At 69.6% G+C, this 54480-nt stretch carries 59 protein-coding genes and 4 pseudogenes (1 of these 63 only partly in view); 34 read left to right on the forward strand and 29 right to left on the reverse strand.

All coding sequences use genetic code 11. The features are described 5' to 3' along the window. The 3 genes from VKN16_06715 to VKN16_06725 form a co-directional block, all read right to left on the reverse strand. The coding region (locus tag VKN16_06715) for a hypothetical protein (protein ID HME93891.1) at nucleotides 1-604 on the reverse strand (604 nt) is incomplete at its 3' end. Beyond that, entirely contained in the window at nucleotides 585-1400 is an 816-nt protein-coding gene (locus tag VKN16_06720; protein ID HME93892.1) for an acyl-ACP desaturase, read from the reverse strand. The genes VKN16_06720 and VKN16_06715, both read right to left, overlap by 20 nt. Before the next feature lie 75 nt (nucleotides 1401-1475). Beyond that, nucleotides 1476-2129 carry a redoxin domain-containing protein gene (locus VKN16_06725; GenBank protein HME93893.1) on the reverse strand — a complete coding sequence of 218 codons (654 nt, stop codon included), beginning with the start codon at nucleotides 2127-2129 and terminating at the stop codon, nucleotides 1476-1478. Nucleotides 2130-2237: 108 nt separating this feature from the next. Between VKN16_06725 and VKN16_06730 the strand changes: the two genes are divergently transcribed. Then, on the forward strand, nucleotides 2238-2930 hold the full coding sequence (locus VKN16_06730; protein HME93894.1) for a hypothetical protein: 693 nt from the start codon (nucleotides 2238-2240) through the stop codon (nucleotides 2928-2930). 22 nt (nucleotides 2931-2952) lie between these two features. Here the strand turns inward: VKN16_06730 and VKN16_06735 are convergent, their stop codons facing one another. Continuing rightward, nucleotides 2953-3999 (reverse strand): NAD(P)-dependent oxidoreductase, encoded by a 1047-nt coding sequence (locus VKN16_06735; GenBank protein HME93895.1) that lies wholly within the window; start codon nucleotides 3997-3999, stop codon nucleotides 2953-2955. Between the two features lie 104 nt (nucleotides 4000-4103). On the opposite strand from VKN16_06735, the gene VKN16_06740 reads away from it, so the two are divergent. Next, on the forward strand, nucleotides 4104-4868 hold the full coding sequence (locus VKN16_06740) for an N-acyl homoserine lactonase family protein (protein HME93896.1): 765 nt from the start codon (nucleotides 4104-4106) through the stop codon (nucleotides 4866-4868). Here VKN16_06740 and VKN16_06745 read toward each other — a convergent pair. Next, on the reverse strand, nucleotides 4834-5730 hold the full coding sequence (locus tag VKN16_06745; GenBank protein ID HME93897.1) for a YihY/virulence factor BrkB family protein: 897 nt from the start codon (nucleotides 5728-5730) through the stop codon (nucleotides 4834-4836). The two genes, VKN16_06740 and VKN16_06745, sit on opposite strands and share 35 nt — an antisense overlap. A gap of 232 nt (nucleotides 5731-5962) precedes the next feature. On the opposite strand from VKN16_06745, the gene VKN16_06750 reads away from it, so the two are divergent. Beyond that, nucleotides 5963-7327 carry an NAD-dependent succinate-semialdehyde dehydrogenase gene (locus VKN16_06750; GenBank protein ID HME93898.1) on the forward strand — a complete coding sequence of 455 codons (1365 nt, stop codon included), beginning with the start codon at nucleotides 5963-5965 and terminating at the stop codon, nucleotides 7325-7327. Nucleotides 7328-7416: 89 nt separating this feature from the next. On the opposite strand, the gene VKN16_06755 is transcribed toward VKN16_06750, so the two are convergent. Next, nucleotides 7417-7965 (reverse strand): hypothetical protein, encoded by a 549-nt coding sequence (locus VKN16_06755; protein HME93899.1) that lies wholly within the window; start codon nucleotides 7963-7965, stop codon nucleotides 7417-7419. 574 nt (nucleotides 7966-8539) lie between these two features. Between VKN16_06755 and VKN16_06760 the strand changes: the two genes are divergently transcribed. The 10 genes from VKN16_06760 to VKN16_06805 all read left to right on the forward strand — a co-directional run bounded on the left by VKN16_06760 (nucleotide 8540) and on the right by VKN16_06805 (nucleotide 13595). Then, entirely contained in the window at nucleotides 8540-9130 is a 591-nt protein-coding gene (locus VKN16_06760) for a BON domain-containing protein (protein HME93900.1), read from the forward strand. A gap of 18 nt (nucleotides 9131-9148) precedes the next feature. After that, the gene (locus VKN16_06765; GenBank protein HME93901.1) at nucleotides 9149-9343 is read left to right on the forward strand and encodes a DUF6496 domain-containing protein; all 195 of its coding nucleotides are present in this window, start codon (nucleotides 9149-9151) and stop codon (nucleotides 9341-9343) included. Nucleotides 9344-9371: 28 nt separating this feature from the next. Continuing rightward, nucleotides 9372-9551, forward strand: coding sequence for a hypothetical protein (locus VKN16_06770; protein ID HME93902.1), 180 nt, complete (start codon nucleotides 9372-9374; stop codon nucleotides 9549-9551). Between the two features lie 121 nt (nucleotides 9552-9672). Further along, nucleotides 9673-9825, forward strand: a complete 153-nt coding sequence (locus VKN16_06775) for a DUF3309 family protein (protein ID HME93903.1) — start codon at nucleotides 9673-9675, stop codon at nucleotides 9823-9825. Nucleotides 9826-9830: 5 nt separating this feature from the next. Further along, nucleotides 9831-10079: a hypothetical protein gene (locus VKN16_06780; GenBank protein HME93904.1), complete on the forward strand. Its 249-nt coding sequence runs from the start codon at nucleotides 9831-9833 to the stop codon at nucleotides 10077-10079. Further along, nucleotides 10076-10237, forward strand: coding sequence for a hypothetical protein (locus VKN16_06785; protein ID HME93905.1), 162 nt, complete (start codon nucleotides 10076-10078; stop codon nucleotides 10235-10237). The genes VKN16_06780 and VKN16_06785 overlap by 4 nt, the downstream gene beginning before the upstream one ends. A 27-nt stretch (nucleotides 10238-10264) precedes the next feature. Next, nucleotides 10265-10501, forward strand: coding sequence for a YtxH domain-containing protein (locus VKN16_06790; protein ID HME93906.1), 237 nt, complete (start codon nucleotides 10265-10267; stop codon nucleotides 10499-10501). Further along, entirely contained in the window at nucleotides 10498-11211 is a 714-nt protein-coding gene (locus VKN16_06795; GenBank protein ID HME93907.1) for a M48 family metallopeptidase, read from the forward strand. The genes VKN16_06790 and VKN16_06795 overlap by 4 nt, the downstream gene beginning before the upstream one ends. A gap of 29 nt (nucleotides 11212-11240) precedes the next feature. Next, complete coding sequence (gene cls, locus VKN16_06800) at nucleotides 11241-12473, forward strand: cardiolipin synthase (GenBank protein ID HME93908.1); 1233 nt, start codon at nucleotides 11241-11243, stop codon at nucleotides 12471-12473. 39 nt (nucleotides 12474-12512) lie between these two features. Continuing rightward, nucleotides 12513-13595, forward strand: a complete 1083-nt coding sequence (locus VKN16_06805) for an MBL fold metallo-hydrolase (protein ID HME93909.1) — start codon at nucleotides 12513-12515, stop codon at nucleotides 13593-13595. Between the two features lie 53 nt (nucleotides 13596-13648). Here VKN16_06805 and VKN16_06810 read toward each other — a convergent pair whose 3' ends face one another. The 3 genes from VKN16_06810 to VKN16_06820 form a co-directional block, all read right to left on the reverse strand. Further along, nucleotides 13649-13975, reverse strand: coding sequence for a PRC-barrel domain-containing protein (locus tag VKN16_06810; protein HME93910.1), 327 nt, complete (start codon nucleotides 13973-13975; stop codon nucleotides 13649-13651). Between the two features lie 133 nt (nucleotides 13976-14108). Then, complete coding sequence (locus VKN16_06815; protein HME93911.1) at nucleotides 14109-14609, reverse strand: GNAT family N-acetyltransferase; 501 nt, start codon at nucleotides 14607-14609, stop codon at nucleotides 14109-14111. A 34-nt stretch (nucleotides 14610-14643) separates the two neighbouring features. After that, the gene (locus tag VKN16_06820; GenBank protein HME93912.1) at nucleotides 14644-15840 is read right to left on the reverse strand and encodes an LLM class flavin-dependent oxidoreductase; all 1197 of its coding nucleotides are present in this window, start codon (nucleotides 15838-15840) and stop codon (nucleotides 14644-14646) included. A gap of 109 nt (nucleotides 15841-15949) precedes the next feature. Here VKN16_06820 and VKN16_06825 point away from each other — a divergent pair, with 109 nt between their 5' ends. Beyond that, nucleotides 15950-17137: an acyl-CoA dehydrogenase gene (locus VKN16_06825; protein ID HME93913.1), complete on the forward strand. Its 1188-nt coding sequence runs from the start codon at nucleotides 15950-15952 to the stop codon at nucleotides 17135-17137. 52 nt (nucleotides 17138-17189) lie between these two features. Then, the gene (locus tag VKN16_06830; protein ID HME93914.1) at nucleotides 17190-17588 is read left to right on the forward strand and encodes a carboxymuconolactone decarboxylase family protein; all 399 of its coding nucleotides are present in this window, start codon (nucleotides 17190-17192) and stop codon (nucleotides 17586-17588) included. Nucleotides 17589-17648: 60 nt separating this feature from the next. On the opposite strand, the pseudogene VKN16_06835 reads toward VKN16_06830, so the two are convergent. Further along, nucleotides 17649-17879: pseudogene (locus VKN16_06835) on the reverse strand (DUF6632 domain-containing protein). A 321-nt stretch (nucleotides 17880-18200) separates the two neighbouring features. Between VKN16_06835 and VKN16_06840 the strand changes: the two are divergent. From VKN16_06840 to VKN16_06855, 4 genes and pseudogenes are all read left to right on the forward strand, one after another. After that, nucleotides 18201-19475 carry an ABC transporter substrate-binding protein gene (locus VKN16_06840; GenBank protein HME93915.1) on the forward strand — a complete coding sequence of 425 codons (1275 nt, stop codon included), beginning with the start codon at nucleotides 18201-18203 and terminating at the stop codon, nucleotides 19473-19475. Between the two features lie 3 nt (nucleotides 19476-19478). Further along, nucleotides 19479-20411: a sugar ABC transporter permease gene (locus VKN16_06845; protein ID HME93916.1), complete on the forward strand. Its 933-nt coding sequence runs from the start codon at nucleotides 19479-19481 to the stop codon at nucleotides 20409-20411. Next, complete coding sequence (locus VKN16_06850; protein ID HME93917.1) at nucleotides 20411-21256, forward strand: carbohydrate ABC transporter permease; 846 nt, start codon at nucleotides 20411-20413, stop codon at nucleotides 21254-21256. Before VKN16_06845 ends, VKN16_06850 begins: the two co-directional genes overlap by 1 nt. Nucleotides 21257-21470: 214 nt before the next feature. Beyond that, a pseudogene (locus tag VKN16_06855) lies at nucleotides 21471-21649 on the forward strand (carbohydrate ABC transporter permease). Here VKN16_06855 and VKN16_06860 read toward each other — a convergent pair. The 4 genes from VKN16_06860 to VKN16_06875 all read right to left on the reverse strand — a co-directional run bounded on the left by VKN16_06860 (nucleotide 21650) and on the right by VKN16_06875 (nucleotide 28559). After that, nucleotides 21650-25030 (reverse strand): adenylate/guanylate cyclase domain-containing protein, encoded by a 3381-nt coding sequence (locus tag VKN16_06860; protein HME93918.1) that lies wholly within the window; start codon nucleotides 25028-25030, stop codon nucleotides 21650-21652. A gap of 600 nt (nucleotides 25031-25630) precedes the next feature. After that, nucleotides 25631-26395 carry a carbohydrate ABC transporter permease gene (locus VKN16_06865; GenBank protein HME93919.1) on the reverse strand — a complete coding sequence of 255 codons (765 nt, stop codon included), beginning with the start codon at nucleotides 26393-26395 and terminating at the stop codon, nucleotides 25631-25633. Nucleotides 26396-26442: 47 nt separating this feature from the next. Then, nucleotides 26443-27258 carry a sugar ABC transporter permease gene (locus VKN16_06870; protein ID HME93920.1) on the reverse strand — a complete coding sequence of 272 codons (816 nt, stop codon included), beginning with the start codon at nucleotides 27256-27258 and terminating at the stop codon, nucleotides 26443-26445. Between the two features lie 74 nt (nucleotides 27259-27332). Then, a complete protein-coding gene (locus VKN16_06875; GenBank protein HME93921.1) occupies nucleotides 27333-28559 on the reverse strand; it encodes an extracellular solute-binding protein in 1227 nt (408 codons plus the stop codon). Nucleotides 28560-28708: 149 nt separating this feature from the next. Here VKN16_06875 and VKN16_06880 point away from each other — a divergent pair, with 149 nt between their 5' ends. From VKN16_06880 to VKN16_06890, 3 genes are all read left to right on the forward strand, one after another. After that, nucleotides 28709-29128, forward strand: a complete 420-nt coding sequence (locus tag VKN16_06880; protein HME93922.1) for a hypothetical protein — start codon at nucleotides 28709-28711, stop codon at nucleotides 29126-29128. Between the two features lie 16 nt (nucleotides 29129-29144). Further along, nucleotides 29145-29771 (forward strand): OmpA family protein, encoded by a 627-nt coding sequence (locus VKN16_06885; protein HME93923.1) that lies wholly within the window; start codon nucleotides 29145-29147, stop codon nucleotides 29769-29771. 68 nt (nucleotides 29772-29839) lie between these two features. Beyond that, entirely contained in the window at nucleotides 29840-30172 is a 333-nt protein-coding gene (locus VKN16_06890) for a hypothetical protein (protein ID HME93924.1), read from the forward strand. 84 nt (nucleotides 30173-30256) lie between these two features. Here the strand turns inward: VKN16_06890 and VKN16_06895 are convergent, their stop codons facing one another. Both VKN16_06895 and VKN16_06900 read right to left on the reverse strand, forming a co-directional pair. Beyond that, a complete protein-coding gene (locus VKN16_06895) occupies nucleotides 30257-30868 on the reverse strand; it encodes a hypothetical protein (protein ID HME93925.1) in 612 nt (203 codons plus the stop codon). Beyond that, the gene (locus VKN16_06900; GenBank protein HME93926.1) at nucleotides 30865-32214 is read right to left on the reverse strand and encodes an ectonucleotide pyrophosphatase/phosphodiesterase; all 1350 of its coding nucleotides are present in this window, start codon (nucleotides 32212-32214) and stop codon (nucleotides 30865-30867) included. The genes VKN16_06895 and VKN16_06900 overlap by 4 nt, the downstream gene beginning before the upstream one ends. Before the next feature lie 38 nt (nucleotides 32215-32252). Between VKN16_06900 and VKN16_06905 the strand changes: the two genes are divergently transcribed. Next, nucleotides 32253-32636, forward strand: a complete 384-nt coding sequence (locus tag VKN16_06905; GenBank protein HME93927.1) for a hypothetical protein — start codon at nucleotides 32253-32255, stop codon at nucleotides 32634-32636. Between the two features lie 13 nt (nucleotides 32637-32649). Here the strand turns inward: VKN16_06905 and VKN16_06910 are convergent. The 5 genes and pseudogenes from VKN16_06910 to VKN16_06930 all read right to left on the reverse strand — a co-directional run bounded on the left by VKN16_06910 (nucleotide 32650) and on the right by VKN16_06930 (nucleotide 37831). Beyond that, nucleotides 32650-33186, reverse strand: a pseudogene (locus VKN16_06910) (acetamidase/formamidase family protein). A gap of 16 nt (nucleotides 33187-33202) precedes the next feature. Continuing rightward, a complete protein-coding gene (locus tag VKN16_06915) occupies nucleotides 33203-34816 on the reverse strand; it encodes an amino acid ABC transporter permease/ATP-binding protein (protein HME93928.1) in 1614 nt (537 codons plus the stop codon). A 34-nt stretch (nucleotides 34817-34850) separates the two neighbouring features. Continuing rightward, nucleotides 34851-35705, reverse strand: coding sequence for an ABC transporter substrate-binding protein (locus VKN16_06920; GenBank protein HME93929.1), 855 nt, complete (start codon nucleotides 35703-35705; stop codon nucleotides 34851-34853). 48 nt (nucleotides 35706-35753) lie between these two features. Beyond that, on the reverse strand, nucleotides 35754-37133 hold the full coding sequence (gene hydA, locus VKN16_06925) for a dihydropyrimidinase (GenBank protein ID HME93930.1): 1380 nt from the start codon (nucleotides 37131-37133) through the stop codon (nucleotides 35754-35756). Next, complete coding sequence (locus VKN16_06930; GenBank protein HME93931.1) at nucleotides 37130-37831, reverse strand: GntR family transcriptional regulator; 702 nt, start codon at nucleotides 37829-37831, stop codon at nucleotides 37130-37132. The genes hydA and VKN16_06930 overlap by 4 nt, the downstream gene beginning before the upstream one ends. 76 nt (nucleotides 37832-37907) lie before the next feature. On the opposite strand from VKN16_06930, the gene VKN16_06935 reads away from it, so the two are divergent. The 3 genes from VKN16_06935 (at nucleotide 37908) to VKN16_06945 (ending at nucleotide 40198) form a co-directional block, all read left to right on the forward strand. Further along, nucleotides 37908-38675 (forward strand): methyltransferase domain-containing protein, encoded by a 768-nt coding sequence (locus tag VKN16_06935; GenBank protein HME93932.1) that lies wholly within the window; start codon nucleotides 37908-37910, stop codon nucleotides 38673-38675. 3 nt (nucleotides 38676-38678) lie between these two features. Next, nucleotides 38679-39797: an o-succinylbenzoate synthase gene (gene menC / locus VKN16_06940; GenBank protein HME93933.1), complete on the forward strand. Its 1119-nt coding sequence runs from the start codon at nucleotides 38679-38681 to the stop codon at nucleotides 39795-39797. A gap of 206 nt (nucleotides 39798-40003) precedes the next feature. Then, nucleotides 40004-40198, forward strand: coding sequence for a hypothetical protein (locus VKN16_06945; protein HME93934.1), 195 nt, complete (start codon nucleotides 40004-40006; stop codon nucleotides 40196-40198). A gap of 13 nt (nucleotides 40199-40211) precedes the next feature. Here VKN16_06945 and VKN16_06950 read toward each other — a convergent pair whose 3' ends face one another. Next, on the reverse strand, nucleotides 40212-40940 hold the full coding sequence (locus VKN16_06950; protein HME93935.1) for a dienelactone hydrolase family protein: 729 nt from the start codon (nucleotides 40938-40940) through the stop codon (nucleotides 40212-40214). 340 nt (nucleotides 40941-41280) lie between these two features. Here VKN16_06950 and VKN16_06955 point away from each other — a divergent pair, with 340 nt between their 5' ends. Next, a complete protein-coding gene (locus VKN16_06955) occupies nucleotides 41281-41703 on the forward strand; it encodes a hypothetical protein (protein ID HME93936.1) in 423 nt (140 codons plus the stop codon). A gap of 87 nt (nucleotides 41704-41790) precedes the next feature. Here VKN16_06955 and iaaH read toward each other — a convergent pair whose 3' ends face one another. Continuing rightward, nucleotides 41791-43278, reverse strand: coding sequence for an indoleacetamide hydrolase (gene iaaH, locus VKN16_06960; protein HME93937.1), 1488 nt, complete (start codon nucleotides 43276-43278; stop codon nucleotides 41791-41793). A 26-nt stretch (nucleotides 43279-43304) separates the two neighbouring features. On the opposite strand from iaaH, the gene VKN16_06965 reads away from it, so the two are divergent. Next, nucleotides 43305-44072 carry an alpha/beta fold hydrolase gene (locus tag VKN16_06965; protein ID HME93938.1) on the forward strand — a complete coding sequence of 256 codons (768 nt, stop codon included), beginning with the start codon at nucleotides 43305-43307 and terminating at the stop codon, nucleotides 44070-44072. Between the two features lie 23 nt (nucleotides 44073-44095). Here VKN16_06965 and VKN16_06970 read toward each other — a convergent pair whose 3' ends face one another. The 4 genes from VKN16_06970 to VKN16_06985 are packed head-to-tail and all read right to left on the reverse strand — an operon-like array spanning nucleotide 44096 to nucleotide 47067. Beyond that, nucleotides 44096-44713, reverse strand: a complete 618-nt coding sequence (locus tag VKN16_06970; GenBank protein HME93939.1) for an NIPSNAP family protein — start codon at nucleotides 44711-44713, stop codon at nucleotides 44096-44098. Nucleotides 44714-44747: 34 nt separating this feature from the next. Next, the gene (locus tag VKN16_06975) at nucleotides 44748-45500 is read right to left on the reverse strand and encodes a glucose 1-dehydrogenase (GenBank protein HME93940.1); all 753 of its coding nucleotides are present in this window, start codon (nucleotides 45498-45500) and stop codon (nucleotides 44748-44750) included. After that, nucleotides 45497-46126, reverse strand: coding sequence for a uracil phosphoribosyltransferase (upp, locus tag VKN16_06980; GenBank protein HME93941.1), 630 nt, complete (start codon nucleotides 46124-46126; stop codon nucleotides 45497-45499). The genes VKN16_06975 and upp overlap by 4 nt, the downstream gene beginning before the upstream one ends. A 2-nt stretch (nucleotides 46127-46128) precedes the next feature. After that, on the reverse strand, nucleotides 46129-47067 hold the full coding sequence (locus VKN16_06985; protein HME93942.1) for a TauD/TfdA family dioxygenase: 939 nt from the start codon (nucleotides 47065-47067) through the stop codon (nucleotides 46129-46131). Nucleotides 47068-47183: 116 nt separating this feature from the next. Between VKN16_06985 and VKN16_06990 the strand changes: the two genes are divergently transcribed. Next, nucleotides 47184-47651, forward strand: coding sequence for a cupin domain-containing protein (locus VKN16_06990; protein ID HME93943.1), 468 nt, complete (start codon nucleotides 47184-47186; stop codon nucleotides 47649-47651). Nucleotides 47652-47744: 93 nt separating this feature from the next. Continuing rightward, the gene (locus VKN16_06995; GenBank protein ID HME93944.1) at nucleotides 47745-48803 is read left to right on the forward strand and encodes a hypothetical protein; all 1059 of its coding nucleotides are present in this window, start codon (nucleotides 47745-47747) and stop codon (nucleotides 48801-48803) included. Here the strand turns inward: VKN16_06995 and VKN16_07000 are convergent. Both VKN16_07000 and VKN16_07005 read right to left on the reverse strand, forming a co-directional pair. Continuing rightward, entirely contained in the window at nucleotides 48782-49462 is a 681-nt protein-coding gene (locus VKN16_07000; GenBank protein HME93945.1) for a DUF2652 domain-containing protein, read from the reverse strand. The genes VKN16_06995 and VKN16_07000 overlap by 22 nt on opposite strands. A 51-nt stretch (nucleotides 49463-49513) precedes the next feature. Beyond that, complete coding sequence (locus VKN16_07005) at nucleotides 49514-50644, reverse strand: hypothetical protein (protein HME93946.1); 1131 nt, start codon at nucleotides 50642-50644, stop codon at nucleotides 49514-49516. A 105-nt stretch (nucleotides 50645-50749) separates the two neighbouring features. Here VKN16_07005 and VKN16_07010 point away from each other — a divergent pair, with 105 nt between their 5' ends. The 4 genes and pseudogenes from VKN16_07010 to VKN16_07025 all read left to right on the forward strand — a co-directional run. Continuing rightward, nucleotides 50750-52324 carry a hypothetical protein gene (locus tag VKN16_07010; GenBank protein HME93947.1) on the forward strand — a complete coding sequence of 525 codons (1575 nt, stop codon included), beginning with the start codon at nucleotides 50750-50752 and terminating at the stop codon, nucleotides 52322-52324. Nucleotides 52325-52589: 265 nt separating this feature from the next. Next, nucleotides 52590-52955: a hypothetical protein gene (locus tag VKN16_07015; GenBank protein ID HME93948.1), complete on the forward strand. Its 366-nt coding sequence runs from the start codon at nucleotides 52590-52592 to the stop codon at nucleotides 52953-52955. 242 nt (nucleotides 52956-53197) lie between these two features. After that, nucleotides 53198-53953, forward strand: a complete 756-nt coding sequence (locus VKN16_07020; protein HME93949.1) for a PEP-CTERM sorting domain-containing protein — start codon at nucleotides 53198-53200, stop codon at nucleotides 53951-53953. A 70-nt stretch (nucleotides 53954-54023) separates the two neighbouring features. Next, nucleotides 54024-54480: pseudogene (locus VKN16_07025) on the forward strand (hypothetical protein); it runs 236 nt beyond the window's last position.

Below are 54480 nucleotides of genomic sequence, written 5' to 3' on the forward strand. Positions count from 1 at the left end.
TCGCGCCCGGCACCACCTCGTAGGGCCGCACCTGATACTCGAGATCCTGGACCAGGTCGGTGGTGAAGATCGCCCAGAGACAGCCCAGAGTCACCGGCAGGTTCATGTCGAAGCCGTCGCCCATGGCCGCCTTCTGGTCGAGCTGGTCCTGGGCGAGGAGGAACATGCGGAAGGCCTCGAGACCGGAGTTGCGCAGGGCCAGCTCGTAGCTCTGGTGGTACTGCCCGAAGCGGCAGGCGCCGCAGGAGCCGGCGGTGAGGTAGACGAACTTCTTGCTCACTTCCTCCGCGCCGATCTCCCCCGACTTCTTCTTGAGGAAGTTGACCAGGTTGCCGGTGGTGAAGCTGGTCGGGCAGCACTGCCCGATATCGGCGACCTCGCGGCCGGTCAGCAGATCGTCCCGCGTCGCGACCGGCAGGACCTGGGCCCGGTGGCCGCCGCTCTCCAGCACCGCCTGCAGCACGCGCTCGACGCGCCAGTGCAGGCCGCCGAAGAGGATCGTCACCGAATCGCGCTCGGCGCGGGTGAAGGGCCGCGGAGCATAGGCCCGATAGTGGCCGGGCGCTCGCGGGTCGGTGGATGGCTCAGTGGTTGCGGTGGCCATGGCGTCTCCCTTCGAGGCTCCTCACGTGGCGGTCCATCCACGCTTCGAGGAGCGCGACGGTCTCGAATCCGGGCAGGCGTCGGATCGTGTCGTCCACCTTGCGCGCGGCCTCCAGCCCCTCCGGCCCGCCGAAGAGGTAGCCGGCGAGGAACTCGACCTCCGCGTCGGCCTCCACCCCGCTGCCCACGGGGGCCCAGAAGCGGTCCACCAGGAACCGCGCGACCCGGGCCACGACGCGGCGCTGCAGCCGCATCTCGGCCTGACGGTAGTAGAAGAAGAAGTGGCGCGACTCGTCGAGCACGATGCGGTCGAGCAGGTCGCTGAGCACGGGATGGCCCGCGACCGCCGCGAAGCGACGGTAGCCGGTGAGCGTGGTCAGCTCGTTGATGGCGCCCCACACCATGTGCACCGCGCAGAAGTCGGCCCATGCCTTCGAGACCATGGCGGTGGCCGCCGCCTCGACGCGCTTGGCCACGGTCTCCTGCCCGCGGGGCCGGGCGCGGGTGCCGATCGGCGACCCCGCCGCCTCGAGGAAGCGCGCCAGGACCAGCCCGTGGAACGTCTCCTCGTACACCCAGCAGGCCAGGAAGGTCGCGACGTCGGGATCGTCCACCGCCCGGGTGGCCAGCAGGCTGCGCAGGTAGATGATCGTGTGGCTCTCGACGTCCGCCATGTAGCGGAGCGTCCGGATCATCTCGGGCGAGACGGGGTACCGGGGCACGTCGGCCCAGGCGATGGCCGCCATGTCCACGGCTCGCGAGCGGCCCACGTACGACTCGATGTCGAAGACAGGCATCGGTCGAGTCAACTCATACGACATTGTGGGGCACATTTCAATGACGACCCCATATGTGGGCTGTCCCTACCTGGATTACGGCCGGCCGGCGCCCCTCGGATCTGGGCCGGGTGGGAGGACCGGGCAGTGGGCGCGGACCATCTCGGCCAGCCGCTCGCCCCGGGGCACCGGATCCAGCGGGCCGACCACCGTGCGGTGGCGGATGACCCCGTCGCGATCGACCAGGAAGATGCCCTGCTCCAGCGCGGTCATGGCGTGGTGATGCAGGCGGCGGACGAAATTGCGGTTCATCACGTCGAGCCAGGCGCCGCGCACCTGCGGGCCGCTGTCACCGTGGGTGAACGCGTAGGAGAAGCTCACCACCGCCGACCGGGTGGCCTCGAGCGCGCCGCGATCGCCCAGCCCATAGACGGCATAGAGCCGCTTGTCGGGATCGCAGACGAACGGATAGGGGGTCGGGCTGTGACCGAAGAAGACCCGGGCCGCCGGCAGCAGGTTGGGGCCGACCTGGATGATCTCGGTGCCCGCGGCCTGCAATTCCTCGTAGCCCTCGGTCATGCCGTCCATGTAGACCCGGCAGAACGGGCACGTGAACCCGCGGGAGAACCACACCACCACGTTGGCCCGGCCACGGTACGCGGCGAGGTCGACGGTGTCGCCCTGCACGGAGCTCAGGCTGAAGAGCGGGGCCGGGTGGCCGACCGCCGGAGGCTCGGGAACGGACGCCACGATGCGAGGATAGCACGCGGCGGCGCGCGGCCCGACGAGCCGGGCGAGACGCAGCGCGACACAGAAATTGACGGCGCGGCCCTCGCCTCGCTACCCTCGCGGTGAGCGGTGGAGACCATCAAGATCGTCTACGACTTCGTGTTTCCCGACGGGGACGCGAAGTCCTATACCGTCGATCTCGACCGGGGTTCTCTCATCCTCCTCCCGGCCGACCGCACCCGGCCGCCCGCCTGGGCCCGCCTCGAGAACCATCAGTGCGGCCACTGCCCGCTGAAGCCGGCCGAGCATCCCTACTGCCCGGTGGCCACCAACCTGGCCGCGCTGGTGGAGTCGTTCAAGGACAAGGCGTCGGTGGCCGAGGCCACCGTCACCGTCACCACCGACGAGCGGACCTACGTCAAGAAGCTGCCGCTGCAGCGAGGGATCTTCGGCGTGTTCGGCCTGGTCATGGCGACCAGCGCGTGTCCGTACATGGACTTCCTCAAGCCGATGGCGCGCTTTCATCTGCCGTTCTCCACCGCGGAGGAGACCATCGTGCGCTCGGTCTCCATGTACCTCCTCCACCAGTACTTCGTGGCCAAGCGGGGCGGCTCGCCCGACCTGGGGCTCGAGCTGCTGGAAACGCACTACGAGAACATCCAGAAGGTCAACGACGGCATCCTGGAGCGCATCAAGGGCGTCGTGCAGAACGACGCCGACCTCAACGCCCTCATCATCCTTCAGGGATTCGCCGATCTCCTCACGATGGCGATCTCGAAGGACCTCTCGAAGATCGAGCCCCTGTTCTTCCGCAAGCCGTGAGCGCCACCCTGATTCGGCCGCTCTAGCGGCCGTCGTTGTCGAGGGCGTCCTTGATCTGGTCGGCCGGGATCGCGATCTTCACGCCGGCGCGCTCCTCCTGCAGCAGCATGGCCACGCGCGAGTCGCGCTCGCCCCAGCCGCGGTTGAGCGCCTCGGTCAGCTCTTCGAGCGCGAGGTTGGCCATCCGCATCGGCACGCCGAGCTCGCGGCCGAGGCCGACGGCGAGCGAGACGTCCTTGTGGCTGAGTCGCAGGCTGAAGGCGGGCGGGTCGAACGTGCCGGGCAGGAACTGATCGGCGAGGCCGTCGAAGGTGCGCCGACGTCCGCCCGCACCCTGCCGCACCGCCTTCCAGAGGGTGAGCGCGTCCACTCCGCCCTTGACCCCCATGGTGAAGACCTCGGCCAGCGCGGTCTGCACCGCGTAGCCGGCGCAGTTGTGCACGAGCTTGGCCACCGAGCCGGCGCCGATCGGGCCCACGTAGTACGGCTGATCGCCGATGGCGTCCAGCACCGGCTTGAACCGATCATAGACCTCGCGGTCGCCGCCGATCCAGAGCGCGAGCTTGCGGCTCTTGGCGCCCTTGGGCCCGCCGCTCACCGGCGCGTCGAGCACGTGCAGGCCCTTGTCCTTGAACGCCGGATACAGCCGTCGCATCAGCGCCGGCGAGTTCGTGCTGAGATCGAAGTAGGCCGCGCCCTTCTTCATGCCGTGGATGAGGCCGTCCGGGCCGAGGGCGACCTGCTCGACCTCCTTGGGCCCGGGCAGCGAGGTGAAGACGACCTCGACGCCGTCCGCCACCGCGCGCGGGGTGTCCTTCCACACCGCGCCCGCCTTGAGATGCGGGGCCGCGACGTCTTTCCGCGCGTCGTTCACCTGAAGCTCGTGGCCGCCCGCTTGCAGATTGGACGCCATGCTGGCGCCCATGGTGCCGAGACCGATGAACCCGACCTTCATGCCTTCTTCTCCCTCGAAGACCTGTGTGACGACCTTCGCGGCGGACATCGCGCTGGGCCGGCCCGCGTCGAACGCCAGGTGCGTGATCAGCCTGCCGGTCTCCTCCGTGGTCACCCCGTTGGCGAGCGCGCGCGCGGTGCGACCCTGTCCTCCTCTCGGCGGACTTTCGGAGACCCGGGAAACGCGTAGAATCCTGCCACGGGAAAGGAGACTTGACCATGGCCAATGCGCCCTACCGCATCTACGCGGTCCGCTACGCCCATCGCGCCTGCACCACGTCGGAGGCGTTCTACGGCGACTACCACCGCGCCCCCATGACGATGGACTACTTCGTGTGGGCGCTCACCAACGGCCGCGAGACGGTCGTGGTGGACCTGGGCTTCACGGAGGCGGTGGGCACGCGGCGCGGCCGGCAGTTCCTCCGCTGCCCGGGCAAGGGCCTCTCCGAGATCGGAGTGGAGGCGGCCTCGGTCCAGCACGTGATCCTCAGCCACTTCCACTACGATCACGTGGGCAACTACGCGCTCTTCCCCAATGCGACGTTCTACGTGCAGGACTCCGAGATGGCGTTCTACACCGGCCGGAACGCGGCCCTGCCCGCCTTCCGCCATTCGGTCGAGGTGGAGGACGTGTGCGCGCTGGTGCGGCTGAACTACGAGCGGCGCATGCAGTTCGTGGACGGCTCGCGCGAGATCGTGCCCGGCATCGCGGTGCACCACGTGGGCGGCCACACCGCGGGCATGCAGCTCGTCACGGTGGCGCACGCGAAGGGGCAGGCGGTGGTGACGTCGGACGCCGCGCACTACTATCGCAACTTCGAGGAGAACATCCCGTTCAACACGCTGCAGGACCTGCCGCGGATGTACTCGGCCTTCGGCAAGATCCGCGAGCTGGCCTCGTCCTCCGACCTGGTGCTGCCCGGCCACGACCCGCTGGTGCTCGAGCGGCTCACCCGCGTGGGGGACGGGATCGTGGAGATGTAGGCGGACTCGGCATCCCTTCCCCCGCCGGGGAGAGGGTAGGGTGGGGGGGCCTGGTGCCCCGCGTCGCATACGCCCGCGTGAACTCCGCCCCGAACAGCACGATCTGGGCGGAGTAGTACACCCACGCCAGGATGAGGATGATCCAGGCCGCGGCGCCGTAGGCCGCCCCGATCTCGCTGCGGCCCAGGTACACCCCGATCGCGAGCTTGCCCACGTAGAAGAGCGCGGCGGTCACCGCGGCGCCCACCCATACGTCGCGCCACCGGATGTCGGCGTCCGGCAGCACCTTGAAGATCATCGCAAACAGCAGGGTGTGGACGATCAGCGAGCCGGCGATCTCGGTGAGCAGGAGCACGCCGCTGATGCCCGGGATCCAGTCCGAGCCGTACCGGCTGAGGGCAACGGCCGCCGCGCTCAGCACCAGGGAGACGCTCAGCAGGAAGCCCACGCCCAGTACCGCCGCAAACGACCAGAGGCGCGCTCGGACCATGGCCATGACCCCGCCATGCGACGCGGTTGGCACATCCCAGACGCGGTTGAGCGCGCCCTGGAGCTGGCTGAACGCGCTGGTCGAGCCGAAGAGCAGCACGACGAGCCCGATCAGGGTCGCCCGCGAGCCGGTGCCCTGCCGGCTCGCGCTCTGGATCAGCCCCTGGATCGCACTGGCGCCTTCGTCGCCCACCAGGTCCCGGATCTGGCCGACGAGCTCGCCCTGGGCCGCCTCGGGGCCGAACAGCGCGCCGGCGACCGCGATCACGATCACCAGGATCGGCGCCAGCGAGAAGACGGAGTAGTAGGCGAGCGCGGCCCCGAGGGTCAGGCAGTCGTCGGCGTTCCACTTCACCGCCGCGCGAGTGAACACTCTCCCGACCGCTCGCACGATCAAGGCCCCCCCACCGCGGCCGCGCTCAGCTGGGACAGACGAGCTGACCGAGGTGCTCGGTCGGCCTGGGATTCCCGCCCTTCATGCCTGACCTCCGCGGGTGTAGTCTACGCCCGCGGTGGTGACGCGGCCAGTCGACCGACCCTGGGCGCGCATCCGTTCGGCGCCGATCCTGATCCCGACAGTGACCAGCCGAGCAAAGGAGAGCGTCATGAGCATCCAGTCCGTCAATCCGGCCACCGGGGCGATCATCGAGACCCTCGAGCCGACGTCCGCGCCGGAGATCGAGCGCATCCTGGCCGGCGCGCATTCCGCGTTCCTCGAATGGCGCACGCGCCCGTTCGCCCAGCGCGCGTCGTTGATGCGCGGGGCCGCCAAGGAGCTGCGCGCCCGCAAGGCCGAATACGCCCTGACCATGACCCGGGAGATGGGCAAGCCGATCGTGCAGGCCGAGGGCGAGGTGGAGAAGTGCGCGGTCACCTGCGACTACTACGCGGAGCACGCGGAGGTCCACCTGGCCGAGCAGCCGCGCGAGACCGACGCCTCCCGCAGCTACGTGCGCTTCGACCCGCTCGGGGTGGTCCTGGCCGTGATGCCGTGGAACTTCCCCTTCTGGCAGGTCTTCCGCTTCGCGGCGCCGGCCCTGATGGCCGGCAACGCGGGCATCCTCAAGCACGCCAGCAACGTTCCGCGCTGCGCCCTGCAGATCGAGGAGGTCTTCCGGCGCGCCGGCTTCCCGGAGGGGCTCTTCCGGACCGCCCTGGCCGACGCGGCCACGGTGAAGCGGATCATCGCCGATCCCCGCGTGGCCGCGGTCACCCTGACCGGCAGCGAGCACGCGGGCATGGCGGTGGCGTCGCAGGCGGGCCACGAGCTCAAGAAGACGGTGCTGGAGCTGGGCGGCAGCGATCCCTTCATCGTCCTGGCCGACGCCGACGTCGAGGCCGCCGCGATCGCGGCCACCGAGGGCCGCCTCATCAACAGCGGCCAGAGCTGCATCGCGGCCAAGCGCTTCATCGTGGTGGAGCCGGTGGCCGACCGCTTCCTCGAGCGCTTCAAGACCGAGCTGGCCTCGCGCAAGATGGGCGATCCCACCGCGCGCGAGACGCAGGTGGGGCCGCAGGCGCGGACGGACCTGCGCGACCAGCTGCACCACCAGGTCGAGGAATCGGTCAAGCGGGGCGCCCGCGCGCTGCTGGGCGGCCAGGTGCCGGCCGGCAAGGGCGCCTTCTATCCGCCGACCCTGCTGTCCGCAGTGGATCGGGGCATGCCGGCGTTCGACGAGGAGACGTTCGGGCCGGTGGCCGCGGTCATCCGCGCGAAGGACGAGGCCGACGCCATCCGCCTCGCCAACGACACCGCGTTCGGGCTGGGCGCCGCGCTCTGGACCCGGGACCGGGCGCGTGCGGAGCGGCTGGCCGTGCAGATCGAGGCCGGCGCGGTGTTCGTCAACGGGGTGGTGAAGTCGGATCCCCGCCTGCCCTTCGGCGGGATCAAGCGCTCCGGCTACGGCCGCGAGCTATCCGAGTACGGCATCCGCGAGTTCGTCAACATCAAGTCCGTCTGGATCGCCTAGATCGGGGTCAGGTCTTGCATTACGACATTTTTAGCCGCGTGGCATGCGCCCGCGGCCCGAAAATGTCGTAATGCAAGACCTGACCCCGGCTACTCGCCGGAGGTCGGGAACTGGCGAAGGAGGCGGCGGTGGAAGTAGACGAGAGCCGCGACCACCGCGGCGCCCGCCAGGACGTGGCCGGACAGGAAGACCCACGGCGTCATGGCCTCGCGCATCCACTGTGACAGCCCGTAGGCCAGCGCGATGAAGACGACGGCCAGGCAGCAACCCAGCATGAAGATCAGCCCCAGCACCCGCTTGTCGCGCTCGGCGAGCGCGAAAAGACCCGAGACGGCGAGCCCGAACAGCACGAAGCCGCCGAGGTGCACGACCGTGTAACCCAGCACGAGCGGCGCGGTGATCGCCACCTCACCCGCGCTGCGCGCGCCGTGGAAGAGCGCGGCCCCCAGCATCGCGGGCGTGCGCAGCGGGACGCCGGCGGCCAGATCCACGATCAGGAACAGCACCATCGCCACCGCGGCTCCGACCACGCCGACGACAATGCCCTCCCCGACGACGTGCCTGAACCGCCGCCTCGGTCTGCCCCGCGCCATCCGATCCTTCTGGGACGTCCGATCCGGATACGTCGTCGTCGGCATCACCGGGCCTCCTGTTCGCGAGATTGTGCTGCGAGTGGCTGCTGCACGTTTCGCACCACACTGATTCCTTCGTTCGGACCGCATCCGGAAAGACGTCACCGCATCGCGCTCAGCGAGTGCAGCCCGGCGCGGAAAAAAGTACGCGGGACTCTTTACCGTTCGGCCGCGCACCCCAGATTGACCAAACTCCGAATCGCCATTGTTCTCCGGGTACTTGATGGGTGGCATATCCATTGCTCCATGAGTGGTCGAGTCGGCGCATCACGAGACACGCGCGGCCGACCGGGAGGGAGATCAATGAAAGAGCCGAGAGGGAAGGCAGCTCCGCGAATCGGGAGAAAGGATCAACAGGATCCCGACCGCGGGAACCGCACTCCTCGAGAGGGCGTCGTCGACCATGAGCCTGAGCGCAGCGATCGCGACGCCGGCGCAGGGCGACCGGTACAACTCGACGTCGAGGACCGCCCCGAGTCGGATTCCCCGCGCCGGACCGACGACACGCCACCGGCCAAGTAGTCGCGCAAATCAACACGACAAGCCGAGCTCGCCCGCGAGCTCTAGGGAGGAAGAGCCCATGCGGTACGGAACCATGATGGCAGCCACGGTGTTCGGCGCCCTGTTGACCACCGCGCCCTTCGCGGCGCAGGCCGAGCAGAGCACCACCGACAAGGTGATGGACAAGACCAAGAGCACGACCGAGGAAGCCAAGACCGCGGTCAGCGACAGCTGGATCACGTCGAAGACGAAGATCGCGCTCTACAGCGACGAGCGCGTGAAGGGCACCCAGATCAACGTCGACACCAAGGACGGCGTGGTGCACCTGCGCGGCAAGGTCGACTCCAGCGAGGCCAAGGCCGCGGCGGCCGACGTGGCCAAAGGCATCGACGGCGCCAAGTCGGTGAAGAACGACCTGCAGGTGGTCGCCCCGAGCGCGCGGAAGGCAGTGGACGCGACCGACAAGGACATCGCCAAGACGGTGGAGACGCGGCTGAAGAAGGATACCAATCTCAAGAAGGTCGACGTTCGCGCCGACGGCGGCGTGGTCACCCTGACCGGCGAGGTGCCCAATCTCACCTCGTCGGCCCGGGCCTCCGAGATGGCGCGGGGCGTGGGCGGAGTGAAGTCCGTCAAGAACGAGTTGACGGTGCGCCAGGCCAACAAGTAGGCCCGCGAGGCCTGCACAATGGCCAAGAAGAAGAGTCGTGGCCGTCGGAAGGTCAAGAAGGTGATGGGGGAGTACAAGCGGGGCTCGCTCCGCTCGTCGTCGGGCCGCAAGGTCCGGAAGCGGAAGCAGGCCGTCGCCATCGCGCTGAGCGAAGCCCGCAAGTCGGGTGCCCGCATCCCGCGCAAGGGGCGGCGGAAAACCCGATCGCGGTGACGCGGACGGGAAAGAAAGGAGAAGGGAAATGGGCACGATGGAAAAGGAGCGCCAGGGTCAGGGCGGCCAGGAGCAGCGGCCGGGGCAGGGTCAGCCCGGTCAGCGTCAGCCGGGGCAGAGTCAGCCCGGTCAGGGCCAGCCCGGACACGACCGAGACAAGGACCGCCAGGGCCAGTCGCAACCCGGCCAGGGCGGGCAGAACCGGTAAGCGCAACGGCACGGACGAGCGGCGGGGCGCCCCGCCGCTCGTCTCAACCAAAAACACCCATACCCACGAGCGCACGCCATGACGACAACCCGCACGCGAGATGTGAAAGGGGGGACACGCAGTGGCGCTAATCCTGATCGTCGTCCTGATACTCATCCTGGTCGGCAGCTTGCCGACCTGGCCCTACAGCTCGGGCTGGGGTCCCTATCCCAGTGGAGTGGTGGGCATCGTGCTGCTGGTTCTCATCATCCTCGCATTGACCGGGCGGCTGTAACGTCCGTGTACTCCCTGATCGGACGGGCGGTGACGGCGGCGGTGCTCGCCACCACGGCCGCCGGCCTGGCGGTCGCGTGGGCGCGCCGCCGTCGTCCCGCCCCCGTTCCGGTCGTGCGGTGTCCGATCCACGGCATCGCCTACGACGCCGAGCTGGAGCTGTGTCCCGAGTGCGCGAAGACGCCGGCAACCCGCGAGACCGACCCGAAGCTTCCGGGCAGTCAACCGTTCGAGACGATGGGAGGCATGCGATGAAGAGCACACCGACACTCTATTGCCTGACGTGCGGGGCATTCCGCGCCGTCGAGGACTGGCACGAACGCGGTGACGCGCTGGTGATCGAGCTGGAGCCTTGTGGCCACGTGCTCCACCGCAACGCGGGAGTCGAGTGGCCGATCCGGACCGCGGCCTGACGCCGCACGAGAGAGAGGGAGAGAGCCATGATGAGTCGATTCCTGCTGGGCGCGATCGTGGGAGGCGTTGCCGTCTACGTATGGGGCGACGAGATCCGCCGCCTCGTCAACACCAAGGGCCAGACCGCCCGGCTCGCCGCGGCGGACACGCTCCAGAGCGTGCAGAGCGCGGCCGAGCAGCTGCTGGATTCGGCCAAGGACCACCTGACATCCACGATGGAGGCGGGGCAGGAGGCGATCCGGCCGCCGCGAATCACGCGATGAGTCGCGCGGGGCTCGCCGGCGTCGCGCTCCTGGCCGCAGCCCTCGTCGGGGGCTGCGCCATCGAGACGGCGCCGACGACGCCCGGACGGACCACCGAGACCACTCGGCCCGCTCCCAGCAATCCCTCCGCCGGATCGACGCGGCCCGCCGCCTCGTCGAAGACGGTCGACGCGGCACAGATCGCGCGCCTCAAGAAGGCGATGATTCCGCTGCTGCAGGCCATGGACAAGCCGATCCCGCCGAGCCAGGTCAAGGTGGGCATCGTGGACGAGCCGTCCATCAACGCGGCGAACGCCGGCCACGGCGAGTTCTATGTGACCACCGGCCTGCTGAGCAAGGCGAGCGATGATCAGCTCCTGGCGGTGATGGCCCACGAGGTCGCGCACGAGGATCTCGGCCACGTCGCGAAGGCCCAGGCCCTCGGCACCGGGCTGAACATCGGCGCGGTCCTGCTCGACCAGCTCTTCCCGGGCGCCGGCGCGGTGGCCCCGCTCGCGGGCGCGCTGATCCAGAGCAAGTACAGCCGCTCCGAGGAGTACGCGGCCGACCGACACGGCGTCGAGCTGCTGCAGCGCCTCGGGCGGAACAAGGACGTGATGATCAACACGCTCACCTGGCTGATGAGCACGGAGGGCGGCGGCAGCGGCGGCGGATTCTTCAGCACCCACCCCGAGACGGGAGACCGTATCGAAGTCCTGCGCAAGCTGTGAGCGGGCCCGGGAAGCAGGGAGCGCGACGGATGCTCTCGACCGCCTGTCTGCTCCTGCTCCTGGCGGGCTGCGCCCACGTGCAGCCCCACCTGGACCTCCCGGACGTCCCGATCTCGGACGCCTCGTTCCGGGCCACGCTCGTCGGCTTCACTGGCGGCGCGGTGGTCGGCGGGAACCGGGCTCAGATCCTGCTGAACGGCGAGGAGGTGTTCCCGGCCAAGCTCGCGGCCATCCGCTCCGCCCGCAAGACCATCACCTATGCTCAGTACGTCTTCGAGGAAGGCGCGCCCGCCGCCGACACCGCGCGGGCGCTGGCCGAGCGCTGTCGCGCCGGGGTCAAGGTCCACGTGCTCGTCGACGCGGTCGGCTCGCTCATGATGCCCTCCGAGTACCGCGACTGGATGACCGAGGCGGGATGCCAGGTGGCATCGTACCGGCCGATTTCGCCCTGGGCGATCGACCGCGTCAACTACCGCAATCACCGCCGCATTCTCGTGGTCGACGGCCGGGTCGGGATCACCGGCGGCTCGGGCACCAGCGGCAAGTGGAGCGGCAACGGCAAGCAGGAAGGTCAGTGGCGGGACACCGACATGCGGGTGGAGGGGCCGGTGGTCAGCCAGCTGCAAGGCGCGTTCGCGGAGAACTGGCTGGAGGCGACCGGGGTGGCCCTCGGCGGGCCCGAGTACTTCCCGTGGCCCCTCGAGCGAAAGGGCGGGGTGGACGCGCAGATCGTCCGCAGCTCGCCGTCGGGCGGCAGCGTGGCGATGTACACGATGTTCCTCCTCGCCATGGCCTCGGCGCGCCACTCGATCTACATCACCAACCCGTACTTCGTGCCCGACGACAAGATGATCGAGACGCTCGTACAGGCGCGCCAGCGCGGGGTGCGCGTGGTGCTCATCCTGCCCGGGGCCATCGACCACAACCTGGTCCGTCAGGCCAGCCGAGCCGAGCTGGGGCGCCTGCTCAAGGCCGGCATCAAGATCTACGAGTACAAGGCGGCGCTGCTCCACTCCAAGACCATGGTGATCGATTCCATGTGGGCCACCGTGGGCAGCACCAATCTCGACCGCCGCTCCTTCGAGCTGAACGAGGAGCTGAACCTGGTGGTCTACGACGCCGAGATCGCCCGGCGACTCGAGCAGGTCTTCGTGGCCGACCTCGAGCAGTCCCGCGAGGTCACCTACCAGCAATGGGCCGATCGCGGCTTCTTCAGCCGCTTCATGGAGATCCTCTCCATCCCGGTGCGCGATCAGCTCTGATCGCCGCGCCGGTTGACGCCCGCGCTATGCTCGAAATATATGCTCCGCCGCGGCGCCGTGCTCCTGGCTCTTCTGCTCCTGGCGGTGGCCGGCGACGGCTTTCCGGTCTCGACCCCGGCGCCGTCGCAGGCCCAGATCCCCTCCTCGCGGACCGAGGCGGGATTCGGCCCCGCCGGGCACGCCGGCAGCGCGTACAAGAACGTCGATCCCGAGTACCGCCGCGCCTCCTACTGGGCCCGCCTGCACTCGTTCGTGATCGGGAGCACCTGGCTCGTGACCGAGCGGCGCGTGGCCGCCTTGCCGTCGGGCACACCGGACTGGAACCTGCTCCGCCAGGCGACGAAGACGCCGACCGTCACCTGGATCGGTCACTCCACCGTGCTGGTGCAGCTGGACGGGGTGACGTTCCTCACCGACCCCAACTGGGGCCAGCGCAGCGGCCCCTTCAGCGGGTTCATCGGCGTGCGTCGCTACACCCCGCCCGGCATCGCGCTGGACGATCTGCCGCCGATCGACTTCGTGCTGATCTCCCACGACCACTACGATCACCTCGACGAGCCGACGGTGAGGCGGCTCGCCCAGAAGTTCGATCCTCTCTTCATCGTGCCCAAGGGCATCAAGGCGTGGCTCGCCGACCGCGACGTCACCCGGGCGGTGGAGCTGGACTGGGGGGAATCGATCGTGGTCAAGGGTCTGACCGTGGTGTGCACGCCCGCCCAGCACGGCGGCGGGCGGACCGCGATCGATCAGGGCCGCCGGCTCTGGTCTTCGTGGGCGGTGCTGGGATCGAAGCGCTTCTACTTCGGGGGCGACACCGGCTATTACCGCCACTTCCAGCAGATCGGCGACGCCCTCGGCCCGTTCGATCTCGCGGCGCTGCCCATCGGCTCCTATACCCCGCGCGAGATCGCCAAGCCCGTGCACATCTCGCCCGAGGAGGCGATCCAGGCCGCCATCGACCTGCGCGCCGCCCATTTCGTCGGGGTCCACTGGGGAACGTTCGCGCTGGCCCGCGAGCCCTACACCGAGCCGCCGCAGCGCCTCGCCGCCGAGATCGAGCGGCGCCATCTCGACCCGGCGGTCGCCTGGGTGCTCAAGCCCGGCGAAACGAGGCGCTGGTAGCAGCCGGCGCAGTCAGCCGCGGAACACTCGGCGGCTGCTCTTCAGCAGCCGCCCTAGAGCCAGTAGTAGGGGAAGCGGTAGTAGTCGTGCAGCTGCGTCTCGTACTCGCGATCGAAGGCGGCGTCCGGCCGGTACTCCGGCGCTTCCTGGATCCGCTTCTTCTCGATGTTCATCACCACCGTCTCTTTCTGCGGCACGACGCTGCTGATCCAGGCGGTCGAGAGCACGACCTTCTTGCCGGGCAGCCAGCTACCGGTGTCGATCACGAGATAGCGCAGCTTCATCTCCTGGTCGTCCACGATCAGGTCGCTCACACCCCCGATCTCGCCGTCGGTCGCGAGGATCTTGTAGTTGAGGATCTCTTTCAGCGGTCTCAGCATGGCTCGCTCCTCCTCGAGGTGAAATGCTCATTCCGGGAGCAACCTCCATGCCCGGCGCGACGCCGCTCCGGACGCCCCCGCCACGGGGACATTGGGCGAATTGGCGCGCGCCGATCCGAGAACCTAGAACGAACTACCGGGTAGTATCGAGGACTTGGCGAACCGCGGCGGCGTCGCGCGTCTCGTGGAACCGGCCGTTGCTGTAGGCGCCGATCACGCGGCGCCAGAAGCGGATCGCCGGGGCGTTCCGCGGCAGCTCCGAGATCTCCCAGACGCCCGGGAAGCGGTCGAAGAGGGCGAAGACCGCCCGACGCCCGATCCCCCGCCCGCGGTGCGCGCGCAGCACGAAGAACTCGGCCATCCGGAAACCCACGCCGGGGCTCATATGGGGCGACGGTGCCTGATTGATCAGCGCGGCCCCCACCCGCTCACCGGACTCGATCAGGATCAGCGTGTGATCGGTCGCGTCGTCGAGCCAGTCGGGCAGGTGGTCCGGCGTCCACCGGCCTCCCTCGTCGAGCCGGTAGTAGCCGTCGTCGAACTCGGAGAGGTCGTGCAGGTAGAACGGGTAGACCCGGGTCAGCCACTCCCGGTCGGCGGCCGAGCCGCGCGCGTCGCGCAGCTCGAGGCTCACGACGTCACCGCGAGACCGGGCGCCGCGGGCGACGCTAGCCGCCGCTGGGCTCGTCCACGTCCCGCGCCCCCACCGTGCGGTTGCGGTACTCGGCCGGGATCGGCCGGCCCGCGTCGGTGAACGCGCGACGCACCGCCTCGACGTTGGGGCTGAAGATCGTCTTGCGGTTGGTGCGAGCCCAGTCGTTGGAGTCGCGGACGGTGGCCAGCGAGCCCTGGAAGCGCGGCATCACATAGCGGGCGAACAGCTCGTAGCTCCGCAGGGTCTGCTCGCGGTCGGCCCATTCGTGGGCGCGGAACAGCAGCCCGCCGAACCCGCCGGCGCTCAGCTCCTGCAGCCGCTCGATGCCGCGGATCACGGTGTCCGGCGTGCCGACCAGGGTGGTACCCATCTTCACGCCGTCTCGCAGCGGATCGTCGGCGCGCCCGGGCGGGCGGCCCAGCGTGTCCTCGAAGTACGTCACGGTCTCGTGGCGCTCGCCGCGGTTGACCTCGCCCAGGGCCCGCTCGTCGTCGTCGGAGACGTGCACGTTCACGACGAGGCGCCAGTGCTTCCGGTCCATCGTCTTGCCGTGCCTGGCCGCGGTCTGCTCGGCGATCTTCCACTGGTTGGAGAGCGCCTCGGGGCCCCCGGGCAGACCGGCGCCGATCGACAGCACCCCCACGCCGTGCTTGCCCGCGGTCATCACCCCGGCCGGAGTGATGGTGCTCGCGACCGCGATCGGGAAGTGGGGATCGGTGTACGGGGCCAGATGGAGCCGCGCCTCCCGCAGCTCGAACCAGTCCGTCTTCATGGTGACCGGCTCCTCGCACCGCAGCAGCGCCATGATCGCGTCGAGGGCCTCGTCCATCCGCTGGCGCTGGGTCACCGGCTCGATGCCCATCATGTAGGCGTCGGAGACGAGGGCGCCGGGGCCGCAGCCCAGCATCGAGCGGCCGCGGGTCATGTGATCGAGCTGCACGAAACGGTTGGCCACCATGAGCGGATGATGGTACGGCAGGCTCGTGACCCCGGAGCCGAGCATGATGTGGCGCGTGCGCTCGGCCGCGGCCGCGATGAAGACCTCGGGAGAGGCGATGATCTCCCAGCCCGCGGAGTGGTGCTCGCCGATCCACACCTCGTCGTAGCCGAGGTGGTCCATCCACTCGATGAGCTCCATGTCCCGGTTCATCGCGAGCGTGGGATTCTCACCGACCCGGTGGAACGGCGCCAGGAAGATGCCGAACTTCATGCCCTTGTGAGCCAATGAACGCCTCCGTGGCCAGCGGGATGCGGCGCCGCGAACAACGGTGACTGTAGCACGCCTTGAGTCGGGCGCGCACCGATGCTAGAAGAGGCCCATGGATTTCACCTACACCGCCGAGCAGGACCGCTTCCGCGCCGAGATCCGCCGATGGCTCGCCCAGAACTTGACCGACGATCTCCGCATCGAGGACCCCACCGACGAGCGGGTGGCCCCCGACCGGGACACCTTCGAGCGGAGGCGGCAGTGGCAACGGCGCATGTACGCGGCGGGATGGGTCGGCATCTCGTGGCCGACGGCCTACGGCGGCCGTGGCGCCACCTTGATGGAGCAGGTCATCTACGACGAGGAATGCTTCCGGGCGCGCGCGCCCGTGCTGCCCGGGTACTCGGGCATCGGCATGGCCGGGCCGACCATCATCGAGTGGGGCACCGAGGAGCAGAAGCGCCGCTACCTGCCCCGCATCCTGGGAGCCGACGACATCTGGTGCCAGGGCTATTCCGAGCCCGGCGCGGGCTCGGATCTGGCGAGCCTCAGCACGCGCGCCGAGGATCGCGGCGACCATTTCGTGGTGAACGGGCAGAAGGTGTGGACGTCGGGCGCCCAGTTCGCGGACTGGATCTACCTCCTCGTGCGCACCGATCCGGCGGCCCCGAAGCACCGCGGCATCAGCTACCTGCTCGTGGACATGCGGACGCCCGGCATCACGGTGCGGCCGCTCGTGCTCCTGAACGGCCACCGCCACTTCAACGAGGTGTTCTTCGTGGACGTGGCGGTGCCCAGGGCCAACCTGATCGGCAAGCAGAACGAGGGCTGGAAGCCCGCGATGACCACGCTCATGTACGAGCGCAAGGGCGGCGGCGGCCGCGGCCACGAGGAGCAGCTCGCGCGCCTGCGCGCGCTGGCCGCGACCGTCCCCCTCGACGGCCGCCCCGCGTGGGAGAGCCCGGTGATCCGCCAGCGCTTCGCCCAGCTCGTGATCGAGGCGCAGTGCCAGCGCTACACGCGCATGCGCAACCTCACGCGGCAGCTCCGCGGCGAGCCGCCGGGGCCCGAGGGCTCCATCCTCAAGCTCTTCGGCTCCGAGCTGGGCGTGCGCATCGCGGACTTCGCGGGCGAGCTGCTCGGCCCCCACGCACTCCTGAACCGGCCGAGCGACCAGGTGCCGGACGGCCCGCGCTGGTACAACCGGGTGCTGAGCGCGCGCCAGTACACCATCGCGGGCGGCACCAGCGAGATCCAGCGCAACATCATCGGCGAGCGGGTATTGGGTCTACCAAAGTAGGGCGAGCTGCAGCCGAAGGCGAGGCGAGCGAATACAAGAAAGGGGTCAGGGTGTGACCGACACCAACCGAGAGCAGCAGGCCGACGCGCTCATCGCCAGGATGAAGAAGGCGCGGGGCTACATGTACCCGGAGTGGGAGTTCGCAGCCCGCCAGGACCCCGAGTTCGTGGAGGCCTACAACCGGCTCTACGAGCAGTCGCTCGGCGAGGGCCAGCACGTCTCGGCCAAGGTGCGCGGGTTCGTGGCCATCGCGCTGCTCTGCTTCCGGGGGTCGGAGCGGCCTGGGCTCGTGGCCCACATGCGGCGCGCGATGGAATTCGGCGCGACGCCCGGCGAGCTGTTCGAGGTGCTGGAGGCCTGCGTGGTGCCGGGGGGCGCGCCCACCTTCCACCGCGGGCTCGGCGCCCTCATGGAAGTGGTGGGCCCGTCGACCCGCCCCCCGGCCCGCTGACCGCGCGCGGTCAGGCCCGCAACGGCTCCCGCGGCGTCAGGGCCGCGAGCGCGATGGCCACACCGTGAACCAGATCAGGCTGCGATGAGCGAGCGGGTTTCGCGACGCGATGATCAGGAACACGCCGAGCGTCGCGTAGATCCCGAGGATCATCATGAGATAGTGCGAGGGACCGGGGCCCCACGACCAGCCGGAGGGCCAGAGCCGGCTCAGCGGATAGATACCGACCAGGCAGATGAGACCGACCACGAGCAGGACGGTGCGCAGGACGGACAGGCGTTGATCGGACATCGCAGAAACCTCCTGTCTGGGAAGGGCGATCGCGGACCACGCCGGACGGCCGGAGGGCGCCCGGGCCAACCGACGGTCCCGCGGCGGTGGGGGCCGGTCAAGACTCGCCAGCCGGGGAGGCTCGCGACCGCCCCGTGCCTTGACACGGGCCGATGCCGGGAATAGATTGCGGCACACCGACCGGCTGTCGCCCCACGAGAGACGAGATCGTGCCAGGATCCGGCTTCGCTCGGTCCAGCCAAGCGCCGTCGACCACGTGCGCCGCGCTTGCCCTGCGCCCCTCGAGCGGTCAATCGTCGCCACCCCAACGGAGGAGGTCCCATGAGCACTCGACGTGAATTCTTGAACCTGGCCCTGGTCGGCGGCACCGCGGCGGCCCTCGCACCTCGGCCGGCCGGCGCCGCCGTCAAGTCCATGGGCGTGGTCCACGAAAGCTCGTTCATCAAGGGCTTCGACGACTTCTTCGTCAAGACGCTCTCGCCCGAGTACGAGAAGCTCACCGGCATCAAGGTGACCTACGAGCCGGTGAGCGTCGGTAGCATGCTGACCCGCCTCACCACCATCGTGGAGACGAAGTCGGGCCCGGAGATCGTCGCCACCGGCGTGAACTGGCCCCATCTCTTCGACGCGGGGCTGCTCGACGTGACCGACGTGGCCCAGGAGATCGGCAAGAAGATCGGCCCGTGGCACGACAACATCTTCGACTCGGTGGTGGTGAACAAGAAGTGGAAGGCGCTGCCCTGGGGCAACATCGGCCAGCTCGAGGTCTACCGCACCGACTGGTTCAAGGAAGCCGGCATCAACAAGTTCCCCGACACCTGGGAGGACCTGCTCTCCGCGGGCCGGCTCCTCAAGAAGAAGGGGCATCCCTTCGGCTTCGAGATCGGGCACGGCTTCGGCGACAACCACGGCTGGATGTACCCGCTGCTCTGGTCCTACGGGGGCCACGAGGTGGACAAGGACGGCAAGACGGTGGTGATCGACTCCGACGAGACCGCGAAGGCGGTGGACTTCTGCCGCCGGTTCTACAAGGAGACGATGCTGGAGGACGTGCTCGGCTGGACCGACGTCAACAACAACAAGGCCTTCTTCGGCGAGCAGATCTCCTGCACCAACAACGCGATGTCGATCCTGATCGTGGCCAAGAGGGACTTCCCGGATATCGCCAAGGTCACCGACCACGCGCTCAACCCGCAGGGGCCCAAGGGCCGCTACCATCTCTACAATCCTCAGTCGCACGCCATCGCCTCGCACGCTCCGGATCCGGCGGCGGCCAAGGCCTTCCTGCGCTGGCTCTACGACGACAAGCAGCTCTCGCGCTGGTTGGTGGCGGGCGAGGCGTACTACGCCCCGTTCCTGCACGGCTACGACAACCACCCGATGTGGAACGCGGATCCGCGGTACATGGTCTTCAAGGAATCGCTCAAGACCTCGCACCTGCACGGCTGGCCCGGGCCGGCCGGCCACCAGCTCTCCGAGAGCGTGGCCAAGTACGTGGTGGTGGACATGTTCGCCAAGGCGTGCCGCGGCGATTCGACCAAGGACGTGATCGCCACCGCGGCCAGTCAGCTCAAGCAGATCTACAAGGCCCGTTAGACGATGGCGGTCCGGCCGGAGCCGTTCGCCCGATCGGCCTCGGCCCCCGCGCGGACGTTCACCTTGCGTGGCGTCCTCGAGCGGGAAGGCGCGTTCAGCTGGATCATGCTGGCGCCGGGCGTCGCCTTCCTGCTCGCGTTCGTGGCCTACCCGTTCTTCTACGGCATCTGGCTGAGCCTGCAGGACCGCCCGGTGGCCCGGGCCGGCGTGTTCGTGGGGTTCGCCAACTTCATCAGCCTCGCCCACGACGGGGTGTTCTGGCAGGTCAGCCAGAACACCTTCCTCTACACCGCGGTGACCACCGTGCTGAAGCTGCTGGGCGGCCTCGCGATGGCCCTGGTGGTCAACCAGCGCTTCCACGGGCGGAGCCTCGTGCGCGCGTTCCTGCTCCTGCCCTTCATCGTGCCCACCATCCTGAGCGTGGTGGCGTGGATGTGGATCTTCGATCCCACCTACAGCGTGATCAACTGGACGCTCGTCCACACCGGGCTCATCGACACCGGCTTCTCGTGGCTCGGCAACCAGACCCTCGCGATGGTGGCGATCATCATCGTCAACACCTGGCGGGGCATCCCCTTCTACGGCATCACCATCCTGGCGGGGCTGCAGACCATCTCGCCCGATCTCTACGAGGCCGCGGCCATCGACGGGGCCACCGTGCGCCAGCGCTTCTGGCACGTGACCCTGCCCATCATCAAGCCGATCCTGATCATCGTGACCATGTTCTCGGTGATCTTCACCTTCTCGGACTTCCAGATCGTCTACGCGCTCACCCACGGGGGCCCCGCCAACGCGACCCAGGTCTTCGTCACCTACGCGTTCGACCTCGCGATGTCGGGCGGCCAGCTCGGCATGGGCGCGGCCGCCGCGCTCACCATGCTGCCGGTGCTAGCGGTGATGATCGTGCTGCTGACCTTCTACCTGCGGCGGGACTGATGATCGAGGCGCGCGGATTCGTGTCGCGGACGCTCCGGCTCTACCTGCCGTTGCTGCTCTGCCTCGTCGCGATGCTGTTTCCGTTCTACTGGATGCTGATCACCTCCATCAAGCCGAACCGCGAGCTGTACAGCCAGAAGGTCATGCCGCTGATCGTCCACCAGCCCACGCTCAAGCACTACTACGACCTGCTCTCCGAAACGAACTTCCTCCTCTGGACCTACAACACGATGCTGGTCGCGGTGGTGACCACGCTGATCTCGCTGGTACTGGGCGCGATGATCGCCTACCCGCTGGCCCGCATGAACTTCCCGGGTGCCGCGGTCGTGGCCATCGGGGTGGCCGCGACCTACCTGGTGCCTCAGCCGCTCCTGTTCATCCCGATGGCCGACATCATCAACCGGCTCGAGCTCAACAACACGCTCAGCGCGGTGATGCTGACCTACCCCACGCTGCTGATCCCGTTCTCCGCGTGGCTCCTGATGGGCTATTTCAAGAGCGTGCCGCGCGAGCTGGAGGAGGCCGCCCGCATCGACGGGGCCAGCCGCTTCCAGGCCATGTGGCGCGTGGTGCTGCCGCTGACCACCCCGGGGCTGCTCTCCGCGGGCATCTTCGCCTTCACCCTCGCCCAGAACGAGTTCCTCTACGCGCTGATCTTCCTCTCCAAGAGCGAGGTGCGCACCGTGCCGGTGGGGGCCATCACCGAGCTGATCCGCGGCGACGTCTTCTACTGGGGCCAGCTCATGGCCGCGGCGATGCTGGGCTCCATCCCGGTGGCGGTGATCTACTCGTTCTTCGTCGACTACTACGTGGCGGGGCTCACCGCGGGGTCGGTGAAGAGCTAGGTTGACGCCGCACGGCTGCGTGAAGTTGCCGGGCGGAGGGGCAGGGGCGCGGGGGGCGGGGCTCTGACCACGACCGGCGATCTCGTCTTGCGCGGATAGCAGTTCCCAACCTAGCGACGTGAGGCGCCGTGCTCACGTGGCCGGGAACGGGTCACCCGCCCGCCCCCGCCGCCCCTGCCCCTCCACCCTCCCGCCCCGCGACTCCTCCCTCCCTTCCAAGAGCGAGGTGCGCACCGTGCCGGGGAGGGCGATCACCGAGCTGGTCCGCGGCGACGTGTTTTCTATTGGGGGCAGCTCATGGCGGCGGCGATGCTCGGCTCCATCCCGGTCGCGGTGATCTACTCGTTCTTCGTCGACTACTACGTCGCGCGCCTCACCGCCGGGTCCGGCTAATTAGCCGGTGTTCGCGAGTTTCTCGATCTCTCGGTGGGTTTTCTCCAACCAGTACATCATTCCCATCTCGCGGTACATCGTCGTCGCAGTGCTGAGGTGCCCCTGCCCCTGGTCGCGCTTGCCGATGCGACGGTAGAGCCTGCCGAGGCCCAGGTGGCAGTGGGCGGCGAGCGGCCGCATGCCGAGGTGGTCGGCCAACGTCATGGCTTGGCGATACCCCGCCTCTGCCCTCCCCTCGTCCGGTGGGGTCTCCCGCGAATGGATCTCGCCGAAAAGGCGGAGCGCGTAGGCCTCGTCGCCGCGTTCGCCGCGCTCGCGCGTGAGTGTGAGTGCTCGCTCCGCGTGCCGGTGGGCTTCCGGCAGCCGGCCGGCAAGGATGCAGGCCTCGCCAGAGTGTGCCGTGACGAGAGAATGGAAGACCGTCGCCACGCCAGACTCGAAGGCCGTCATGGCCTGACCAAGCAGCGACAGGCCTTCCTCAAGACGCCCTGAACGGGCGTACGTATATCCCAAGAACCCCATACAGGAGGGGGACAAGAGCCTGATGTTCCATTCGCGGGACATCGCGAGAGCCCGCTCGAGAAGCGGCACCGCCAGGCCGAATTCTCCCTTGACGGCGTGAACGTATCCGAGCGCCAGATAGGCTTGGCCGAGACTGAAGGGGTGATCCGCTGCCTCGGCAATTCGAAGTCCTTCCTGCGCCTCCGCGATCGATTGCTCGAATTCGCCACGCTCAGCGAGGGCATGAGCCAGATAGCGACGGGCGAACACCGATGGGAGCAACGCCTGGCCAAACCGCTCACGACTGAGTTCGCCTTTGAGCGACTCCGTGACCTTCCGGAAAAGATCCGTGGCCGCCTGATAGTCGCCCACGTTCCAGCGGGCCGCGGCGAGGTATTGATTCGCCACGACCTTGAGCCGGAAATCCTCGAGCGCTTCCGCGATGGCCCGGGCCGTCTCGGCGAACGCGAGCGCATCGGTCAAGCGACCCGTCAACCAGCAGCTGGAGATCATGTAGGCAGACGCCCAGGCAAGCCGCCGGGGGTCATCCAGTGTCCTGGCCAGCCCCTCGGCCTCGCGGAGATACTCGAGACCCTTCTCGAGCTGGCCGAGCGGCAGCAGCGACGTCCGAAGATCGAAGCGAAGATCGATAGCCTCCTCGAGGCGTTCATGCGTCCCGGGAAGACGGGGCAGCGCGGTCAGCGCCTGTTCAAAGCACGTGACCGCCTCCCGGTAGGCCGACCGTGCGGCAGCCTTGACGCCGGCCTGACGGAAGTAGATGACAGCCTTGTCCCACACCTCGCCCCGGAGGGCGTGGTGGGCGAGCCGCTCGACGTGTCCGGCCAGCCGGCCTGCGTACACGCGCTCCATCATCTCAACCACAGTCGCGTGCAATGCCCGCCGCCGGTCGGCGAGCAGGCTGCCGTAGGTCACGTCGTGCGTGAGCGCATGCTTGAAGGTGTATTCGAGATCGGGAAACAGGCCGCTCTCGTAGAGGAAATCGGCGGCCTGCAGCCGGTCGAGCGCCCCACGGAGCACGTCGTCGGAAAGCTCGGCGAGGCCCTGCAGCAGCGCGAACGGCACGTCCTTGCCGACCACCGACGCGGTCTGGAGCAGCCGCTTGTCCTCCGAGGAGAGCCGGTCGATGCGAGCCGCCAGGATCGCCTGGACCGTGGACGGCACCTGAAGGGACTGCAGCGGCTGCGTCAGCCGGTACCGGCCGGGCAGCCCCTCGAGCGCCTTCGTCTCCACCAGGGTCCGGACGGTCTCTTCGAGGAAGAACGGGTTGCCACGCTTGACGAGGAGCTCCTTCAGGGGCCCGAGGCCGGGAGCGGCGCCGAGGAGCACGTCCAGGAGCTCCGCGGCGTACTGGGTCGAGAGCGCGTCCAGCCGCATCTGACTGTACGTGGTCTTGCTGCCCCAGCCGTGCTGGTACTCGGGACGATAGTTCACCAGCAATAGCAGCCGCGCCGAGCCCAGGCCGTCGACCAGGCTCTCGAGCAGGGCCTGGGTCTCACCGTCGACCCAGTGCAGGTCCTCGAACACCACGAGCAGCGGTTGCGCCTGGCTCTCGCGCAGCAGCAAGCGCTTGACGGCGTCGAGCGTGCGCTGCCGGCGCTGCGGTGGGTCCAGGGCCTGCCACGTCGCGTCCTCGACCGGCACGTCGAGCAGCGCGAGAAGCGGGGACAGCAGCGACTCCAGCGCCCGGTCGAGGCTCAGCACCCGCCCCAGCACCTTGGCGTGCATGTCGCGGTGATCGTCACGGTCACCGATCTTGAAATAGCCTTTGAGCAGGTCGATCACCGGCAGGTAACCGGTGGCCTTGCCGTACGATACGGACGAGGCCTCCAGGATGAGCCAGTCCTGCACTCGATGCGAGTGAGTGAACTCGTACGTGAGGCGGGACTTGCCGACCCCGGCCTCGCCCACGATGGCGACGACCTGGCCGTGGCCGGCCGCGGCCCGGCCGAGGACCCGGCGCAGGTGCTCGACCTCGGCGTCGCGGCCGACGAAGCGCGTGAGGCCGCGAAGCACCGCAGCTTGCAGGCGCGTCCGGGCCTGGCCCGCTCCCGTCAGCTCGAAGACCTCGATCGGGTCCGAGAGGCCCTTCACCGGGATGGGCCCGAGAGACCTCACCTCGACGTAGCCCTCGGCCAGCCGCGTCGTCTCGCCGGTCAGTCGCACGGTCCCGGGCGTCGCGAGCTGCTCCATGCGGGCCGCCAGGTGCGTGGTCTGCCCCACGGCCGTGTAGTCCATGCGCAGGTCACTGCCAATCGACCGCACCACGACCTGGCCGGAGTTGAGACCGACCCGGATCTGCACCTCCACGCCCTGCGCCCGCCGCAGCTCGTCCGAATAGCGGCGCACGGCGTCCTGCATCCGAAGCGCGGCGTAGCACGCACGGACAGCGTGATCCTCATGGGCGAGCGGCGCGCCGAAGAGGGCCATGATCCCGTCACCCATGACCTGGTTGACCGTGCCCTCGTAGCGATGCACGGCGTCCATCATCCGCTCCAACACGGGATCCAGGATCCGGCGCGCCTCCTCGGGATCGCGGTCGGCCAGCAGCTCCATCGAGCCCTTGAGGTCGGCAAACAGGACGGTTACCTGTTTGCGCTCGCCTTCGAGGGCAGCCTTCGAGTTCAGGATGCGTTCGGCGAGGTGCTTCGGCGTGTACATCTCGGGCAAGGGCAAAGGGGGGGCCGCGAGGCCCGTCGACGCCGAGGTTGATCCGGTCGGATGGGCGCACTCCGAGCAGAACTTGGCCGCCGGGGAAAGCTGCGCCCCGCAGTTGGCGCACGATCGCGGCAGGGGTGCCGCGCACTCCTCGCAGAACTTCGCGCCGGGGTGGTTATCGTGCTGGCATCGCGGACACTTCATCGACACTTCATCCGGGCTCTCCCCTGGGCGACGTGAGCACGCAAACCGTCCACGCAGTACCGCGGCCGAGCGGTGGCCGGACTCTAGCGCGGGCGGCCGGAAGGATCAATACTGACGACCCGATGTGCAAATCCCCAACGTGCCCAGGGCAAGTCGGACGCGTAGATAGAGGACCACAACAGATGCTGGAGCGGCGCAGTCGGCCCGTGGCATCGGTCAGTCGATGACGAAGTTCGAGGAGATCATCCCGTGCTCCGTTGGTGAGTTCATGTTCGGCCTGAGCCCACACGTATTGGGCGAGGTAGAGTTCCGGCGCATAGGCGGCGAAGAGCACGTTCAGTGCTGTTACGTGGCGAGCTGACCTGCGCTCCGTCACGAGTTCGCTGCTGAGTCATCGGCTGGACGGAGGTGGGAGGGGCGGCGGGGGTGGGGCGGGTGACCCGTTCCCGGCCACGCAAGCACGGAGCCTCACGTCCCCAGCTTGGGAACTGCTATCCCCGCAAGACGAGATCGCCGGTCGTGGTCAGAGCCCCGCCCCCGCCGCCCCTCCCGCCTCCGTCCGGCCGCCGCCACGCCCGTGATGAACGCTCCACAGCGCGCCTACTTGACGCTCCCCGCGGTGAGCCCGCTGAGCAGATACGGCTCGATGAGGGCGAAGAGCACGACGACCGGCACGATGGCGATGGTGGAGGCGGCGAAGAGGAGGTCCCAGTGCTGCACGTACGCGGTCACGTACGACGTGATGCCCACGGTGAGCGGGCGCATCTCGGCGTCGGTCATCAGGGTGAGGGCCACGATGTACTCGTTCCAGGCCGCGATGAACGCGAAGATCGTCGCGGTCACGATGCCGGGCCGGGCCACCGGCAGGATGATGCGGAAGAGCGCGCCGGCGGCCCCGCACCCGTCGACCGCGGCCGCCTCCTCGATCTCGCGCGGGATCGAGGTGAAGAAGGCGCGCAGGATCCAGATCGCGAAGGCCAGGTTGAAGGCGGCGTTGACCAGGATGAGCGCCGCGTAGGTGTTGATCAGCCCGAGCTCGAAGAACTCGCGATAGAGGCCGACCACGAGCGCGGTGGGCGCGAACATCTGGCTCACCAGCACGAGGAACAGGAAGGCGCTCCGTCCGGGGAAGCGATGCCGCGCGGTGTGATACGCGGCGGGCACCGCGGCCACGATCACCAGCGCGGTGGAGACGACCGCCACCACCAGCGAGACCCGCAGCCAGGACTGGAAGTCGGGATCCCGCAACACCGTCCAGAAGTTGGCGGGCCGCCAGTCCATCGGCAAGAGGCGCGGCGGCGTGATGCGCAGCTCCGCCTCGGGCTTGAGCGCGGTGAGCAGCATCACCAGGTAGGGCGCGAGCACCAGGCCGGCGGCCAGCCACCCCGCCGCGGCCAGCGCGGGGCGACGGATCAGACCGGCTCCTCCCGCCAGCGCGAGACGCGCAGGTACGCGACGACCGCGAGCAGGATCAGGAGCACGTTCACGACGCCCAGCGCGGCGGCCAGGCCCACGTCGCGCAGCGCGCTCTTGAACGCGATCTTGTACATGTAGGTGATCATGGTGTCGTGGGCGAAGCCGGGGTTGCGATCGTTGAGGGTCCACACGATCGGGAACGAGTTGAACACGTAGATCAGGTTGAGCACCGCGGCGACCAGCAGCGCCGGGCGCAGCAGGGGGAGCGTGACGGCGCGGTATGCGCGCCAGGCGGAGGCGCCGTCGACGCGGGCCGCCTCGTAGACTTCGCCGGGAATGGTCTGCAGCCCCGCCAGCAGCACGTAGGTGGTGAAGGGCAGCGAGACGAACACACCCACCGCGATCATGGCGCCCATCACGGTGCCGTCGTCGCCCAGCCAGTCCACCGGACGAGCGAGCAGGCCCGTCGCGGTCAGCAGCCGGTTGAGCAGGCCGAAGTAGTAATCGTAGAGCCACACGAAGAGCTTCGCGGTCATGATGAGCGAGGCCGCCCACGGCACGATGAGCGCCCAGCGCACGAGACGGCGCCCCGGGAACGCCGACTCCAGCAGCTGGGCCAGCGCGAGCGAGATCAGGATGGTGATCGCCACCACGCCCACCACCCACACCACCGTGTTGCCGATGACGGCGGACAGGGCCTCCTGCTCGAGGAGTCGGCGGTAGTTGCGGAGGCCGACCGCGCCCTGGTAGAGGCCGGTGATCGAGTAGCGCCCGAGCGAGGCGCGAACCAGCTCGACGGCGGGATAGACCACCACCGCGCCGATGAGGAGCAGGCTCGGTCCGAGCCAGAGCAGTGCCCGCCCCGCGCCGCGGCCCGGCGCGGCGGTCAGCGAGCGCTCTCCGCCGCGTTCTTCTGGAGGCGGTCGAGGACCTGCTTGGGGTCGCCGCCCGGCTGGACGGCGGCGCCGATGTTCTGCTGCACGTCGAGCTTGACCTTGTCCCACACCGGGTCGGTGGTGGGGGCCAGGCGTGCGCTCGGCAGCGCGGCGAGGTAGGGCTTGAGCTTCTCGTTGCCGCTCATCTTCTCGAGGCCCGACTTCGTCACCGGCAGGAATCCTTCCGCGGTGATCCAGCGGGTGATCTGGTCGGGCTGGTAGTAGAGGTCGAGGAACTGGCGCACCGCCTCCTGGTTGCCCTTCTTCTTGAAGGCCATGAGGTAGTCCTCGACGCCAAGGGTGACCGCGGTGCCCGTGTTGCTCGGCATCTGGGTCACCCCGTAGTTGACCTTCTTCTCGGCGTCCAGCTGGGCGGCGAGGGGGCTGAAACCCATGACCATGCCGACCTTGCCGTCCTTGAAGAGCTGGAAGGCGCCGTCGGTGCGATTGGTCTTGCCCGGATTCACCTGGGTCACCTTGTAGGTGTTGGCGAGCGCGGCGAGGAACTGCAGCGTCTGCACGTTCTTCTCGCTGTTGATGGTCCAGGCGTCGCCCGACTTCCAGTCGCCGCCGTTGTTCCACATCCAGATCGACCACTCGGCCTGCGCCTCTTCGGGGCCCAGCGGCAGCGCGTAGCCGATCGCGTCGCCGCCGGTGGCCTGCACCTTGCGCGCGGCCTGCACGAGCTCGTCCCAGGTGCGCGGCGGCTCGGCCACGCCCGCGCGGGCGAGCAGGTCGCGGTTGTAGAAGAACGCACGGGCGCTCGCGAGGATCGGGAAGCCGTAGAGCGTGTCGCGATAGGTGCCGCCGCGCGCGAAGGCCTCGAGGAAATCCTCGCGGGTCTTCGGCGACAGCGCCTCGTTCGCCGAGTAGAGCAGCCCGTCCTTCGCGTAGCTCGAGAACGAGTTGAGGTTCAGGACGTCGGGCGGCTGGTTGTTCTGGATCATGGTGCTGACCTGCTGGTCGATCGAGTTCCAGTCGATCACCTGCAGGTCGACCTTGGTCCCGGTCTTCTCGGTGTACTGCTGCGCGAGGCCCTGCCAGAACGGCCGCGTGTGATCCTTGCTGTACTCCGCGATGACGACCTTGATCGACCTGGGCTTGTCCGAGCCGCCGCACCCGCCGGCGACGAGGGCGCCCGCGGCGACCAGCGCCAGGACCACGAGACGACGGCTCATCCTCATCGCGCCCATACTACAAAAGTTCTCGCCGAGCGTGTAAGTCTTACTCGACTCGGCGGAGCGCCGCGAGGGCCGCGCGAGTAGAATGGCGGGGTCACCGATCACCCGGGGGCGGCATGCTACTTGCTGCCGCAAGGGAGGCTCCCATGGCGCGTCTCCTCGTCCTGTGCGTTGTCGTGCTGGCCCTGACTGCGTGCTCCGCGTCGTCCGGCGCGCCGAGGGCGCAGCGCAGCGAGTTCGAGGACATCCCGGTCCCGGCCGGGCTCACTCTCGACAACAGCCGGACCACGATCATCGAGTCGCCGACCGTGAAGGCGGCGCGCCTCTTCTACAAGAGCCGCGTCAAGCCCGACAGCCTCGCGGTGGCCTACCGCACCTCGCTGGAGGCCAACGGCTGGCGCCACGTCTCCTCGACCACCTCCGCGAACAACGGAACAATCCAGGTCTACGAGAAACCGGACAGCTCGCTGCAGGTGATGATCTACGAGAGCTGGTACTACACGTGGTCCGAGGTCTCCGCGACGCGGATCGTCGCGCGGCCGAGCACCGCCGCTCCGAGCCGGTAGGCCGAAGGAGGTCGACATGAGACCGATCGCGAAGACGGGCACGCTGTCCCCATTGCTCCTGTGGCTCTTTACCGGTTGCGCGGCCACCTCGCCGGCCTACGTCGCGCCGGTGCAGCCCGCGCGAGGCGGCGACGCGCAGGTCGATCAGCGGATGAGCGCGATGGAGGGGCGAATCAACGACATGAGCCAGCGGCTGGACAAGGTCGACGGCGCGGTGGCCGGTGCCCAGAGCCGCGCCGACGAGGCGGTCCAGAAGGCGGACGGGGTGAATAGTCGCCTGACCCGCCTCTGGTCGAACCGATTCAACCAGAAGGTCTCCGACAGCCTCGAGGTGTACTTCTCGCCAGACAGCATCGAGCTGAGCGACGCGGCGCAGACCGCGCTGCTCGCGGTGGTGAAGGAGATGCAGGCCCACCCGACGCTCACCGTCGAGCTCGGCGGCTACACCGATCCCCGCGGCGCCCTCGATTACAACTACGGCCTCAGCCAGCGCCGGGTGGATTCGGTCCGCCGGTTCCTGATGGACAAGGGCATCCAGCTCGCCCGCATCCAGGCCGCGAGCCTGGGCCCGATCTCGGACTCGAGCATCCCGGACATCAAGAAGCGGCGGGTCACCGTCCGTCTCATGGCGGACCAGGAATAGCCGGCCCGCCCGGCCCGCGCCCGCACCCGGCCGTCAACGACGGCGCCGGGCGCGCGGGCTCACTCCTCGTGCGAGATCGACACGGCACGAGCGCCCGATGGCGACGGGCGGGGCCGGCGGCGGCGATCGCGCTCTTGCTGGCCGGTTGCGTGGTCGCGACGCCGGTGGTGGTGAAGCGGCCGCCCCCGCTGCCCCCGCCCCGTGTCGAGATCAGCCCGGTCGCGCCGTCGCCGGCGCACGTCTGGTTGCCGGGCCACTGGGCGTGGCACCGCAATCACTACGTGTGGGTGCCCGGGCACTGGGAGGTGCCGGTGTCGCCGGGCTACGTGTGGGTCCCCGGTGGATGGGCGCCGCGGGCCGACGGCTACATATGGGTCGAGGGGCACTGGCGGGCGCGGTAGGCCGGTGTGCGTTAGACCACCCCTCAACCTGCCCTCTCCCCTGAGGGAAGAAGGATCGGAGCGGCCACCTGAGGGAGAGGGTTCTCACATCGGGGGGATGAGGCCGTCCTTGCCCACGAGCACGCGGGCGGCGGTGACGGTGCCGTCGGCCTGCTGCTGGGCGGGGATGAACACGTGAGCCCCCGGGCGGAGCAACGTCTTGTCGCCGGCCGCGAAGGTCACGATCGGCACGTCGTTGGGCACGATCACCCGCACGAGGCCGCCCTTGTGCTTGAGGGTGAGCAGCGGGCCCTCGACCCGCTCCACCAGCACATCCACCGTCGCGTTGGTCATGGTGCTGCCCGGAGAGAGGTCCCACGGATAGTGACCCTCGCCGGTGCCGCGCGCGGACTCGGGGAAGATCAGCACCTCCTGCGCCACGAAGGTGCCGTCGCCCTTCGGCCGCGCGGCGGTGCCGACGAAGGCGCCCTCCTTGATGTCACGGAGCGCGGCCTTGACCACGCCGGTCACCGTGTAGTTGTCGGCCAGGCGGACCGGCACCGTGGAGTTGTCGCGCGACACGACGGTGAGGGTCTGGCCCGACACCGTGGCGATGGCGCCCCGCACGCGAATCGGCACCTGCGCGCTCGCACCGGGCGCCGTCGCGACGAGCAGCGCGAAGGTCAGTAGCCGCGTCTTCAGTGTCAGCCGTCTCATGGGAGCAGAACCTTTCCGTCGGTGGGCAGGGTGAGATTCAGGCGCCGCGCCAGCGTGGTCGCGATGTCGCGCATGTCGATGAGCCCCAGCGAGCGGCCGGCCGGCACGCTCGGCCCGATCAGGAAGAACGACGCGCGCAGATCGGGCAGATCGGGGAGCTGGCCGTGCTGCCCGGCCATCGGGGCCTTCGTCACGAGCGTCCCGCTGAGGCCGGAGCCCGCGGTCCAGTCGGTCCGCAGCCCGATCACGAAGGCGGCGCCGGGAAAGCCGCCTCGATCTTTCGCGACGGCCCCGTCCAGCACCCGGTCGATGCCGTGGGCCGGGTCGGCGGCGAGCCGATCGAGGATGGCCTTCACGTGAGCGCGCGTGGCCACGTCCGCGTCGTCCTTCAGCATCACCGCGATGCAGCCGCCGGCGGTCCACGCCATCGCCTTCCAGTCGGTCACCTTGTTCTGCGCGCCCGTCGTGATGAGGCCGGCGCCGCGCAGCTCCACGTTCAGGTTGAGCTGCATCGTGGTCGCGCCGAATCCGTGGTCGGACACGATGGCCACGTAGGCGCGCCCCGGCGCCGCGGTCTCGGCGGCGGCGCGGAGGGTGCCCACCACCGCGTCGAGCCGCTCCAGCGCGGCGAGGCTGTCCGGGCTGAACGGCCCGGTGGTGTGCTCGGTGTGGTCGAGCGAGATCAGGTGCAGCGTGAGCAGGTTGGGTCGCTTCTTCTCGAGGATGCGCACCGCGTACCGCGCGCGCTGCTCGTCGGACTCCACGGTGAGCGCGCGGGGATAGGGCCCGACCTCGGCCTCCAGCTCCGCGATCAGGCCCGGCGTCGAGATCGCGCGCAGCAGCTTGGTATCGTCCGGCGTGCCGGCCCGCCAGAACTCGGGGATGTTCCAGGTCACCCGCGCCCCCACGCTCACCGGCCACTGCACGCTGGCCGTGCTGAGCCCGGCCCGGCTCGCCGCGTCCCACAGGGTCGGTACGCGGATATCCTCCGCGTACCAGTACCAGCCGCCCTGGTTCTCGCGCAGCGGATCGAACACGGTGTTGGCGAGGATGCCGTGCTTGGCCGGCCACACCCCGGTGATCAGCGTGGTGTGGCTCGGGTACGTGACGGTGGGGATCACCCCCTGCACGCCGTCCGCGAAGGTGCCCTCGGTGAGGAAGCGGCGCAGGTTCGGGATCTTCGAGCCGTGCCGGTCGGCCGCGGTCACGTAGTCCGGGCGCAGTCCGTCGATCGAGATCATCAACAGCAGCGGGCTCTGCACCGGCTGCTGCGCGACCGCCACGCCGACCCAGAGCAGCACCGCCATCACCGCGAGCCACACCGAGCGAGCGCGGTCCGGTATCATGGCGGGGACAGCATATAGCAGGATCCCGGGGGACGACCATGACGAGGACGCGACGCCTGGCAGCGCTGCTGGTGACGGCTGTCTGCGCGGGATGGCTCGTCCCGCCGGTTCACGCGCAGGACGTGGAGAAGATCGCGATGTCGCGGGTACGCCTGACCACCGAGCCGGCGCTGACCCAGGGCTGCGCGCGTCTGGGATCGGCGCGCGACGACTCGCTCAAGGACCTGCGCCGCAAGATCGTGCGGTTCGGCGGCAACACCGGCCTGCTCACCTTCGGCGGCCTCGAGGACCTCGAAGTCGTCTTCGCCGAGGTGTTCCGCTGCGCCGATCCTCCGGCCGCCGCTCCGGGCACCGCGCCCGCGCACGTCCCGGTGCCGCCGGCGGGCCCGCCGCCTCCGCCCCCTCCCCCGCCGGTCCGCTGAGCGCCGCCGGCGATCAGCCGGCCGCGAACAGGTCCTTGCGGATGACCGCGTGGACGCCCCAGTTGCCGTCCACGACCTGGGTCACCCCGAAGTCCACGCCGACCGACAGCAGCGAGATCGCCTCGTCCTCACCGAGCCCGCGCGCGGTCATGAGGAAGCGGCGCGCCTTGCGGAAGGCGTCGCGCATGGCCCGGTCCACCGAGGATTCGGCGAAGACGCGGTCCTGCGCGTCCGGGCCCAGCTCGGTCAGGAAGCGGGGGAAGCTGAAGCCGTGGACCACCCACTCGTCGGCCGTCTCGAGCAGCGGGTAGTCGAGCCCGGCCAGCGGCGTGCCGGGCAGCCGAGCGCGCGGGTGCAGCACCAGCTGGACAGTGCCGGTGAGCGAGCACTCGATCGCGGTGCCGCACAGCTCGGAGTCGCCCTGCGAGGCGTGCGGGTCGCCCGCGGAGAGCAGCGCGCCCGGCACCGCGACCGGGTAGAACATGCTCGCGCCCCGGCCGATGCGCCAGTCGTCGATGTTGCCGCCCACGTAGTGGGGCGGAATCGTGTTGCGTGAGCGCTTCGGGCTAGTCCTGCACCAGCTTCAGGAACTGCTGGGTCCTCGCCTCGCGCGGCCGCTCCAGCACCTGATCGGGGGTGCCCTCCTCGACGATGCGGCCGTCGGCCATGAACACGATACGGTCCGCGACCTCGCGCGCGAAGCGCAACTCGTGGGTGACCACGATCATGGTCATGCCCGCCTCCGCGAGCCGCCGGATGACCGACAGCACCTCCGAGACCAGCTCCGGATCGAGCGCGGAGGTCGGCTCGTCGAACAGCATGACCCGGGGCGAGATGGCCAGCGCCCGGGCGATGGCCACGCGCTGCTGCTGCCCGCCCGAGAGGCGCGACGGCAGGTGATCGGCGTGGTAGGCGAGCCCGACGCTCGACAGCAGCGTGGTGGCCCGCGCCCGCGCCACGTCGGGGCGTTCGCCGTGCACCCGCACCGGCGCCTCGCAGATGTTCTCCAGCGCGGTGAGATGCTCGAAGAGGTTGAACTGCTGGAACACCATGCCGATGCGAGCCCGGGCCCGCTCGCGCGCCACGTGCCGCGAGGGACGCAGCGTCCCGTCGACCTGCTCGTAGCCGACGTACTTGCCGCCGACCGTGATCGCCCCGCGGTCCACCGCCTCGAGATGCGCGATCAGCCGCAGCAGCGTGCTCTTGCCGGAGCCGCTCGGCCCCATCAGGGTGACCACGTCGCCGCGGCCCACCGTGAAGTCGACGCCCTGCAGGATCGCGCGGTGACCGTACGACTTCCAGACGTCGGTGCAGCGCACGAACGGCCCGTCCGGGTCGCCCTCGACCCGCGCGGCCTGCGCGCCGACCAGCTCCACCAGGTCCACGCGCGCGCCGTTGCCCGTCGAGACGCCCGCGCGGGCCGTCGCGGCGGCCGGCGCCGCCGACGACGGCGCCTCGGCCGGAGCCGGGCGAAAGCGGAATCCGAAGAAGCGCCCAAGCGCGGTCTCGCCGCGCGGACGCCGGCTGCGGTCGACGTCCGGGCTCACCCGGCGCTCGAGCACGAACTGCACGCCCGCGATCAGGGTGGTGACGGTGAGATACATCACCCCCGCCGCCGCGAACACCGGGAAGAACTTGAAGTTCTGCGCCACGATCTGCTGGCTGCGCAGGGTCAGCTCGTTCACCGCGATGACCGATGCGAGCGAGGTGCCCTTCAGCACGCTGATCGCATCGTTGCCCACCGCGGGCAGGATGGCCCGCATCGCCTGCGGCAGGACGATGCGGCGCAGGGTGAGCAGCGACCCCATGCCGAGCGAGGCGGCGGCCAGGGTCTGGTTGCGGCTCACCGAGAGGATGCCGCCGCGGATGATCTCGCCCGCGAAGGCGGCCTCGTTCAGCGAGAAGCCGATGATCGCGGTGGTCACTGGCGGCATCACGATGCCGATGTACGGCAGGGCGTCGAACAGGAACACCAGCTGCAGCAGCACCGGCGTCCCCCGGATCAGCCACACGTAGGTCCAGGCCAGCCCGGAGAGCACCCGGTAGGGCGACAGCCGCATCAGGGCGATGAGCAGGCCGAGCGCGAGGCCGCCCACCATCGAGGCCGCGAAGATCCGCAGGGTGAGCCACATCCCCTCCAGCAGGAAGGGGAAGGTCAGATACTGGAGGAAGGCCTCCATGTCCCCGCGGCCTCGCGGCCTCTAGACCACCAGGTTAGCGGCCGACCTCGACCGGGATCGCGAGCGTCGGATCGATCCCGTTCTTCTGCATGAGGGCCTTCTGGGTACCGTTGGCCTGCAGCTCGGTGATCGCGTCACTGACCGCCTTCACCAGCTCGTCGTTGCCCTTCTTCACCGCCACCCCGATCTTGATGCCGCTGCGGAAGTAGTAGGCCCGTTCGAACTTGTCGGGGTTGGTCCGCACCACCTGGTCGACGAGCACCACGTCGTACATCGACACGTCGGCCCGATCGTTCTCGATGGCGCGAGACGTGGCGGGGGCGTTCGGGTACGGGGTGATCTCGATCGCGGGCTTGCCCGCGGCCACGCACTTGGCGCTCGCGTCCTGGAAGCCCTTGTCCTCCACCGTGCCCAGGATCGGAGCCGCGCGCTTGCCGCACACGTCCTCGATGGTCTTGATGCCCTTCGGATTGCCCTTCTTCACGATGCCCGCGGTGCCGGTGGTCGCATAGTTGACGAAGTCGGCGGCCTGGGCGCGTGCCGGCGTGTAATAGATATTCGACCAGACGAGCTGGATCTGGTTGGCCTGCAGCGTCGGGATCAGGGTGCCGAAGTCGAGGCCGACCAGCTCGTACTTCAACCCGAGGCACTTCATGGCCGCGTCCACCATGTCCGGATCTTGACCGATGATCTTGCTCGGATTGTTCGGGTCCCGGTACATGATCGGAGGCAGCGTCGGATCGAGCCCGACCTTCAAGGTCTTCCCCGCGAGCCCCGGATACCTGGTCGCCACCTTGTCGGGCTCGCACGCCGCCTGCGCCGGCCCCGCCGCCAGCCCGAGCATCGCCCCCACCAGCCCCGCCAGAACCATCCGCCCGATGTGCGTCATCTCCAGCCTCCGTTCCTCGCGACTACCGGTGCACTGCAGTCCCGGGCACTACGCGCCCGTCTTGCTCCGCTGGCGCAGCAGGTGCCGGCCCCGCCCCGCCTCGCTCACCAGCTGCCCGTCGCGCGCGACGACCTCGCCCCGCGAAAGCGTCAGCACCGGGAGGCCGCGCAGCTGGAACCCGTTGAACGGGTCGTAGCCGGCGCGCGAGTGCAGGCGCCGCTCGTCCACCACCGCGGTACGGGCCGGGTCGAAGAGCACCATGTCCGCATCGCCGCCCACCGCGATCGTGCCCTTCCGCGGGTAGAGCCCGAAGATGCGCGCCGGATTGGTCGAGAACGCGGCCACGAAGGTCTGGAGCTCGATCCGGCCCCCGCTCACGCCCTCGGAGTAGATCACCCGCATCTCGGTCTCGAGGCCCGGCACCCCGTAGGGGATCCGCGTGAAGTCAGCCGCACCCTCCGCCTTCTGCTCCACCGTCCACGAGGTGTTGTCGCTGCCGATGGCCTGGATGTCACCCGAGCGCAGGCCCTCCCACAGCGCGGACTGGTCGCGCGCGGTGCGGAGCGGCGGGGCGCCGACGAACTTCGCGGCCTCGGTGCCGCCGGCCGCGTAACGGTCCTCGGTGAGGGCCAGGTAGATCGGCCGCGTCTCGGCCCAGATCCGCAGGCCGCGCCGGCGCGCCCGGCTCACCGCCTCCAGCGCGTCGGCGCACGAGAGGTGCACGATGTAGATCTCGGCATCCACCAGCGCCGCGTACTCGATGGCCCGGCGGGTCGCCTCCGCCTCGGCGGCCGCGGGTCGGCTCTGCGCGTAGTAGCGCGGATCGCGCCGGCCGGCGGCCAGCAGGTTGCGCGTGCAGTGATCGAGCATGTCGCCGTTCTCGGCGTGCACGTTGACGATGACCCCGACCTGGCGGGCGGCCTCGAACACCCGGAGCAGCGCCTCGTCGGCGATCCGGAACTCGTTGATCATGAACACCTTGAGGCTCGGATAGCCGAAGTCGACCAACCGCGGGATCTCGGCGAGGGTCGCGTCGCTCGCATCCCCGACGATGACGTGGAAGCCGTAGTCGATGTGCGAGCGTCCGACCGCCTTGGCCTTCCACGCCTCGATGGCCCCGGTGAGCGTCTGGCCGCGCCCCTGCCAGGCGTAGTCGCAGATCGTGGTCACCCCGCCGCAGGCCGCCGCGGCGGTGCCGGACTCGAAGTCGTCGGCGGTGCGGACGCTGCCGACCTCGGCGTCCAGGTGCGTGTGCACGTCCACCCCGCCCGGGAGGACGAGCAGCCCGGTGGCATCGATCTCGCGGCGCCCCGGCGGGAGCGAGGGCGCGAGGGCGGTGATGGTCCCGCCGTCGACGCCCACGTCGGCCCGAAAAGACGCGCTGGCCGTCGCCACCGTGCCGCCGCGGACCACCAGCTCGTGGCTCATCGCGCGTCCGGATCGGGGGCCGAGTCCACCGGCAGGAGCGGAGCGATCTCGTCGTAGAAGCGCAGGAGGTGGGCCCGCAGCCCGTGCTCCACCGCGGCCAGATCGCCCCGCCTGAGCGCGGTGACGATGTCGGCGTGCTCGTCGAGGGCGCGCAGGTCGCGGCCGACGCGGGTGAACGCGAAGTGCTGGTAGCGCCGCTGGTGGCGCTTCAAGCTCTCGTGGATCTGCGCGACCTTGCGATTGCCGGAGGCGGCGACCAGGATGTCGTGGAACCCGAGCCCCAGCTCGAAGTTCGCCTCGAGATCGACCTGCGCGCCGGCCGCGCGCGCTCGATTCACCTGCTCCTCCATCGCCTGCAGCGCCGCGTCGTCGAGTCGCTCGATGGCCAGCCGGGCCGCGAAGCACTCCAGCATAATTCGCACGTCGAGCATGTCGCGCAGGTCCGCCGCGCTCAGGTCACTCACCCGCGCCCCGCGATAGGCCAGCGAGGTGATCAGCCCTTCCGTCTCGAGAATGCGGATGGCCTCGCGCAGCGGCGAGCGGCTCACCCCGAGCAGCGCCACCAGCTCGCGCTCCCGGATGCGCTCGCCCGGCTTGAGCCGGCCGGCGATGATGGCGTCCCGGAGCGCGTCGACGACGCGCTCGCGGATCAGCCCCGGGTCGGTGAACCGGATTCGCGATTGGGAGTCCTGGCTCAAAGGTGGTCGATTGTATACCAGGCGCCGCGGAGACCCGTCAACGGCAAATGGATGGGATCAGGAGTATTCTTCCCGGGTGGCCTGGGACCCCGCGCAGTACCTGAAGTTCGCCGACCACCGGCTGCGGCCGGCGATCGACCTGCTGAACCGCGTGGCCCTCGACCATCCCGGCGAGGTCTACGACCTGGGCGCCGGCGCCGGCAACGTGACCCGCCTGATCAAGGAGCGCTGGCCCGAGGCCCGGGTCACCGGCGTGGACGACTCGCAGGCCATGCTCGCCAAGGCCGCGGCCACCGCCCCGACCATCATCTGGCAGCACGCGGATCTGGCGACCTGGCGCGCGCCACGGCCCGCCGATCTCATCTATTCCAATGCCGCGCTCCACTGGCTCGCCGGGCACGAGCGCCTGTTCCCCGCCCTGCTGGAAGGCCTGACCGCCGGCGGGATGCTCGCGGTACAGATGCCGCGCAACTTCGGGGCGCGCTCGCACACCGCCATCTCCGAGGCGGCGCTGGCGGGGCCCTGGCGCGGCCGGCTCGAGCCGCTGCTGCGGCCCGCGCCGGTGGCCGACCCGGATTTCTACTACGACGTGCTGGCTTCGAAGGTGGCTTCGCTCGACATATGGGAGACCGAATACCTGCAGATCCTGGAAGGCGCCGATCCGGTCAAGGAGTGGACGAAGGGCACCTGGCTCCGGCCGCTCCTCGACGCGCTGGAGGAGCCCGAGCGCGGCCGCTTCGAAGCCGCCTACGCCGCGCTGGTGGCCCGCGCCTACCCGCCCCGCCCGGACGGGCGCACGCTGTTCCCGTTCCGGCGTCTCTTCATCGTGGCGCGAGCGCGCTGACCCGTGAAGATCGACGCGATCGACATCTACTGGCTGAAGCTGCCGCTGGCCTTCGTCTGGCGCACCTCCTACGCGGACCAGCACGTCACCGACACGATCCTCGTCCGCATGGAGAGCGACGGGCACTACGCGTGGGGCGAGAGCTGCCCGCCCTACATCCCGGGCTACTCGGCCGAGCACACCCTGGCCACCTACCACACGCTGCGCGAGCACATGGCGCCGCGGATCATCGGCCAGAGCCTCGAGACGTCGCGCGACCTGCTCGACCGGCTGGGCTTCATCAAGGGCAACCAGTTCGCGCGGGCCGCGCTGGACATCACCTGGTGGGTGCTCGAGGCCAAGCGGCGGGGGCTGCCGCTCCACCGGGCTCTCGGCGGCACCGCGGACCGGGTCGCGGTCGGAGCCGACTTCGGCGTCCAGGACTCGCTCGACGTCCTGATGGAGAAGATCGCCGGGGCCATCGAGGCGGGCTTCCCCCGCATCAAGCTCAAGTTCCGCCCGGGCTGGGACCTCCCCATGGTAGAGGCGGTGCGCTCGACCTTCCCGCGGTTCACCTTCCACATCGACTGCAACGCCGCGTACGGGCCGGCCGATACCGAGCTGTTCCGCTCGCTGGACCGGTTCGGCCTCGCCATGATCGAGCAGCCGCTCGCCGACGACGGCATGAGCCTGGTCAACCACGCCGACCTGCAGCGGCGCATCGAGACGCCGGTGTGCCTCGACGAGAGCGCCCACAGCCTGGCCCACGTGCAGGCCGCCATCCGCCTCGGGAGCTGCCGGGTCGTGAACGTCAAGATGGCCCGCGTGGGCGGCCTGACCGAGTCCCGCGACATCCAGGCCCTCTGCGCCCAGCACGGCATCCCGTGCTGGATCGGCGGGATGCTCGAGAGCGCGGTCGGCGGCGCGATCTGCGCCGAGCTGGCGACGCTGCCCAACTTCACCTACCCGGGCGACATCTTCCCGTCGTCGTACTTCTACACCAACGACCTGGGCAAGCCCGAGATCGTGCTGAGCGGGCCCGGCGAGGTGGCGACATCCACCGTGCCGGGCATCGCCCAGGAGCCGGATCCCGATCTGCTGAAGCGCTGGACCGCGGAGCACGCCTCGTTCCGGGCAGATTGACCGAGTCGCATCTGCGCGGGTTCAACCATGCCCGCGGTTGCCGCGGCTGATCGCTCCCCGCGTTTTCGCGATATCGAAGATTTCCACCCATGCCGGGGGGTGGCATCCTGATTGCTGTGCTCAAACGCGGTGTCATGCACTCTTCACTGGGCTGCCATCCGGACGTCGTGAGCCGGGGCTAGTCTTCCGGCAATGAGGAGGCGAGCATGAGTCATCGTGAGCACGCGGCAGCGGTCGCCAGTCGGTTCGAAGGCCGATGCACCTGCGCGGGCATGGACGGCGGCGTCGATTGCCCCTGGTGCCAGGTGTTCTACGACGTGCTGCGGGGCCATCCCCTGGTTGCGCCGCCCGCGCACCGGCGGCTGCCGAGCCTCACCACGGTGGGCTCGGAGGAGGCCTGATCCTCCGCGTCGGCTAGGCGAGCCGCTGGCGCGGCTGTCGACTCGCGTGCAGGTGCCGCTGCAGGAACGGGATCAGCTTGTCCCAGGCGTCCCGCGCGGGCCCCTCGCGGTAGCGCTCGTCATTGGTGAAGTTCAGGAACGCGTGGCCGGCCCCGTCGTAGCGATGAAACTCGTGAGCCTTCTTGTACCGGTCGAGGTGAGCGGAGATCTTGTCCACGTCGGCCGGCGACGGGTTGGTGTCGTCGTTGCCGAAGAAGCCCGCGATCGGACAGTGCACGTAGGGCGTGAGATCGAACGGGGTCGGGCCGTTGCCCCACGCCTTCATGATGTTGCCGCCATAGAACACACCCGCCGCCTTGAACACCGGCTTCGACGCGGCCATCAGGTAGGCCACCCGCCCGCCCATGCAGAAGCCGATGATGCCGACGTCGCCCAGCTGGGTGTCCTTCAGGCGGCGCGCGTAGTTCACCGCGGCGTTGACGTCGCTGATGACCTCGGGATCCCGCAGCCGGCCGATGCGGGTCATCATGTCGCCATCCTCGGGCTGCCGGTGGTAGAGATCCGGCGCGATGGCGAGGTAGCCCTGCTGGCTGAGGGTCTCGACCCGGTCCTCGATGAACCGGTCGACACCCGGTCCGTGCTGGATCACGATCACCGCGGGGAATGCCCGGCCGAGGCTCGGCATCCCCACGTAGAGGCGCATCGGTGAGCCATCGACGTCGATGCGGTCCCACTGCGCCATGCCGCGCCTCCCCCTACAAACGCCCGTGAGAAAAACGGCCCGGAGGCGGAACCGGTCTGCCGCCTGCCGGGCCTCGGTTTCTCGCGCGCAGGATCCACGTCCTGCGGCATGTCCCGACCGTGGGCCGGGATGTCGTCGTGCCTCTCAGCTGGATGAGCGCGCCATCAGGCCGGACTCACGCCCGATGACGCGCCGTGCTCGTCGGGTGGCGTGTTCTCCATCCTGATCTCCTTCCTTGGTGCACTGCGCGACGGATGCCGGCGCCGGCATCCGTCGCTTTCAGCAAAACGCTGCCGGGCGGTCGTTGTCAAGCGGGAAGGCGGGCGAGTACACTTTGTCCATGTCTCGGCTGAGGGTGCGGTGTCTCGTGCTGCTGACCCTAGCGCTGGCGCCCGCGAGCGGGTGGGCGCAGGCCGGACCCGTGAGCGCATCGGGCGGCGTCGCCGCCGGCGGCATGCGTCCCGTGTTCCGCCCGCCGGTGAATCGGCCGCCGATCATTCGTCCGCGGCCGCCGATCCTCCCGTTCTTCTCCTGCTGCGCCGACTTCTCGTACGTCCCGGATGAGCCGCCGCCGATGGTCGCACCGCCGCCACCGACGGTCATCGTGATCGTCCCGTCGCCGCCGACGCTGGTGTACGTCCCGACTCCGCGGGTGGAGCCTGCGCCGGAGATCGCGGACCCGAAGGGCACGTGGGCCCGCCACGGCAACGGCAAGGAATACCCGTACACCTGGGTGTTCCAGCCTGCGTATCCGGCGCGCTAGGAAGGCACCCGCGGCTCAGCCGCGTGGGTCTCGGCGGGGAGCAGCCGGTCCATCTCGGCCGGGCTGAGGAGCCTCATCGGGCGACCCTCACGGAGCGGGCAGACGACCGAAGAGCGCCTCCAGCGCGAGCCCGACCCCGAGCAAGCGGCGGTCGCTGCCCGCGGGCCCGTCCAGCGCGAGTCCGATCGGCAGCCCCCCCGCGGTGCGGCCGATCGGTATGCTGAGGCCGGGGAGACCCGCGTTGCTGCCCGGATCGGTGTTCTGGATGAACGTGGGAAACGTCGGCACGTCGGCGCCATTGAGCTTCGTCTTCTCGTCGTCGCCGATGGGCGCGGCGGGCAGCGGCGTGGTCGGAAACGCGAGCGCCACGATCCGGTGCTTCCGGAACGTCTCGGCGTAGAGCTGCTGCAGCGCCGGCCGCGCGGCCAGCGCGTCGAGATACGCCTTCTGCGGGACCGCGTCCTTGGCGCCCGGCACGATCGCGGAGGCGAAGAGCCCCTTCACGTCCGGGCTGGCGATCTGCCCGGCGAGCCCGGCCAGGTCGAGCGGGATCCGGTAACGCTTGAGGTACGCGGTCAGGTCCACGTTCGCCTCGTAGAGGGCGACCGGGAAGCTCACCTTGGCGTTCAGATCGACCAGTCCGGCCATGTCGACGTCGACGATCTCGGCGCCCGCCTGCCGGAGCCGGTCGAGCGCGGCATCGGTCAGCTGCTCGACCTCGGTGTCCAGGTTGCGGAAGAAGACCGCGCGGTCGACGCCGATGCGCAGGCCGGCCAGGGGCGGCGCGGCCACCCGATCGCGGGTGCCGGTGATGATGGTGTCCAGCAGCACCAGGTCCGCCACCTCGCGCGCCATCGGGCCCGCGGTGTCGCGGGTGTGGGCGATCGGGGTGATGCCCTCTTGCGCGTAGCGCCCGAGCGTCGGCCGCAGGCCCGCGATTCCGTTGAGGGCGGCCGGGATGCGCACCGAGCCGCCGGTGTCCGACCCGAGGCCGGCCGCGGCCATCCGCGCGGCGATCGCGTTGCCGGTGCCGCCCGAGGAGCCGCCCGCGATGCGTGCCGGGTCGTAGGCGTTGCGCACCGGCCCGAACGCGGCGTTGTTGCTGGTGATGCCGAAGGCCAGCTCGTGCATGTTGGTCTTGCCGAGCACGATCGCGCCGGCGCGGATCAGCTTCTCGGCGACCGGGGCGTTGCGGGTCGGCACGAAGCCCCGGAGGCCGGGCGTGCCCGCGGAGTTGGGCAGGCCGGCCACGTGGATGTTGTCCTTCACCACGATGGGCACGCCGTGGAGCGGGCCCGCGAAGCTCTTGCGGGCGGCCAGCGAGTCGGCCTTGCGGGCGGCCGCGAGCGCCCGCTCGCGATCGAAGGTGATGAAGGCGTTGAGATCGCGCTTGCGCTCGACGACCTCCACGAGGGCCTTCATCAGGTCCTCGCTGGTGAGGGTGCCGGCCCGGATGCGCGCGGCCGCCTCGGTCGCGGACAGCTCGGTCAGCGCCTGCGCGCCCGCCGACGCCGGGCCGATCGCCATCACGATGCCGATCGCGGCCAGCGCGGCCACGGCCCAGGTGCGCAGCATGGGAGGATTCTGGCATACTCCCCGGCATGACGCGAGCCAGGCTCAACGGGATCGAGATCGACTACGAGGTGAGCGGACGCGGACCCGCGGTGCTGCTGAGCCACGGGTACTCGGCCACCCGGCGGATGTGGGACGACCAGCACCGCGCGCTCGGCGATCGCCACCGCGTGATCAGCTGGAGCATGCGCGGACACGGCGAGACCGAGAGCCCGGCCGATCCCGCCGCGTACTCGGCGGACCAGACCGTGGCCGACATGCGCGCCCTGCTCGGTCACGTCGGGGTGGAGCGCGCGGTGATCGGCGGCCTCTCCCTGGGCGGCTACGTCTCGCTCGCCTTCTATCTGGCGCATCCGGAGATGGTGCGCGCGCTGGTGATCTGCGACTCCGGCCCCGGCTACCGCAACGCGGACGCGCGCCGGCAGTGGAACGAGCGCGCCCAGGAGCGTGCGGTGGCGCTGGAGACGCGCGGCCTGGACGCCCTCGGCCGCAGCCGGGAGGTGCGCGAGTCGGCCGGCCTCCATCGCTCCGCCCAGGGGCTGGCTCACGCCGCGCGGGGCATGCTGGCCCAGGAGGGCTCGCGGGTGATCGACGGGCTCGGCGCCATCGACGTGCCGACCCTCATCATCGTGGGAGACCGAGACCAGCCCTTCATCGCCCCCTGCGAGTACATGGCGAAGAAGATCTCCGGGGCGAGGCTCGAGGTGATCCGGGACGCCGGACACTCCTCGAACCTCGACCAGCCGGAGGCCTTCAACCGCGTGCTGCGCGACTTCCTCGACGGATTGCCAGCGTAGAGGGCTGCTTTTCAGCAGCCCGCCTACTGCACGGGGGAAAACGCGGACGGCATCATGATCTTGTTCGCCATCGTGTGCAGCGTGTCCGCGCCGCCCGGGGGCGGCCAGATCCCCTTCTCGCGCGCGGTGTTCCGGATGGCGGCCCGCTCGTCCAGGCTCTTGTAGGCCCAGATGTGGATGAAGCGGTTGGCCTCGCCGTGCTCGACGTGGCCGGCCAGGGCGATCGGCGACAGCTTCACGCGCTCCTCGATCTTCGACTCCCATCGCTTGATCAGGTCCGGCAGCGTGCCCGCCTTCATGGTGTAGTAGCGCATCTCGAAGTAGGGGCCCATCTTGGCCGGCTTGAGGTCGGGAATGAACGCGAACGGCACCACGATCTCCGACTGCATGGTCTCGATGAACTCGGCGATCTTGGGCGGCCAGATGCCCGCCTTCACCGCCTCGGCCCGCAAGCGGTTGCGCTCGCCGAGGTTCTCGTAGGGCCACACGTGGATGATCTCGTTCAGCGGGCCGATCTCGGTGTGCCAGAAGGCGGCCAGCGGCGAGATCTTCTTGCGGCTCTCGTAGGCCTCGCCGAAGCGCTTCTCGACCTCGGGCAGGCTGCCGACCTTCACGCGGTAGGTCCGGATCTCGTAGATCACGCGGCTCTCCTTTTCTGCGGGGAAGACGACCGGGCTACTGGGCGGTCCAGCCTCCGTCGATCACCAGCTCGCTGCCCGTCACGAACGATGATTCGTCCGACGCGAGATACAGCACTCCGTACGCGACCTCGTCGGGCTCGCCGTAGCGCCCCATCGGGATGCGCGACACCATGTACTCGTAGTGGCCGGGATCGTGGCGGCGCGCCTCGGTCATCGGCGTCACCACCGGCCCCGGATGGACCGAGTTGCAGCGGATGCGCTCGCGCGCGTACTGCACCGCGGTGGCCTTGGTCAGCGTGCGCACCGCGCCCTTGGAGGCCTGGTACCACGGGCTGCTCCGCTCCATGCCCACCATGCCGAGCTGCGAGGAGATGTTGACGATGGAGCCGCCGCCCGCGCGCCGCATCGCGGGGATCGCCGCCTTCGTGCCCAGGAACACGCCCTTGGCGTTGACGTCCATGCCGCGGTCCCACGCCGCCTCGGTGGTGTCCTCGATGAGGCTGCCCCCGCCCACGCCCGCGTTGTTCACCAGCACGTCGAGCCGGCCGAAGCGCGACTCCGCGGCGGCCACCGCGCGCTCCCAGTCCGCCGCGCTGGTCACGTCGAGGTGCACGTAGACCGCCTGGCCGCCCGCGCCCCCGATCTCGCCCTCGACCCGCTTGCCGTCCGCGTCGAGGATGTCGCCGATCACCACCCGCGCCCCCTCGCGCGCGAAGAGGAGCGCCTCCGCGGCGCCCATGCCGCGCGCCCCGCCGCTGATCAACGCGACCTTGCCCGCGAGCCTCATCGGGTGCCGAAGAGGCGGTCGCCCGCGTCGCCGAGGCCGGGCACGATGTAGCCGTGGTCGTTGAGATGGCTGTCGATGGCCGCGGTGTAGACCGGCACGTCGGGATGCGCGGCGTGGAAGCGCTCGAGCCCCTCCGGGCACGTGAGCAGGCACACGAACCGGATCGAGCGGGCCCGCGTCGCCTTCACGCGGCTCACCGCGGCCACCGCCGAGTTGCCGGTGGCGAGCATGGGATCGAGCACCACCGCGTCGCGCTCCTGCATGTCCTGCGGCACCTTGAAGTAGTACTCGACCGCCGCCAGCGTCTTCGGATCGCGATAGAGGCCGACGTGGCCGACGCGCGCGCTCGGCAGGATGCCGAGCATGCCGTCGAGCAGACCGTTGCCCGCACGCAGGATCGACACCAGCACGATCTTCTTGCCGTCGAGCAGCCGGATCGTGGTCGGCCCCACCGGGGTCTCCGCAGCCACCTCGTGGGTGGGCAGCTCTCGCGTCACCTCGTAGGCCAGGAGCATGCTGATCTCCGCGAGCAGCCTGCGGAACTCGGAGGTGCTCGTGTCCTTCTTCCGCATGAGGCCGAGCTTGTGCTGCACGAGAGGATGCCCGATGACGACGACGTCGTCCAAGGCTAGACCAGCTCGAGCTGCGCGCGGCCCCACGCCACGTCTTCCTGGCGCATCGGATTCACCGAGGCCGGTCCCTCGTCGGGGGCGGTGGGCCCCGCGCCGGCCACGGTGGTGCGATGCATCACCCGGCGATACCGCGACTCGTCCCACGGGCGACCTCGGTGCAGCATGCAGCGGTTGTCCCACATCACGAGATCGCCGACTCGCCAGCGGTGCGTGTAGACCAGCTCGGGCCGGGTCGCGGCCTCGCGCAATTCGCGCAGGAGGGCGCGCGCCTCCGCGGTGGGCATGCCCACGATCTCGCAGGCGTGCGAGCCCACGTAGAACGCCTTGCGCCCGTTGACCGGGTTGGCCCGCACCAGGGCCTGGCGCACCGGCGGCACCTGCGCGGCGTGATCGGGCGGCATCAGGGCGTCGTCCACCAGCCCGCGCGAGTACACGAAGCTGTGGATCGCCACCTTGCCGTCGAGGAAGCGCTGCAGGTCGGCGGGGAGGCGGGCGTAGCCCACCCGCATGCTCGCGAACTGCGTGTCACCGCCCACCGGCGGGATCTCGCGGGCCGAGAGGAGCGAGGCGTGCGCGGGCACCCGCTTGAACGAGCTGTCGGTATGCCACATCTGGTTGCCCGCGTTGTAGAGGTTGCGCTTGTCGCCGGCCGGGATGAGGCGGTCCTCCGCGTCGACGTTGGAGAGATTGGCGATATGGATCGGGGTGCCCGCCCGCGACGCGATGCTGCGGATCGTCGTCTCCAGCGGGCCGAAGCGGCGACTGAACGCGATCTGCTGGTCGTCGGTGAGCGACTGGCCGCGGAAGAGCAGCACCGAGTGCTCCTCGAACGCGGCGACCACCTCCTGGAAGGTGGCGTCGTCCACGCGCGCCACGTCGAGATCCACGATCTCGACGCCGAATTCCGGATGGAGTGTCCTCGTCGTCAGCGACATGGCCGCCCTCCTCTCGGGGCCCCCCGCCGAGCAGGATGATAAGCGAGCGAGTCGTCGGGCCGCAACCGCTTGCGCCCGCTCGGCCGCCGGGTATTCTCTCTGCCGGGAGGCTGCCCATGTCCACCGTCTCGGCCCCGGTCACCATCCTGATCAACGAGCTCGCCGCGGGGCCGACCGCGCCCGGCACCGCGGCCACGCCGCTGCGCACGCGCGTCGCGGAGGTCGTGGCCCGGATGGGGCCGCCGCCGTGGTCGCGACGCATCATCGCGGACGAGCGCAACCTGGTCACCCTGATCGCCTCGCCGCCCGGCGGAGGCAACCGGCCGCACTGGCATCGCGAGTTCGACGAGTGGTGGGTGGTGCTGGGCGGGCGCCTGCAATGGGAGCTGACCGGCGGGGTGGTGGTGGACGCGGCGAAGGACGACATCGTGTGGGTCCCGCGCGGCGCGGTGCACCACATCCGAAACGTGGGCGACGATCTCTCCCTGCGGCTGGCCGTCGCGATGCCACCCGCGTGGCACTTCTACAGCCCGTGCGAGCAGTGCGGGTTCGCCGACGACGGCCCGCGGGAGTGGTGCGCGTAGCGATCGCGCCCGATCTTGCGCAGGCCCGCGCGCCTGCTATGCTGGGCCGCACCTCGCGGCAGCGGACAGCGGTCACCGGAAAGGGGAGCGGCTATGGCGACGGCGACGGGTCCCTCTCACATCTACGTCGGAGCGGCGCGGTGGACGTCCGGGACGAAGAGCGGCGTGTTCCGCAAGGAGGCCGGCGGCTCGCGCTGGGACCTGTCCAGCAAGGGGCTGCCGGACGACGTGCACGTGCAGGCCATCACCGTGCACCCCACCAATCCGGACGTGGTCTACGTGGGCACCCAGAAGGGCCCCTACCGGAGCGCCGACCGTGGCGAGCGCTGGGAGCGCCTGCCCTTCCCCGAGGACGGCGGTGAAGTCTGGTCGATCCTGGTGCATCCGTCGAATCCGCGCACGCTCCTCGTCGGAGCTTCGCCCGTGGGCATCTTTCGCAGCGACGACGAGGGCGCGACGTGGCGCAAGCTCGACGCCACGCAGCCCGAGCGCGTGAAGATGCCGTTCGCCTGCCGGGTGATGCGGCTGGCCGTCGATCCGGCGCGGCCCGAGCACCTCTACGCCGCGCTCGAGGTCGGCGGCGCGATGCGCAGCCTCGACGGCGGCCAGACCTGGGCCGACTGCAGCGACGACCTCGTGAAGATGTCGGAGCTGCCCCACCTCAAGAGCCGCATCGTGAGCGACAGCGAGATGGAGGGCATGCTGGACGGTCACGCCCTCGCGGTGAGCGCGGCCGCTTCCGGCACCGTGTTCCTGGCCCTGCGCATGGGCCTCTTCCGCAGCACCGACCAGGCGGCGCACTGGAAGGACATGGAGGTCGGCCGGTTCTCGCCGCTGACCTACAGCCGCGACATCCGGGTATCGCCGCAGGACCCGCGCGTGCTGTACGCCTGCCTGAGTCCCGCCGCGCGCAGCGAGGACGGCTCGCTCTACCGCAGCGCTGACCTCGGCGAGACGTGGACGCGCTTCGACCGCGGGGTGAAGGCGGAGAGCACGATGATGGCGGTCGCGCTGCATCCGCGCGACGCCGACTCGGTCTACTGCGTGAGCCGCACCGGGCAGGTCTTCGGCACCCGGGACGGCGGGCGCGCCTGGAGCGAGGACCGGCTGCCCGACGGCGTCAACGACGTCTACGCGATCGCCTGCGGATAGCTCTCTCTCCTCTCCCTCTCTCCCTCTCCCCCCTGGGGAGAGGGCAGGGTGAGGGGCCCGGTAGCGAGGGGTCCGGCAGTCAAATCCCGCACGAAGCACCGCACATCGCCGAGGTACTCGTAGCGCTCGGTATGCGCCGCCAGCCCGGCCGCCGCCGCATCGATCCCGAGCGACCGCACCACCGGCTCGGTGAGCAGCGCATAGCCGCCCGCCCGCGCGACGTCGTTCTTCAGCAGCCGGTGCGCCAGGATCACCGCGGTGCCGGTGACCCGGCTGCGCCCCCCCACGGTGTGGCGCAGGAACGGGCCGTGGTGGACCACCATCTTGAGATCGAGCCGCCAGATCTGCTGGCACGCGCCGCACCCGCACGTCTCATCCCGCTGCAGAGCGCGCTGCCGTGTCTTGAAGGCGACGAAGGCGTCCTCCAGTACCTGCAGCAGCCGGCTGCGGGGCAGCCGCGCGTCCTCCCCGCCCAGGGCGAACACCGCGTCGCCCTCGATCTCCTGGATCTCGAGCGGCGGCGACAGGTGCTCGATCACCTCGTCGAGCAGGGCGGCGATGATCTCGGAGCCGTGCTCGAGCTCGGTCGTGGTCACGAAGGCGGTGAAGCCCGACACATCCGCGAGAACCAGGAAGCCGTGATCGGTTCGGTTGTTCATGCCCGGTAGACACCGGGCCGCGGCGGCTGTGAAACGCGGCCAGGCGGAGAGCTAGACTCGCTCCAGGATGTGCAGACCGCGGCCCCGGTCGATCAGATAAATCAGGCCCCGTCCGTCGATCTCCACGTCGTTGCTCGACACGCGCGCGTGGCCGGCCGGCGGCTCGGGCAGGAAGTGGGCCACCTCGCGCGGGGCGTGCGGGTTGGCCACGTCCACGACCCGGAGGCCGTGGGCGAACCACGCCACCGGGATCTCGGTCCCGGTGACCCGTTCGCACGGCTGATGGCAGCCGGTGAACTCGGGCTGCGGCTCGCCGTCGATGCCGTCGATCTGGAAGCTCGAGATCGGCACCGGATGCCGCTCGTCGGTGATGTCCACCAGCCACATGAACGACGGCGGCCCCGGCGCGGTCTTGGCCACGTCCTCGTCGGCGGCCAGCATGATGCGGCGGCCGTGGAGCGGCATCGGCATCGGCAGCGCGGTGTGGGTCGGGGTGATGTAGGGCGGGCTCCAGTCGAGCCCGGAGACGAAGCGGGGCTTGCCCATGTCCGCGATGTCGAGGATGACGAAGCCGCCGTGCCAGTAGCTCACGTAGAGCCGGTCGCCGGATCGGATGGGATGGTGACAGCGATGATGCCGACCCGACCAGGATGGCTGCTCGCCGCCCGCCGTCCACTGCCCCGGCATCCACCAGCGCCCGACCTCCCTCGGGCGCGCCGGATCCTGCAGGTCGAGGATCATCACGATGTTGCCGACGTAGCCGTCCATCTCGGGCGAGATGTAGGCGTAGCGCCCGTCGAAGGTGAAGCGATGGACGCCGGCGCCGCCGCACTTCCAGAACGTGATCTCGCGCGGCCGTCCGGGCTGGGAGACGTCGTAGATGACGAGGCCACCCGTCACCCCGCGCGGCGGCGGCTGCGCGGGCTGCGCCTCGCGGTTCACCAGCATGAGGCCGTTGGCCGCGCGCACCTTGTGCGAGTGCGTGTGCGGCGGCACCTCGAGAGTGGCGAGCACGCGCGGCCTCGCGGGATCGCTCACGTCCACGATCGAGGTGCCGTGCGGCGCCTTCATGTGCGCCACGTAGGCGGTGGTGCCGTCGACGGAGACCTGGCCGCCGCCCGGACAGTCCAGCCAGGCAATCTGCCTCAGTCCTCCCGCGCTCGGAGCGGTGCTCGCGGCCATGTGCGCGGCAGCCTATCAGAGCGCGAGGCCGGCGCCAACCCCTGCGCATTTGACAGCCCGGGGCTCGCGTGACACAGTCACGGCAACTCGCAAAGGAGCGTCGCCATGGCCCTCTCCATCGACCGGTCCGTGCGTCCCGAACTCGGCACCGCCTATGCGCGACTCGAGGAGAAGATCCTGGAGCGGGACCAGGCCGCGGCCAGCGACATCTTCTACGACCTGGTGCGGGCCCGCGTGCCGATCCCCGAGCTGGTGGGGCAGATCGTGCGCATCCACGCGCCCTACACCCACGTGCCCTACCACCAGCGCCTCGACGACGGTGTGGTGCGCTTCGTCAACAACGACCACTGCCTGCTCAGCTCGCGGGCGGGCATCGACCTGCTGCCGCTGATGCCGCCCGAGCTGCGGTACTTGCCGTTCGCCCAGACCATCTGGTACGTGCCCACCGGGCTCGACCCGTGGAATCAGCTGCTCGGCAAGATGCCCGGCCACTACGTGCGGCTCTACGAGATCAAGTTCGAGGGCAAGCCGCCCCTGCCCGAGGTGCACTGGCCGGACCAGAGCCCGCTCGCCATCGAAGGCACCTGGTCGGAGAAGCTCAATAGCTGGCTCACCCTCGTGCAGCGCGGCGAGGTCATCAGCGCCTATCGGGTCTTCCTCGGCCTGTGGCAGGAGGCGATGGAGGATCCGGCGCGACGCAGCAGCCTGCTCGCCCAGCTCGTGTTCGCGGGCCTCATCGACGTGCAGGATCGCGTGCTCCACAACCGGTCCTACACCACCGGCCACAAGTCCTACCGCGCGCGCGCCGCCGCGGAGCTCGCTCGCGCGGTCGGCTGGGCGAACGCGCACCCCATCCTCTACGCGGGCGTGCCCGACATCGCGGTGGGGCCGCGCTGGTACTCGACCTACGAGATGGGCTGCCTGGTCGTCCAGAACCTGCTGGACAATCGCGACCGCGAGCTGCTCACCCACGATGACGCGCTCACCCCGGTGGAGTCGCTCGCGCTCCAGGAGGCGATCCTCAGCGGACAGGAGCCGGCCTTCATCGACCTGATCGTGGCGCTGCTCAAGACCGGCCGGGGCCACCGCCAGATCATCGACACCATCCAGCTCGCCTCCGCCCAGCTCATCATGGAGACCGGCGATCCCAACTCGTACTCGATGCCCCAGCACAGCTACGAGTACTGCAACACGGTGCGCTGGTTCTTCGACACCTTCGAGCACCCGCACCGGCTGAAGCTCTTGTTCGTGGCCGCCGCCTTCGTCACCCGGGCCGCGCATCATCAGAAGCACACGCCGGGCAACCATCCGGTGAAGGTCGAGCCGCCAAAGGGCTCCGACGCGCTCACGCCGGCCGAGGTGCTGCGCCGCCTCGACGACGCCCTCGACGGCCTGCGCGCCTTCGAGGCCATGGACTGGACCGCCGCGTACCTGCGCTCCGGCGCCGACCGCGACGCGCTGGTGCAGACCCTCGCGGTGGGCGCGGTCAAGGCGGGCAACGACCCGCACAACCAGGAGCTGGGCATTTGTCTGCTCGACGATTACCGCCATTCCACCGCGGCCGATCGCGACCGCCTGCTGCTCGCCTCGGCCAAGCACACCGCCGGCCACCGGAAATACGGCAGCCACCTCGACGCCTGGCGGCGCTACGCCGACGCGTTCGGCCTCGCCCGCTCCTGACGAGGCGATCCGCGTGACCCGCGGTCAATACCGCGGTGACCGAGGCGCGCGAGGCCGTGTTCGCTCATCTCGGCTGCCTCATGCTCTGGCGGGAGGGGTCCGTCCGAGTCGGCCGATCCGCTAGACCGATCCGACGCGCCGCGGTAGGCTGAATCCCGCCGGGTGTCGAGCCCCCACATCCGACCATTTGCCCGAAGCGAGGCGCCTTCCCTTCGTGCCACCTTCGGGCTTTCATGGATACTCACCCGATAGCGGAGGTTCATCGATGACAAGACGCTCGCTGTTCTTCGTGATCGCCGCGTGCGGCCTTTCGTTCGCTCTCGCCGCGTCGGCCTCGGCCGAATGTGCGTGGGTGCTCTGGTCCCAGACGCACGATCCCAAGCCGGGTGCGTGGATGCTCCAGACCGCATATCCCAACGTGGGCGACTGCACGAAGGCCATCGACCATCGGGAGAAGGAAGGTCGCAAAGCGACCTACGTGATGGAAGACGGCCGCAAGATAAAAGGTGTCACCGACCGCCGGGCCCCGACCGATCTCTTCGTGCTGTACGGCCGAGACGCCAGCAACGGCGGCGTCGTCTGGCAATGCTTTCCCGAGACCATCGACCCGCGGGGGGCCAAGGCACGGTGACGCGGCCGTGTGCGGCTTGGCTGATCCCGCGCCGCCTCGGAACAACGCTTCGCGCTACGCCGACGCGTTCGGCCTCGCCCGCTCCTGAGGAATCCGCCGACTCCCGCTTTCGGACTGAGCCGACGCGCGATCCGACGGGCGCCGCGGCGCTCCCGGCGCTGAGCGAGACGCGAACACGCGATTCCTCGCTCGGGCTAGCGCAGCGTGTTACCCTCGCCGGCATCCTTCCCCGGAGGTGCACGATGAGACTCGCCACGTGGCTCACCGCGTCATTCCTGACGCTCTGTCCGTTCGTTGCCACCGATGCCGGCGCGGCCCTGATCGACCTGGGCCCCGGCGCGTTCACGCCGCTCGCGCCGGTCATCACGTTCGACGAAGTGCCGGTCGAAACCGTAAATCCGTCGTTCACCTTCCCGAGCGTGCCGACGCTGGGTGACGTCACGGTGAGCTTCGCCGGGAATTTCGTGGGCCAGACCGCCGGCGGCGGCTTCCCCGTCACGCTCACCGATCACACACCGACCGGCCCCCTCGCTCTGGACGCCGCGTCACCGAACACGGTCACGGTGACCGATAGCGCGCCCGGCGCGACCAGTCCGGTCCTGAGCGGCAGCCCTCAATTCAACGGGCCGATCTCGATTTTCTTCAGTGTGCCGGTGGCCGGCGTTGGCCTGAAGGGCGGGTTCTTCGACGCGGTGAACAGCACCTCGATCGAGGCCTATGATGCCAACGGCAATGTGCTCGGGAGCATCAGCAACTCGGTTGAAGGGTTCGAGTTCTACGGCCTGGCCGATTCCACCGGCGGCAGCGTGATCAAGGGCATCTCGTTCTTCATCACCGGGAACGAGCCGTTCGGCTTTCAAATCGACAACGTGACCTTCGGCGCGGGCGACGTCATCAATCCGCCGACGCCGGTTCCCGAGCCGGCGACGCTGCTCCTGCTGGGCAGCAGCGCGGCCGGGCTCCTGGCCGTCGCGCGCCGGAGGAAGCGGGACCGTTAACCCGGTCCAAGGTATGGTCGAGAAGGCCCGCGTCTACTACCGCCAGGGCTGAAGCTCCTGCGCCAAGACGAAAGAGTTGCTTTCGTCATGGGGAGTGGCCTTCGACGGGTTCGACGTCGAGGCCGAGCCGGCGCGCCGCGCTGATCTCCAGCGCTTCGGCGTGATGCGGGTGCCCGCCACCATCGTGGGCGACCGCGTCGTCCACGGCTGGAATCCCCAGGCGCTGGCCGAGCTGGTCGGCGTCGCCTATCGTGCCCCGCAGAAGCTCCCGCCCGCCCAGCTGGCCGAGCGAATGGACATGGTCCTGGCCGCCACCCAGCGCGCCATCCGCCAGGTGCCGCGCGAGCACCTCGGCATGAAGTACCCCGAGCGCGATCGCACCGTGCACCAGCTGGGCTTCCACGTCTTCCGGGTCGCCGCGTCGTTCGTGGACACCCGCGAGCAGGGTCATCTCGACGGGACGTGGTTCGAGGAGAACGCGCCGGCCACGATGGCCGACGGCGAGGCGGTGGCGCGACACGGCGAGA

This window comes from Candidatus Methylomirabilota bacterium (assembly GCA_035315345.1).
Lineage (GTDB): Bacteria > Methylomirabilota > Methylomirabilia > Rokubacteriales > CSP1-6 > CAMLFJ01.

Excerpts from the sequence above, each read along its gene's own strand:
- VKN16_06720 (HME93892.1), bottom strand. The coding sequence starts at position 1,400 with ATGCCTGTCTTCGACATCGAGTCGTACGTGGGCCGCTCGCGAGCCGTG.
- VKN16_06740 (HME93896.1), top strand. The coding sequence starts at position 4,104 with ATGGCCAATGCGCCCTACCGCATCTACGCGGTCCGCTACGCCCATCGC.
- VKN16_06750 (HME93898.1), top strand. The coding sequence starts at position 5,963 with ATGAGCATCCAGTCCGTCAATCCGGCCACCGGGGCGATCATCGAGACC.
- VKN16_06755 (HME93899.1), bottom strand. The coding sequence starts at position 7,965 with ATGCCGACGACGACGTATCCGGATCGGACGTCCCAGAAGGATCGGATG.
- VKN16_06760 (HME93900.1), top strand. The coding sequence starts at position 8,540 with ATGCGGTACGGAACCATGATGGCAGCCACGGTGTTCGGCGCCCTGTTG.
- VKN16_06765 (HME93901.1), top strand. The coding sequence starts at position 9,149 with ATGGCCAAGAAGAAGAGTCGTGGCCGTCGGAAGGTCAAGAAGGTGATG.
- VKN16_06770 (HME93902.1), top strand. The coding sequence starts at position 9,372 with ATGGGCACGATGGAAAAGGAGCGCCAGGGTCAGGGCGGCCAGGAGCAG.
- VKN16_06785 (HME93905.1), top strand. The coding sequence starts at position 10,076 with ATGAAGAGCACACCGACACTCTATTGCCTGACGTGCGGGGCATTCCGC.
- VKN16_06790 (HME93906.1), top strand. The coding sequence starts at position 10,265 with ATGATGAGTCGATTCCTGCTGGGCGCGATCGTGGGAGGCGTTGCCGTC.
- VKN16_06795 (HME93907.1), top strand. The coding sequence starts at position 10,498 with ATGAGTCGCGCGGGGCTCGCCGGCGTCGCGCTCCTGGCCGCAGCCCTC.
- cls (HME93908.1), top strand. The coding sequence starts at position 11,241 with ATGCTCTCGACCGCCTGTCTGCTCCTGCTCCTGGCGGGCTGCGCCCAC.
- VKN16_06805 (HME93909.1), top strand. The coding sequence starts at position 12,513 with ATGCTCCGCCGCGGCGCCGTGCTCCTGGCTCTTCTGCTCCTGGCGGTG.
- VKN16_06810 (HME93910.1), bottom strand. The coding sequence starts at position 13,975 with ATGCTGAGACCGCTGAAAGAGATCCTCAACTACAAGATCCTCGCGACC.
- VKN16_06820 (HME93912.1), bottom strand. The coding sequence starts at position 15,840 with ATGAAGTTCGGCATCTTCCTGGCGCCGTTCCACCGGGTCGGTGAGAAT.
- VKN16_06825 (HME93913.1), top strand. The coding sequence starts at position 15,950 with ATGGATTTCACCTACACCGCCGAGCAGGACCGCTTCCGCGCCGAGATC.
- VKN16_06840 (HME93915.1), top strand. The coding sequence starts at position 18,201 with ATGAGCACTCGACGTGAATTCTTGAACCTGGCCCTGGTCGGCGGCACC.
- VKN16_06845 (HME93916.1), top strand. The coding sequence starts at position 19,479 with ATGGCGGTCCGGCCGGAGCCGTTCGCCCGATCGGCCTCGGCCCCCGCG.
- VKN16_06850 (HME93917.1), top strand. The coding sequence starts at position 20,411 with ATGATCGAGGCGCGCGGATTCGTGTCGCGGACGCTCCGGCTCTACCTG.
- VKN16_06860 (HME93918.1), bottom strand. The coding sequence starts at position 25,030 with ATGAAGTGTCCGCGATGCCAGCACGATAACCACCCCGGCGCGAAGTTC.
- VKN16_06875 (HME93921.1), bottom strand. The coding sequence starts at position 28,559 with ATGAGCCGTCGTCTCGTGGTCCTGGCGCTGGTCGCCGCGGGCGCCCTC.
- VKN16_06880 (HME93922.1), top strand. The coding sequence starts at position 28,709 with ATGGCGCGTCTCCTCGTCCTGTGCGTTGTCGTGCTGGCCCTGACTGCG.
- VKN16_06885 (HME93923.1), top strand. The coding sequence starts at position 29,145 with ATGAGACCGATCGCGAAGACGGGCACGCTGTCCCCATTGCTCCTGTGG.
- VKN16_06895 (HME93925.1), bottom strand. The coding sequence starts at position 30,868 with ATGAGACGGCTGACACTGAAGACGCGGCTACTGACCTTCGCGCTGCTC.
- VKN16_06900 (HME93926.1), bottom strand. The coding sequence starts at position 32,214 with ATGATACCGGACCGCGCTCGCTCGGTGTGGCTCGCGGTGATGGCGGTG.
- VKN16_06905 (HME93927.1), top strand. The coding sequence starts at position 32,253 with ATGACGAGGACGCGACGCCTGGCAGCGCTGCTGGTGACGGCTGTCTGC.
- VKN16_06915 (HME93928.1), bottom strand. The coding sequence starts at position 34,816 with ATGGAGGCCTTCCTCCAGTATCTGACCTTCCCCTTCCTGCTGGAGGGG.
- VKN16_06920 (HME93929.1), bottom strand. The coding sequence starts at position 35,705 with ATGACGCACATCGGGCGGATGGTTCTGGCGGGGCTGGTGGGGGCGATG.
- hydA (HME93930.1), bottom strand. The coding sequence starts at position 37,133 with ATGAGCCACGAGCTGGTGGTCCGCGGCGGCACGGTGGCGACGGCCAGC.
- VKN16_06945 (HME93934.1), top strand. The coding sequence starts at position 40,004 with ATGAGTCATCGTGAGCACGCGGCAGCGGTCGCCAGTCGGTTCGAAGGC.
- VKN16_06950 (HME93935.1), bottom strand. The coding sequence starts at position 40,940 with ATGGCGCAGTGGGACCGCATCGACGTCGATGGCTCACCGATGCGCCTC.
- VKN16_06955 (HME93936.1), top strand. The coding sequence starts at position 41,281 with ATGTCTCGGCTGAGGGTGCGGTGTCTCGTGCTGCTGACCCTAGCGCTG.
- iaaH (HME93937.1), bottom strand. The coding sequence starts at position 43,278 with ATGCTGCGCACCTGGGCCGTGGCCGCGCTGGCCGCGATCGGCATCGTG.
- VKN16_06965 (HME93938.1), top strand. The coding sequence starts at position 43,305 with ATGACGCGAGCCAGGCTCAACGGGATCGAGATCGACTACGAGGTGAGC.
- VKN16_06975 (HME93940.1), bottom strand. The coding sequence starts at position 45,500 with ATGAGGCTCGCGGGCAAGGTCGCGTTGATCAGCGGCGGGGCGCGCGGC.
- VKN16_06985 (HME93942.1), bottom strand. The coding sequence starts at position 47,067 with ATGTCGCTGACGACGAGGACACTCCATCCGGAATTCGGCGTCGAGATC.
- VKN16_06990 (HME93943.1), top strand. The coding sequence starts at position 47,184 with ATGTCCACCGTCTCGGCCCCGGTCACCATCCTGATCAACGAGCTCGCC.
- VKN16_06995 (HME93944.1), top strand. The coding sequence starts at position 47,745 with ATGGCGACGGCGACGGGTCCCTCTCACATCTACGTCGGAGCGGCGCGG.
- VKN16_07000 (HME93945.1), bottom strand. The coding sequence starts at position 49,462 with ATGAACAACCGAACCGATCACGGCTTCCTGGTTCTCGCGGATGTGTCG.
- VKN16_07005 (HME93946.1), bottom strand. The coding sequence starts at position 50,644 with ATGGCCGCGAGCACCGCTCCGAGCGCGGGAGGACTGAGGCAGATTGCC.
- VKN16_07010 (HME93947.1), top strand. The coding sequence starts at position 50,750 with ATGGCCCTCTCCATCGACCGGTCCGTGCGTCCCGAACTCGGCACCGCC.
- VKN16_07015 (HME93948.1), top strand. The coding sequence starts at position 52,590 with ATGACAAGACGCTCGCTGTTCTTCGTGATCGCCGCGTGCGGCCTTTCG.
- VKN16_07020 (HME93949.1), top strand. The coding sequence starts at position 53,198 with ATGAGACTCGCCACGTGGCTCACCGCGTCATTCCTGACGCTCTGTCCG.